Source organism: Enterobacter cloacae complex sp. P42RS (assembly GCF_014930595.1).
Taxonomy (GTDB): Bacteria; Pseudomonadota; Gammaproteobacteria; order Enterobacterales; family Enterobacteriaceae; genus Enterobacter; species Enterobacter bugandensis.
This window is the reverse complement of sequence record NZ_JADBRK010000005.1, coordinates 339,488-397,158: the sequence shown is the minus strand read 5'-3', so window position 1 is coordinate 397,158 and position 57,671 is coordinate 339,488. Positions and strand designations below refer to the sequence as shown.

Annotated in this window: 52 protein-coding genes and 1 riboswitch (1 of these 53 cut by a window edge); of the genes, 20 read left to right on the top strand and 32 right to left on the bottom strand. The window is 55.7% G+C overall.

From position 1 onward, the window contains the following. Window positions 1-78: 78 nt before the first annotated feature. The 3 genes from aceF to pdhR all read right to left on the bottom strand — a co-directional run bounded on the left by aceF (window position 79) and on the right by pdhR (window position 5,543). Window positions 79-1,977 carry a pyruvate dehydrogenase complex dihydrolipoyllysine-residue acetyltransferase gene (gene aceF, locus IM314_RS09740; RefSeq protein ID WP_063438133.1) on the bottom strand — a complete coding sequence of 633 codons (1,899 nt, stop codon included), beginning with the start codon at window positions 1,975-1,977 and terminating at the stop codon, window positions 79-81. A 14-nt stretch (window positions 1,978-1,991) separates the two neighbouring features. Beyond that, window positions 1,992-4,655: a pyruvate dehydrogenase (acetyl-transferring), homodimeric type gene (aceE, locus tag IM314_RS09735; RefSeq protein WP_041911233.1), complete on the bottom strand. Its 2,664-nt coding sequence runs from the start codon at window positions 4,653-4,655 to the stop codon at window positions 1,992-1,994. A 123-nt stretch (window positions 4,656-4,778) separates the two neighbouring features. Next, the gene (gene pdhR, locus IM314_RS09730; protein WP_006173806.1) at window positions 4,779-5,543 is read right to left on the bottom strand and encodes a pyruvate dehydrogenase complex transcriptional repressor PdhR; all 765 of its coding nucleotides are present in this window, start codon (window positions 5,541-5,543) and stop codon (window positions 4,779-4,781) included. A 263-nt stretch (window positions 5,544-5,806) separates the two neighbouring features. Here pdhR and IM314_RS09725 point away from each other — a divergent pair, with 263 nt between their 5' ends. From IM314_RS09725 to IM314_RS09710, 4 genes are all read left to right on the top strand, one after another. Beyond that, window positions 5,807-6,034, top strand: a complete 228-nt coding sequence (locus tag IM314_RS09725) for a hypothetical protein (RefSeq protein WP_071993741.1) — start codon at window positions 5,807-5,809, stop codon at window positions 6,032-6,034. 46 nt (window positions 6,035-6,080) lie between these two features. Beyond that, the gene (aroP, locus tag IM314_RS09720) at window positions 6,081-7,451 is read left to right on the top strand and encodes an aromatic amino acid transporter AroP (protein ID WP_028015528.1); all 1,371 of its coding nucleotides are present in this window, start codon (window positions 6,081-6,083) and stop codon (window positions 7,449-7,451) included. Between the two features lie 164 nt (window positions 7,452-7,615). After that, window positions 7,616-9,013 carry a glycoside-pentoside-hexuronide (GPH):cation symporter gene (locus IM314_RS09715; RefSeq protein ID WP_193358516.1) on the top strand — a complete coding sequence of 466 codons (1,398 nt, stop codon included), beginning with the start codon at window positions 7,616-7,618 and terminating at the stop codon, window positions 9,011-9,013. Between the two features lie 10 nt (window positions 9,014-9,023). Then, window positions 9,024-9,974 (top strand): family 43 glycosylhydrolase, encoded by a 951-nt coding sequence (locus tag IM314_RS09710; RefSeq protein WP_041911234.1) that lies wholly within the window; start codon window positions 9,024-9,026, stop codon window positions 9,972-9,974. An 18-nt stretch (window positions 9,975-9,992) separates the two neighbouring features. On the opposite strand, the gene ampE is transcribed toward IM314_RS09710, so the two are convergent. Next, entirely contained in the window at window positions 9,993-10,847 is an 855-nt protein-coding gene (ampE, locus tag IM314_RS09705; RefSeq protein WP_041911235.1) for a beta-lactamase regulator AmpE, read from the bottom strand. Between the two features lie 9 nt (window positions 10,848-10,856). Then, on the bottom strand, window positions 10,857-11,408 hold the full coding sequence (gene ampD / locus IM314_RS09700; protein ID WP_193359400.1) for a 1,6-anhydro-N-acetylmuramyl-L-alanine amidase AmpD: 552 nt from the start codon (window positions 11,406-11,408) through the stop codon (window positions 10,857-10,859). Between the two features lie 87 nt (window positions 11,409-11,495). Here ampD and nadC point away from each other — a divergent pair, with 87 nt between their 5' ends. The 4 genes from nadC to hofC all read left to right on the top strand — a co-directional run bounded on the left by nadC (window position 11,496) and on the right by hofC (window position 15,568). Beyond that, the gene (nadC, locus tag IM314_RS09695) at window positions 11,496-12,389 is read left to right on the top strand and encodes a carboxylating nicotinate-nucleotide diphosphorylase (RefSeq protein ID WP_045259465.1); all 894 of its coding nucleotides are present in this window, start codon (window positions 11,496-11,498) and stop codon (window positions 12,387-12,389) included. 174 nt (window positions 12,390-12,563) lie between these two features. Next, window positions 12,564-13,001, top strand: a complete 438-nt coding sequence (gene ppdD, locus IM314_RS09690) for a prepilin peptidase-dependent pilin (RefSeq protein ID WP_041911238.1) — start codon at window positions 12,564-12,566, stop codon at window positions 12,999-13,001. A gap of 10 nt (window positions 13,002-13,011) precedes the next feature. Beyond that, window positions 13,012-14,394 (top strand): type II secretion system protein GspE, encoded by a 1,383-nt coding sequence (gspE, locus tag IM314_RS09685; RefSeq protein ID WP_193358517.1) that lies wholly within the window; start codon window positions 13,012-13,014, stop codon window positions 14,392-14,394. Beyond that, window positions 14,384-15,568 (top strand): protein transport protein HofC, encoded by a 1,185-nt coding sequence (hofC, locus tag IM314_RS09680; protein WP_041911240.1) that lies wholly within the window; start codon window positions 14,384-14,386, stop codon window positions 15,566-15,568. Before gspE ends, hofC begins: the two co-directional genes overlap by 11 nt. Before the next feature lie 41 nt (window positions 15,569-15,609). Here hofC and IM314_RS09675 read toward each other — a convergent pair whose 3' ends face one another. Then, window positions 15,610-16,653 (bottom strand): GMP reductase, encoded by a 1,044-nt coding sequence (locus tag IM314_RS09675; RefSeq protein ID WP_028015519.1) that lies wholly within the window; start codon window positions 16,651-16,653, stop codon window positions 15,610-15,612. Between the two features lie 228 nt (window positions 16,654-16,881). On the opposite strand from IM314_RS09675, the gene coaE reads away from it, so the two are divergent. The 3 genes from coaE to yacG are packed head-to-tail and all read left to right on the top strand — an operon-like array spanning window position 16,882 to window position 18,449. After that, on the top strand, window positions 16,882-17,502 hold the full coding sequence (coaE, locus tag IM314_RS09670) for a dephospho-CoA kinase (protein WP_041911241.1): 621 nt from the start codon (window positions 16,882-16,884) through the stop codon (window positions 17,500-17,502). Then, window positions 17,502-18,245, top strand: a complete 744-nt coding sequence (gene zapD / locus IM314_RS09665; protein WP_047363467.1) for a cell division protein ZapD — start codon at window positions 17,502-17,504, stop codon at window positions 18,243-18,245. The genes coaE and zapD overlap by 1 nt, the downstream gene beginning before the upstream one ends. 9 nt (window positions 18,246-18,254) lie before the next feature. After that, complete coding sequence (yacG, locus tag IM314_RS09660) at window positions 18,255-18,449, top strand: DNA gyrase inhibitor YacG (RefSeq protein WP_028015516.1); 195 nt, start codon at window positions 18,255-18,257, stop codon at window positions 18,447-18,449. 34 nt (window positions 18,450-18,483) lie between these two features. Here yacG and mutT read toward each other — a convergent pair whose 3' ends face one another. The 23 genes from mutT to leuO all read right to left on the bottom strand — a co-directional run bounded on the left by mutT (window position 18,484) and on the right by leuO (window position 45,662). Beyond that, on the bottom strand, window positions 18,484-18,876 hold the full coding sequence (gene mutT / locus IM314_RS09655; protein ID WP_047363465.1) for an 8-oxo-dGTP diphosphatase MutT: 393 nt from the start codon (window positions 18,874-18,876) through the stop codon (window positions 18,484-18,486). A gap of 57 nt (window positions 18,877-18,933) precedes the next feature. Further along, a complete protein-coding gene (gene secA / locus IM314_RS09650) occupies window positions 18,934-21,639 on the bottom strand; it encodes a preprotein translocase subunit SecA (protein ID WP_047363463.1) in 2,706 nt (901 codons plus the stop codon). Window positions 21,640-21,697: 58 nt separating this feature from the next. Beyond that, window positions 21,698-22,201, bottom strand: a complete 504-nt coding sequence (secM, locus tag IM314_RS09645; protein WP_041912065.1) for a secA translation cis-regulator SecM — start codon at window positions 22,199-22,201, stop codon at window positions 21,698-21,700. Window positions 22,202-22,481: 280 nt separating this feature from the next. Further along, window positions 22,482-23,399: a UDP-3-O-acyl-N-acetylglucosamine deacetylase gene (gene lpxC / locus IM314_RS09640; RefSeq protein WP_006810110.1), complete on the bottom strand. Its 918-nt coding sequence runs from the start codon at window positions 23,397-23,399 to the stop codon at window positions 22,482-22,484. 101 nt (window positions 23,400-23,500) lie between these two features. Then, window positions 23,501-24,652 carry a cell division protein FtsZ gene (gene ftsZ / locus IM314_RS09635; protein ID WP_008501978.1) on the bottom strand — a complete coding sequence of 384 codons (1,152 nt, stop codon included), beginning with the start codon at window positions 24,650-24,652 and terminating at the stop codon, window positions 23,501-23,503. A 63-nt stretch (window positions 24,653-24,715) separates the two neighbouring features. Beyond that, window positions 24,716-25,972 carry a cell division protein FtsA gene (gene ftsA / locus IM314_RS09630; protein WP_006173845.1) on the bottom strand — a complete coding sequence of 419 codons (1,257 nt, stop codon included), beginning with the start codon at window positions 25,970-25,972 and terminating at the stop codon, window positions 24,716-24,718. Then, window positions 25,969-26,811, bottom strand: coding sequence for a cell division protein FtsQ (gene ftsQ, locus IM314_RS09625; RefSeq protein WP_047363461.1), 843 nt, complete (start codon window positions 26,809-26,811; stop codon window positions 25,969-25,971). The genes ftsA and ftsQ overlap by 4 nt, the downstream gene beginning before the upstream one ends. A gap of 1 nt (window position 26,812) precedes the next feature. Further along, window positions 26,813-27,733 (bottom strand): D-alanine--D-alanine ligase, encoded by a 921-nt coding sequence (locus IM314_RS09620; protein ID WP_193358518.1) that lies wholly within the window; start codon window positions 27,731-27,733, stop codon window positions 26,813-26,815. Beyond that, window positions 27,726-29,201 (bottom strand): UDP-N-acetylmuramate--L-alanine ligase, encoded by a 1,476-nt coding sequence (gene murC, locus IM314_RS09615; protein WP_047363459.1) that lies wholly within the window; start codon window positions 29,199-29,201, stop codon window positions 27,726-27,728. The genes IM314_RS09620 and murC overlap by 8 nt, the downstream gene beginning before the upstream one ends. A 56-nt stretch (window positions 29,202-29,257) precedes the next feature. Then, window positions 29,258-30,322 (bottom strand): undecaprenyldiphospho-muramoylpentapeptide beta-N-acetylglucosaminyltransferase, encoded by a 1,065-nt coding sequence (gene murG / locus IM314_RS09610; protein WP_193358519.1) that lies wholly within the window; start codon window positions 30,320-30,322, stop codon window positions 29,258-29,260. Beyond that, complete coding sequence (ftsW, locus tag IM314_RS09605) at window positions 30,319-31,563, bottom strand: cell division protein FtsW (RefSeq protein ID WP_028015508.1); 1,245 nt, start codon at window positions 31,561-31,563, stop codon at window positions 30,319-30,321. Before ftsW ends, murG begins: the two co-directional genes overlap by 4 nt. Then, window positions 31,563-32,879 (bottom strand): UDP-N-acetylmuramoyl-L-alanine--D-glutamate ligase, encoded by a 1,317-nt coding sequence (gene murD / locus IM314_RS09600; RefSeq protein WP_193358520.1) that lies wholly within the window; start codon window positions 32,877-32,879, stop codon window positions 31,563-31,565. The genes ftsW and murD overlap by 1 nt, the downstream gene beginning before the upstream one ends. A gap of 2 nt (window positions 32,880-32,881) precedes the next feature. Next, the gene (gene mraY / locus IM314_RS09595) at window positions 32,882-33,964 is read right to left on the bottom strand and encodes a phospho-N-acetylmuramoyl-pentapeptide-transferase (RefSeq protein WP_008501985.1); all 1,083 of its coding nucleotides are present in this window, start codon (window positions 33,962-33,964) and stop codon (window positions 32,882-32,884) included. Continuing rightward, entirely contained in the window at window positions 33,958-35,316 is a 1,359-nt protein-coding gene (gene murF, locus IM314_RS09590; protein ID WP_041911246.1) for a UDP-N-acetylmuramoyl-tripeptide--D-alanyl-D-alanine ligase, read from the bottom strand. Before murF ends, mraY begins: the two co-directional genes overlap by 7 nt. Beyond that, window positions 35,313-36,800, bottom strand: coding sequence for a UDP-N-acetylmuramoyl-L-alanyl-D-glutamate--2,6-diaminopimelate ligase (gene murE, locus IM314_RS09585; RefSeq protein ID WP_051486152.1), 1,488 nt, complete (start codon window positions 36,798-36,800; stop codon window positions 35,313-35,315). The genes murF and murE overlap by 4 nt, the downstream gene beginning before the upstream one ends. Continuing rightward, a complete protein-coding gene (locus IM314_RS09580) occupies window positions 36,787-38,553 on the bottom strand; it encodes a peptidoglycan glycosyltransferase FtsI (protein ID WP_028015504.1) in 1,767 nt (588 codons plus the stop codon). Before IM314_RS09580 ends, murE begins: the two co-directional genes overlap by 14 nt. A 15-nt stretch (window positions 38,554-38,568) precedes the next feature. Further along, window positions 38,569-38,934 (bottom strand): cell division protein FtsL, encoded by a 366-nt coding sequence (gene ftsL, locus IM314_RS09575; protein ID WP_006173860.1) that lies wholly within the window; start codon window positions 38,932-38,934, stop codon window positions 38,569-38,571. Further along, complete coding sequence (gene rsmH / locus IM314_RS09570; protein ID WP_028015503.1) at window positions 38,931-39,872, bottom strand: 16S rRNA (cytosine(1402)-N(4))-methyltransferase RsmH; 942 nt, start codon at window positions 39,870-39,872, stop codon at window positions 38,931-38,933. The genes ftsL and rsmH overlap by 4 nt, the downstream gene beginning before the upstream one ends. A 2-nt stretch (window positions 39,873-39,874) precedes the next feature. After that, window positions 39,875-40,333 carry a division/cell wall cluster transcriptional repressor MraZ gene (gene mraZ, locus IM314_RS09565; protein ID WP_014882537.1) on the bottom strand — a complete coding sequence of 153 codons (459 nt, stop codon included), beginning with the start codon at window positions 40,331-40,333 and terminating at the stop codon, window positions 39,875-39,877. A gap of 599 nt (window positions 40,334-40,932) precedes the next feature. Further along, window positions 40,933-41,940, bottom strand: coding sequence for a catabolite repressor/activator (cra, locus tag IM314_RS09560; RefSeq protein WP_014168621.1), 1,008 nt, complete (start codon window positions 41,938-41,940; stop codon window positions 40,933-40,935). 179 nt (window positions 41,941-42,119) lie between these two features. Beyond that, window positions 42,120-42,611: an acetolactate synthase small subunit gene (ilvN, locus tag IM314_RS09555; RefSeq protein ID WP_028015501.1), complete on the bottom strand. Its 492-nt coding sequence runs from the start codon at window positions 42,609-42,611 to the stop codon at window positions 42,120-42,122. A gap of 1 nt (window position 42,612) precedes the next feature. After that, window positions 42,613-44,337, bottom strand: coding sequence for an acetolactate synthase 3 large subunit (ilvI, locus tag IM314_RS09550; RefSeq protein WP_041911248.1), 1,725 nt, complete (start codon window positions 44,335-44,337; stop codon window positions 42,613-42,615). A 380-nt stretch (window positions 44,338-44,717) separates the two neighbouring features. Continuing rightward, window positions 44,718-45,662 (bottom strand): transcriptional regulator LeuO, encoded by a 945-nt coding sequence (gene leuO / locus IM314_RS09545; RefSeq protein WP_041911249.1) that lies wholly within the window; start codon window positions 45,660-45,662, stop codon window positions 44,718-44,720. Window positions 45,663-46,269: 607 nt separating this feature from the next. Between leuO and leuL the strand changes: the two genes are divergently transcribed. From leuL to leuD, 5 genes are all read left to right on the top strand, one after another. Further along, window positions 46,270-46,356: a leu operon leader peptide gene (gene leuL, locus IM314_RS22120; protein WP_071993742.1), complete on the top strand. Its 87-nt coding sequence runs from the start codon at window positions 46,270-46,272 to the stop codon at window positions 46,354-46,356. A gap of 91 nt (window positions 46,357-46,447) precedes the next feature. After that, window positions 46,448-48,019 carry a 2-isopropylmalate synthase gene (gene leuA / locus IM314_RS09535; RefSeq protein ID WP_028015499.1) on the top strand — a complete coding sequence of 524 codons (1,572 nt, stop codon included), beginning with the start codon at window positions 46,448-46,450 and terminating at the stop codon, window positions 48,017-48,019. After that, complete coding sequence (leuB, locus tag IM314_RS09530) at window positions 48,019-49,110, top strand: 3-isopropylmalate dehydrogenase (RefSeq protein ID WP_045259450.1); 1,092 nt, start codon at window positions 48,019-48,021, stop codon at window positions 49,108-49,110. The genes leuA and leuB overlap by 1 nt, the downstream gene beginning before the upstream one ends. 2 nt (window positions 49,111-49,112) lie before the next feature. Continuing rightward, entirely contained in the window at window positions 49,113-50,513 is a 1,401-nt protein-coding gene (gene leuC / locus IM314_RS09525; RefSeq protein WP_028015498.1) for a 3-isopropylmalate dehydratase large subunit, read from the top strand. Window positions 50,514-50,523: 10 nt separating this feature from the next. Next, window positions 50,524-51,129 carry a 3-isopropylmalate dehydratase small subunit gene (gene leuD, locus IM314_RS09520; RefSeq protein ID WP_028015497.1) on the top strand — a complete coding sequence of 202 codons (606 nt, stop codon included), beginning with the start codon at window positions 50,524-50,526 and terminating at the stop codon, window positions 51,127-51,129. Window positions 51,130-51,221: 92 nt separating this feature from the next. Here leuD and IM314_RS09515 read toward each other — a convergent pair whose 3' ends face one another. The 3 genes from IM314_RS09515 to sgrT form a co-directional block, all read right to left on the bottom strand. After that, window positions 51,222-51,374 (bottom strand): Hok/Gef family protein, encoded by a 153-nt coding sequence (locus IM314_RS09515; RefSeq protein WP_193358521.1) that lies wholly within the window; start codon window positions 51,372-51,374, stop codon window positions 51,222-51,224. Between the two features lie 216 nt (window positions 51,375-51,590). Beyond that, complete coding sequence (locus tag IM314_RS09510; RefSeq protein ID WP_028015496.1) at window positions 51,591-52,769, bottom strand: sugar efflux transporter; 1,179 nt, start codon at window positions 52,767-52,769, stop codon at window positions 51,591-51,593. Window positions 52,770-52,889: 120 nt separating this feature from the next. Continuing rightward, a complete protein-coding gene (gene sgrT / locus IM314_RS09505; protein ID WP_045631150.1) occupies window positions 52,890-53,042 on the bottom strand; it encodes a glucose uptake inhibitor SgrT in 153 nt (50 codons plus the stop codon). Between the two features lie 88 nt (window positions 53,043-53,130). Between sgrT and sgrR the strand changes: the two genes are divergently transcribed. The 4 genes from sgrR to thiQ form a co-directional block, all read left to right on the top strand. Continuing rightward, on the top strand, window positions 53,131-54,786 hold the full coding sequence (gene sgrR, locus IM314_RS09500; protein WP_193358522.1) for an HTH-type transcriptional regulator SgrR: 1,656 nt from the start codon (window positions 53,131-53,133) through the stop codon (window positions 54,784-54,786). Between the two features lie 36 nt (window positions 54,787-54,822). After that, window positions 54,823-54,923, top strand: a riboswitch (TPP riboswitch). Between the two features lie 31 nt (window positions 54,924-54,954). After that, complete coding sequence (gene thiB, locus IM314_RS09495) at window positions 54,955-55,938, top strand: thiamine ABC transporter substrate binding subunit (RefSeq protein ID WP_193358523.1); 984 nt, start codon at window positions 54,955-54,957, stop codon at window positions 55,936-55,938. Next, the gene (gene thiP / locus IM314_RS09490) at window positions 55,914-57,524 is read left to right on the top strand and encodes a thiamine/thiamine pyrophosphate ABC transporter permease ThiP (RefSeq protein ID WP_193358524.1); all 1,611 of its coding nucleotides are present in this window, start codon (window positions 55,914-55,916) and stop codon (window positions 57,522-57,524) included. Before thiB ends, thiP begins: the two co-directional genes overlap by 25 nt. Continuing rightward, a protein-coding gene (gene thiQ / locus IM314_RS09485) for a thiamine ABC transporter ATP-binding protein ThiQ (protein ID WP_041911253.1) crosses the window boundary here: on the top strand, window positions 57,508-57,671 show its beginning. 538 nt of this gene lie beyond the right edge of the window; the window shows 164 of its 702 coding nt (coding positions 1-164); the start codon lies at window positions 57,508-57,510; its stop codon lies off the right edge, out of view. Before thiP ends, thiQ begins: the two co-directional genes overlap by 17 nt.

Sequence of the window (57,671 nt, the reverse complement as noted above, 5' to 3'; positions counted from 1 at the left end):
AATTGTCGCTTTCACCAATAACCTCATAAACACCATGAGATTATCAGAAAAAAGCCGGCCGACTGGCCGGCTTTTCGATTACATCACCAGGCGGCGAATGTCGCTCAGCATGTTGTTGATGATGGTGATGAAACGCGCACCATCAGCCCCGTCGATCACGCGGTGGTCGAAGGACAGAGAGATTGGCATCATCAGACGCGGCACGAACTCTTTGCCATTCCACACCGGCTCCATCGCGGACTTGGACACACCGAGGATAGCCACTTCCGGCGCGTTAACAATCGGCGCGAAGTGGGTGGTACCCAGGCCGCCGATGCTGGAGATAGTGAAGCAGCCGCCCTGCATTTCGCCGGCAGTCAGCTTACCATCACGCGCTTTCTTGGAGATGGTGGTCAGTTCACGAGACAGCTCGGTAATGCTCTTCTTGTTCACGTCCTTGAAGACCGGAACAACCAGACCATTTGGCGTATCTACCGCAACACCGATGTTGATGTATTTCTTCAGCGTCAGCTTCTGGCCGTCTTCGGACAGGGAGCTGTTGAAGCGTGGCATCTGCTCCAGAGCAGCGGCAACGGCTTTCATGATGAAGACCACTGGGGTGAATTTCACGTCCAGCTTACGCTTCTCGGCTTCGGCGTTCTGCTGTTTACGGAACGCTTCCAGATCGGTGATATCGGTTTTGTCGAAGTGGGTAACGTGCGGGATCATCACCCAGTTACGGCTCAGGTTAGCACCAGAGATTTTCTGGATGCGGCCCAGTTCCACTTCTTCAATTTCGCCGAACTTGCTGAAGTCCACTTTCGGCCATGGCAGCATGCCCGGGATACCGCCGCCAGCGGCTGCCGCAGGTGCAGCTTCGGCGCGTTTCACCGCGTCTTTCACGTAAGCCTGAACGTCTTCGCGCAGGATACGACCCTTACGGCCGGTCCCTTTCACTTTCGCCAGGTTCACGCCGAATTCGCGCGCCAGGCGACGAATCAGCGGAGTCGCGTGGACGTAAGCGTCGTTTTCAGCGAACTCTGATTTTTCTGCTTTTGCAGCAGGGGCAGCGGCTGGTTTAGCAGCCTGAGCCGGTGCAGCAGCCGGTGCTGGAGCAGCCGCGGCAGCCGGAGCGGCGGCAGGCGCAGCGCCTTCCACTTCGAAGACCATGATCAGGGAGCCGGTAGACACTTTGTCGCCAGTGCTGATTTTGATCTCTTTAACGGTACCGGCGAACGGCGCAGGCACTTCCATGGAAGCCTTGTCGCCTTCAACGGTGATCAGTGACTGTTCAGCGGCAACTTTGTCACCCACTTTTACCATCACTTCGGTGACTTCAACTTCGTCACCGCCGATGTCCGGTACGTTAACGTCTTTCGCACCGCCAGCAGCGGCTGGTGCAGCGGCCGGAGCCGGAGCAGCGGCCTGTGCAGGCGCGGCAGCAGGTGCAGCACCCGCCACTTCGAAGACCATGATAAGCGACCCGGTAGACACTTTATCGCCGGTGTTGATCTTGATCTCTTTAACGGTACCGGCGAATGGCGCTGGTACTTCCATAGAGGCTTTGTCGCCTTCTACGGTGATCAGTGACTGCTCGGCCGCAACGGTATCGCCCACTTTCACCAGGATTTCAGTGACTTCAACTTCGTCACCGCCGATGTCAGGCACGTTCACTTCTTTCGCTGCCGCGGCAGCTGCTGGAGCAGCGGCGGCCGGAGCGGCTTCTTTCTTCTCTTCCTGCGCAGGTGCAGCAGCTGCTGCACCGTCGGCGGAATCGAAAATCATGATCAGTTTGCCAGTCTCGGTTTTATCGCCAACAGAGACTTTGATCTCTTTAACGATGCCAGCCTGAGGAGACGGGACTTCCATAGAGGCTTTGTCGCCTTCTACGGTGATCAGCGACTGTTCAGCTTCAACTTTGTCGCCCACTTTGACCAGGATCTCGGTGATTTCAACTTCATCAGCCCCGATGTCCGGTACATTGATTTCGATAGCCATTATTCTTTTACCTCTTACGCCAGACGCGGGTTAACTTTTTCTGCATCGATGTTGAATTTGGTAATTGCGTCCGCAACCACTTTCTTATCGATTTCGCCACGTTTAGCCAGTTCGCCCAGTGCTGCTACAACCACGTAAGAAGCATCAACTTCGAAGTGGTGACGCAGGTTCTCGCGGCTGTCAGAACGACCGAAGCCGTCAGTACCCAGAACGCGATAATCATCAGCTGGAACGTAAGTACGAACCTGCTCAGCGAACAGTTTCATATAGTCAGTAGACGCCACCGCTGGCGCGTCGTTCATCACCTGAGCGATGTACGGAACGCGTGGGGTTTCCATTGGGTGCAGCATGTTCCAGCGCTCACAATCCTGGCCATCACGCGCCAGTTCGGTGAAGGAAGTCACAGAGTACACGTCGGAACCCACGCCGTAGTCTTTCGCCAGGATCTGCGCTGCTTCACGCACGTGACGCAGGATAGAACCGGAGCCCAGCAGCTGAACTTTACCTTTGCTACCTTCAATGGTTTCGAGTTTGTAGATACCTTTACGGATACCTTCCTCGGCACCTGCTGGCATTGCCGGCATGTGGTAGTTTTCGTTCAGGGTGGTGATGTAGTAGTAAATGTTCTCTTGCGCTTCACCGTACATGCGCTGCAGGCCGTCATGCATGATGACAGCAACTTCGTACGCGTAGGACGGGTCGTAAGAGATACAGTTAGGGATAGTCAGAGACTGAATGTGGCTGTGGCCATCTTCGTGCTGCAGACCTTCACCGTTCAGAGTCGTACGACCAGAAGTACCACCGATCAGGAAGCCGCGAGCCTGCTGGTCGCCTGCCTGCCAGCACAGGTCACCAATACGCTGGAACCCGAACATGGAGTAGTAGATGTAGAACGGGATCATCGGCAGGTTGTTGGTGCTGTATGAAGTCGCAGCAGCCAGCCAGGATGCGCCTGCGCCCAGCTCGTTGATACCTTCCTGCAGAATCTGACCTTTCTCGTCTTCTTTGTAGTATGCAACCTGCTCACGGTCCTGCGGGGTGTACTGCTGGCCGTTCGGGCTGTAGATACCGATCTGACGGAACAGACCTTCCATACCGAAAGTACGCGCTTCGTCGGCGATGATTGGCACCAGGCGATCTTTGATCGACTTGTTCTTCAGCATCACGTTCAGGGCACGAACGAAAGCGATAGTGGTAGAGATCTCTTTGTTCTGCTCTTCCAGCAGCTGAGAGAAGTCTTCCAGCGCTGGCAGTTCCAGCTTCTCGGTGAAGTTAGGCTGACGAGCTGGCAGGTAGCCTTTCAGCGCCTGACGACGTTCGTGCAGGTACTTGTGCTCTTCAGAGCCTTCCGGGAAGGTGATGTAAGACAGGTTTTCTACCTGCTCATCGGTCACTGGAACGTTGAAACGGTCGCGGATATAGCGCACGCCGTCCATGTTCATTTTCTTAACCTGGTGAGCGATGTTTTTACCTTCTGCGGTATCACCCATGCCGTAACCTTTGATGGTGTGGGCCAGGATTACAGTCGCTTTACCTTTGGTTTCACGCGCTTTTTTCAGTGCAGCGTAGATTTTCTTCGGATCGTGACCACCGCGGTTCAGGGCCCAGATCTGCTCATCAGTCCAGTCTGCAACCAGGGCTGCGGTTTCTGGATATTTGCCGAAGAAGTGCTCACGCACGTAGGCACCGTCTTTGGATTTGAAGGTCTGGTAGTCACCGTCAACGGTTTCGTTCATCAGCTGGATCAGTTTACCGCTGGTGTCTTTACGCAGCAGTTCGTCCCAACGGGAACCCCACATGACTTTGATCACGTTCCAGCCAGCACCTGCGAAGATGCCTTCCAGTTCGTTGATGATCTTGCCGTTACCGGTTACCGGACCATCCAGACGCTGCAGGTTACAGTTGATGATGAAGCACAGGTTGTCCAGCTTTTCACGGGTCGCGATAGTGATCGCGCCTTTAGATTCTGGCTCATCCATTTCGCCGTCGCCCAGGAAGGCGTATACGGTCTGTTCAGAAGTGTCTTTCAGACCACGGTGTTCCAGATACTTCAGGAATTTAGCCTGGTAGATCGCACCGATTGGGCCCAGACCCATAGATACGGTCGGGAACTGCCAGAATTCAGGCATCAGTTTAGGGTGTGGATAAGAAGACAGACCTTTACCGTGAACTTCCTGACGGAAGTTGTTCATCTGCTCTTCAGTCAGACGACCTTCCAGGAATGCACGTGCATAGATGCCCGGAGAGATGTGGCCCTGGAAGTACACCAGATCGCCGCCGTCTTTCTCGTTCGCTGCACGGAAGAAGTGGTTGAAGCACACTTCGTAAATGGTCGCAGAAGACTGGAAGGACGCCATGTGGCCACCCAGTTCCAGGTCTTTCTTGGACGCGCGCAGAACGGTCATGATGGCGTTCCAGCGGATTGCAGAACGGATACGACGTTCCAGATCCAGATTGCCCGGGTATTCCGGTTCGTCTTCTACGGCAATCGTGTTTACGTAGTTGCTAGCCCCTGCACCTGAAGCAACCTTCACGCCGCCTTTGCGAGCTTCAGAAAGCAGCTGATCAATCAGATACTGAGCGCGCTCAACACCTTCTTCACGGATGACCGATTCGATCGCCTGTAGCCAGTCGCGAGTTTCGATCGGATCCACGTCATTTTGGAGACGTTCTGACATGGGGGTATTCCTTATCTATCTAATACGTTGATTTGTCTGGAACCTGTCCCATTGTGCTCTTGGGCAAGAACACAATAAGACAGGTTCTGCGTTTAGTTGCCGCGCTCTAAAAGTACCTGGCGCTTAATCCTTTCGTTGCTGTATGCGGCGTAATGAACGTTCGCGACGCGATTGTTCACGGCTGCGGTCCAGCAAGATTTCCTCAATGAAAGCCAGGTGACGGTGCGACGCTTCGCGCGCCTGCTCCGGCTCCCCGGCCATTATCGCCTCGAATACTCGGGTGCGATGGTTGCTTACCAGCGGGAGCATCTCCCGACGGGCATACAACAATTCAAAATTCTGACGAACGTTCTGGGCCAGCATCGGCTCCATGCAGCGTAGCAGATGGAGGAGCACCACGTTGTGTGCCGCTTCGGTGACGGCGATTTGATACTGGACAACGGCGCTGGACTCGGCGTCTAAATCGCCGGACTGCTGTGCCCGTTCAATGGCCTGATGCAGTTCGCGGATACGCACGCGATCTTCATCAGTGCTGCGAAGGGCGGCGTAATAGGCCGCAATACCTTCAAGCGCGTGACGGGTCTCAAGCAGGTCAAACTGGGATTCTGGGTGGTCAGAGAGAAGTTCTACCAGCGGATCGCTGAAGCTCTGCCACAGGCTGTTTTGCACAAAGGTTCCGCCGCCCTGGCGACGAAGCAGCAAGCCCTTTGCTTCGAGGCGTTGAATCGCCTCACGCAGAGAGGGACGTGAAACGTCGAACTGTTTTGCCAGCTCGCGTTCTGGCGGAAGTTTCTCACCCGGGCGCAGAGTCCCTTCGAGGATTAAAAACTCCAGCTGCTGCTCAATCACATCAGATAGTTTTGGTTGGCGAATTTTGCTGTAGGCCATATTCCCTGTCTTACGCCTTTTTGCCCGGAGTCAATTGGTCTTACCAATTTCTAGTTCGTATCGCTAAAGTAACAAAGTATTCACCTTCTGTCCATATTGGTTTTGATTGAAATCAGTAAACCCTGCACATTTTAACAACCTTACAGAAATAACGTTTCAGAAATGTAACTTTGCACAAATGAGTTGATTACTCCCAAAGAGGGAGTTTTAACCATAATGAAACGAGGGGTTTTGCAATCTGAAGCGATTCAACATGGCAAATAATGAAAATTCGCCCACTTAAGAAGCATTTCTATTCTATAGGTTGGGTTAGGAAGAATAAGCGGGCCGATTTACAAATGCTTTCTTTTTATTCAAGTCGTCAGCATCCCTTCATAAAGCAGGTGCATTCGCAGGCGCTTACCACTATTCTGGCGCGTACGGAAGTCATCTCCGCTTTTTTCGGTTTGTTTAACCGTAAAGAAATAAATACAGAATATGGACTTTCATAATTACACACGCACAGCGTGAACATAACAACCACACACGAGGTTTCAAATGGAAGCTCAACAGCACGGCGATCAGCTAAAGCGCGGACTTAAAAACCGCCATATACAGCTCATCGCACTGGGCGGTGCGATTGGTACCGGCCTGTTTCTGGGCAGCGCATCCGTTATCCAGTCAGCCGGTCCGGGTATTATTTTGGGTTACGCGATTGCGGGTTTCATTGCTTTTCTGATCATGCGCCAGCTTGGCGAAATGGTCGTTGAAGAGCCGGTCGCAGGCTCGTTCAGCCACTTTGCCTATAAATACTGGGGCAGCTTTGCGGGCTTCGCCTCCGGCTGGAACTACTGGGTGCTGTACGTTCTGGTTGCTATGGCCGAGCTGACCGCCGTCGGGAAGTACATTCAGTTCTGGTACCCAGAGATCCCCACCTGGGCGTCTGCTGCAGCCTTCTTCGTGATTATCAACGCCATTAACCTGACCAACGTAAAAGTATTCGGCGAGATGGAGTTCTGGTTTGCCATTATCAAAGTCATTGCCGTTGTGGCGATGATCATCTTCGGTGGCTGGCTGCTGTTCAGCGGCAACGGCGGCCCGCAGGCTACCGTGCGTAACCTCTGGGAACAGGGCGGCTTCCTGCCTCACGGCATGACCGGTCTGGTGATGATGATGGCGATCATCATGTTCTCCTTCGGCGGCCTGGAACTGGTGGGTATTACCGCCGCCGAAGCCGATAACCCGGAGCAAAGCATTCCGAAAGCCACAAATCAGGTTATCTACCGTATTCTGATCTTCTATGTGGGCTCACTGGCCGTGCTGCTCTCCCTGCTGCCGTGGACGCGCGTGACCGCTGACACCAGCCCGTTTGTTCTCATCTTCCACGAGCTGGGCGATACCTTTGTCGCCAACGCCCTGAACATCGTGGTGCTGACCGCAGCGCTCTCCGTTTACAACAGCTGCGTATACTGCAACAGCCGTATGCTGTTCGGCCTGGCCCAGCAGGGCAACGCGCCGAAGATGCTGCTCAACGTGGATAAACGCGGCGTGCCGGTGAATACCATCATTGTTTCAGCCATCGTGACCGCGCTGTGCGTGCTGATTAACTACATGGCACCGGAATCGGCGTTTGGCCTGCTGATGGCGCTGGTAGTCTCCGCTCTGGTTATCAACTGGGCGATGATCAGCCTGGCGCACATGAAGTTCCGCCGCGCGAAACAGCAGCAGGGCGTTACCACGCGCTTCCCTGCCCTGCTCTATCCGCTGGGTAACTGGATTTGCCTGCTGTTTATGGCGGCCGTGCTGGTGATCATGCTGATCACGCCGGGCATGGCGATTTCCGTCTACCTGATCCCGGTCTGGATTGCGATCCTTGGCGTTGGCTATCTCTTCAGCCAGAAAAGCCGTAATGCCATGAAGGCGCACTAAACCTCTCGCCGCGGTACTTGCTTTTGCGGGTGCCGCGCGTTGTTACCTTCTTCACACTTTCACGCCAACAGCACATTTATCCATATCACCGCCCTGATACTGCAACGCATATATTCCTTTGCCAGCGAATAATTCTCCCCATACCGTAAACCGGAGAGCTGTCGATGGATAACAACAAACTGTCAGTAAAAGAAAAGATCGGCTATGGGATGGGCGACGCGGGATGCAACATCATCTTCGGCGCCATCATGCTGTTTGTTAACTATTTCTATACGGATATTTTTGGTCTGGCGCCTGCGCTGGTCGGCGTGCTGCTGCTGTCCGTCCGCGTGATTGACGCCGTAACGGACCCGATCATGGGGGCGATTGCCGACCGTACCCGCAGTAAATATGGCCGGTTTCGTCCATGGCTGCTGTGGATTGCGTTCCCCTACGCGCTGTTCAGCATTCTGATGTTCACCACCCCGGAGTGGAGCTATAACAGCAAAGTTATCTATGCGTTTTTCACCTACTTCCTGCTCTCGTTAACCTATACGGCCATCAACATCCCTTACTGCTCGTTAGGTGGAGTGATCACCAACGATCCAAAAGAGCGCGTGGCCTGCCAGTCGTATCGCTTCGTGCTGGTCGGCATCGCCACGCTGCTGCTCTCCTTAACGCTGCTGCCGATGGCCGACTGGTTTGGCGGGGATAACAAAGCCAAAGGCTACCAGATGGCGATGACCGTCCTGGCGCTGATTGGTACCTGTATGTTCCTGTGCTGCTTCGCCACCGTGCGCGAGCGCGTGCGTCCGGCAGTGCAAACCAACGACGAACTGAAAAACGACCTGAAAGACGTGTGGAAAAACGATCAGTGGGTGCGCATTCTGCTGCTGACGCTGTGCAACGTCTGCCCGGGCTTTATCCGCATGGCGGCGACCATGTATTACGTCACCTGGGTGATGGGCCAGAGCACACACTTCGCCACGCTGTTTATCAGCCTGGGCGTTGTCGGCATGATGCTTGGCAGCGTGCTGGCGAAAGTGCTGACCGACCGCTGGTGTAAGCTGAAGGTCTTCTTCTGGACCAATATCGTGCTGGCGGCATTCTCCTGCGCCTTCTATTTCTTCGACCCGAAAGCCACCGTTACCATCGTGGTGCTCTATTTCCTGCTTAACATCCTGCACCAGATCCCGTCTCCGCTGCACTGGTCGCTGATGGCCGACGTGGACGACTACGGCGAATGGAAAACCGGGAAGCGCATCACCGGGATCAGCTTCTCGGGTAACATCTTCTTCCTGAAACTGGGCCTGGCGATTGCCGGGGCGATGGTCGGCTTCCTGCTCTCCTGGTACGGTTATGACGCGGGCGCAAAAGCGCAAAGCGCGGACGCCATCAACGGGATCGTGCTGCTCTTTACCGTCATTCCGGGCATTGGATACTTAATTACCGCTGGGGTGGTACGTCTGCTGAAGGTGGACCGCGAAACCATGAAGCAGATCCAGGCCGATCTGGAAAAGCGTCGCACCAACTACCGCGAACTGAACGACTATCAGGAACTCAAAGCCGCTGAGACTAAATAAGGAAAGCCGCATGCATAACTGGCCAAACCCGTTTATCGAACAACGCGCCGACCCGTACATTTTACGCCATGAGGGACAGTACTATTTTATTGCCTCCGTGCCGCAGTACGACAGGCTGGCGATCCGCCGCGCGGACTCGCTGGAAGGACTACGAGGCGCTGAAGAGGTAGTGGTCTGGCGCAAACCCGAGACCGGCCCGATGAGCCAGCTGATTTGGGCACCGGAACTGCACCACATTGATGGAAAGTGGTACATCTATTTTGCCGCGACGCACACCCAGGCGCTCGACGCACTCGGGATGTTCCAGCACCGCATGTTTGCGATTGAGTGTGCGGACCGCGATCCGCTCAGCGGTACCTGGATCGAGAAAGGGCAAATCAACACCCCGTTCGACACCTTCGCCCTGGACGCCACCACCTTTGTTCATCAGGGCAAACGCTGGTACCTGTGGGCGCAAAAAGCCCCGGATATTTCCGGCAACTCTAACCTCTATCTGTGTGAAATGGAGAACCCGTGGACGCTGAAAGGCGAGCCGGTGATGCTCAGCAAGCCAGAATACGACTGGGAATGCCGTGGTTTCTGGGTCAACGAAGGTCCGGCGGTGCTGGTTCACAGCGATAAGCTGTTTATCAGCTACTCCGCCAGCGCCACCGATGAGAACTACTGCATGGGGTTACTGTGGATAGACCTGAACGCCGATCCGCAAAACCCGGCAAACTGGCACAAATCCCCTCGCCCGGTTTTCGTCACCAGCTACGAGAACCGCCAGTACGGGCCTGGCCACAACAGCTTTACGCAAACGCCGGAAGGGGAAGATGTATTGGTGTACCACGCAAGAAATTACACCGAAATTGAAGGCGATCCGCTTTACGATCCGAACCGTCATACTCGCCTGAAGCTTGTCCGCTGGGACGAAAACGGGATGCCTGATTTCGGCATCCCGCCTGCGGATACGTTATAGCGTCTGCGGCGCGCTGGGTTACACCAGCGTGCCGTAAATCGTCAGCAGCGCCACAATCACCACCACCACAAACGAGGTTTTCTTCGCCATGGAGACGGCGGCTTTTGGCGTTTCGATCTTGTCGGTATGCGGTTCGCGCGCCAGCGAGAACTGCGCCAGGCGCGTCAACACCTGGTACTGGGACGTATGGCGGTCCCCAAGAGAAGCGAACCATGCGGGCAGCGCTTTTTCACCGTGGCCAATTAAGGCGTACACCACGCCCACCAGACGCACCGGGAGCCAGTCGAGCACGTGCAGGATGGCATCAATGCCGGACAGCAAACGCTCATGCGGCGTCAGATAACGGGCAAGCCAGGTCTGCCAGGCGCGCAGGAACGAATAGCCCATCAGCAGTACCGGCCCCCACGGGCCGCCCACCACAAACCAGAACAGCGGAGCAAGGTAGTAGCGGAAGTTAATCCACAGCAGCGCGTTTTGCAGCTCGCGCAGGAACTCGCGCTCGTCGCAGTCCGGCGGCACGCCGTGGATCATCGTCAGCTCGCTCGCCATCGCGCCGCGCGCGTGGGCATCGTCACGGGAGGCGGCTTTCAGGTAGGCGTGATAGTGCAAACGCACCTTGCCCGCACCAATGCACAGCACGCCGAGCAGGATCCACACCACCAGCAGCGGCACGTTGAAAAAGAGTCCGTACAGCGAGCGCAGCAGCAGGAAGGTAATCAGCATGACGCCCGCCATCATCAGCAGCGTGCGCAGCATGGAAAAGTGCTTGATGCGGCGGAATAACACCTCCAGCCGGTGATCCAGTTGCCAGTGCTCGCCGAGCTTGAACAGGCGTTCAGCGATGATAACCAGCAGCATGGTAAACAACGTCATGGTATCTCCTTATTCTGACGACGCGGCAAGCATGGCGCGAAACCGCGACCAGTCAAATGCCGGGCCGGGATCGGTTTTTCTCGCCGGAGCGATATCGCTGTGCCCGGTAATATTGTCGGCGATTGCCGGGTAGAGTCCGATAAGCGTGTGGGTAATAGCAACCAGCTGCTGATACTGGGCATCGGTGTAGGGGGTACTGTCCGTGCCTTCCAGCTCGATCCCAATCGAGAAATCGTTGCACCGTTCGCGCCCGTGATACATCGATACCCCGGCATGCCTGGCGCGCTTATCAAAAGGAACATACTGAACCACCTCACCATCACGGCGAATCAGGCAGTGAGCCGACACGCGCAGATGCGCAATCTCAGCGAAGAAGGGATGAGCATTGGGATCTATCGTTCCCGTGAATAACGCATCGATCCACGGGCCGCCAAACTCACCCGGCGGGAGGCTAATATTATGAACCACCAGCAGTGTGGGCTTTTCATCCTCCGGGCGGCAGTCGTGGTGCGGCGAGGGCACATGCCGCGCATCCACCAGCCATCCGTTTTCTAACAACATGCTGGAACTCCTTCTGTATGGTGCAATGACTCGGTTCAGAGTAGCATGTTTCAATATTATGATTCGTTACCAATTTGGAGTTTTATCATGCCGCCTCGCCGCTACAACCCCGACCACCGACGTGAAGCGCTTCTGGAACGTATTAATATGGATATTCCGGCAAGCGTCGCCCATGCGTTGAAAGAAGACCTGGGGGGTGACGTTAACGCCGATAAAGATATTACCGCACAATTGTTGCCAAAAGAGACACGCTCGCACGCGGTCATTATCACCCGTGAGGAGGGCGTTTTCTGCGGCAAGCGTTGGGTTGAAGAGGTCTTTACTCAGCTGGCGGGTGACGATGTACAGGTGACATGGCACGTTGATGATGGTGATGCAGTGACCGCCAATCAGCCGCTGTTCGAGCTGGACGGTCCTTCCCGCGTATTACTGACCGGCGAGCGTACCGCGCTCAATTTTGTCCAAACGCTCTCTGGCGTCGCCAGTGAAGTGCGCCGCTACGTTGACCTGCTGGCCGGCACCCGTACCCAGCTGCTTGATACCCGCAAAACGCTGCCGGGCCTGCGCACTGCGCTGAAGTACGCGGTGCTCTGCGGCGGCGGCGCAAACCATCGTCTGGGCTTATCCGATGCTTTCCTGATTAAAGAGAACCACATTATTGCTTCTGGCTCCGTGCGTCAGGCGGTGGAAAAGGCCTTCTGGCTGCATCCGGATGTGCCGGTTGAGGTGGAAGTTGAAAGCCTGGAAGAGCTGGAGCAGGCGATCAAGGCCGGGGCCGATATCATCATGCTCGATAACTTCGAGACGGAGCAGATGCGCGAGGCGGTGAAACTGACCAACGGCCGGGCCCAGCTTGAAGTGTCCGGAAACGTCACTTTCGAGACGATCCGTGAGTTCGCCGAAACCGGCGTGGATTACATCTCCGTTGGCGCGCTGACCAAGCACGTTCGCGCCCTCGATCTCTCAATGCGCTTCAAATAACGCACGCTCCCCTCTCTGCCCGGAGAGGGGGATTTCAGCCTCGCTCGCAAATCCATTGTCCTTCTCTGCAACACGGAATGAATTCTCTGAAGCTCCTTTCTCGTTCTCTTTTTTGCCCCTCGTTTCTGCCCTGTCCCGCTGACAAACTAGCGCCACTTTGCATAAGGAGCAGATATGGACAGACAACAAGGATTCACACTCATTGAGCTGATGGTGGTCATTGGCATCATTGCGATTCTGAGCGCCATCGGCGTTCCCGCCTATCAGAACTACCTGCATAAAGCAGCTCTCACCGATATGCTGCAAACTTTCGTTCCCTATCGCACTGCCATTGAGCTTTGCGCGCTCGATCGCGGCGGCGTGGAAAGCTGCGATGCCGGCAGTAACGGTATTCCCTCTCCTGCCACGACGCGTTACGTTTCAGGAATGAGCGTGGCGAAAGGGATCGTGACCTTAACAGGCCAGGAGAGCCTGAACGGGCTGACGGTAACCATGACGCCGCAGTGGAGCAACGGCAACGGTATGACGGGCTGGACGCGTGACTGCAATATCAGTGCTGACAGCGCGCTTAAGCAGGCCTGCGAAGACGTCTTCCGCTTCGACACTAACTAAGGAGCGGATAATGAACACCGATCAACTCGTGGCGCTTTGTCTTCGCCACCATGCCCTGCTGCTCACCAGCGACGGCGACATGATTAGCATCGCCGTCGTGGGAACCCCCGCGCCTGAACTGATGGAGGCCCTGCGCTTCGCGACCCAGAAGCGGATTGATATCGAATGCTGGAGCGCTGAACGCATGGAAAAGCACCGGCAGTTAACCGCGCAATCGCATCTGCCCGTCGTTTCGCAACCCCACTCCGCGGTGGACATCCTCAACCATACGCTGCAGCAGGCAGTAAACCAGCGCGCGTCTGACATCCATATCGAACCAATGGAGCACGCGTGCCAGATCCGCTTACGTATCGACGGGGTACTTTATCCGCAGCCTCCCCTTTCCGCCGCGCTGGCGACGATGCTCAGCGCCCGGTTAAAAGTGCTGGGTAATCTGGATATTGCGGAACGGCGCTTACCTCAGGACGGTCAGTTTACGATTGAGCTGACAAACGAGCCGGTCTCGTTTCGTATCGCCACGCTTCCCTGCAACGGCGGTGAGAAAATTGTGCTGCGTTTGCTACATCAGGTTCAGCAGGCGCTGGAACCGAACGCGCTTGGCATGAGTGCTAAACAGCTGGCCTGTTTTAATGAGGTACTCCACCAGCCTCAGGGGCTAATTCTGGTCACCGGCCCGACGGGCAGCGGCAAAACCGTAACGCTCTACAGCGCGCTGCAGGCGCGTAACACCCCTGACGTCAACATCTGCAGCGTGGAGGATCCCATCGAGATCCCGCTTGCGGGGTTAAATCAGACGCAGGTTAATCCCCGCGCGGGCTTAACATTCCAGAACGTACTGAGAGCGCTGCTCCGTCAGGATCCAGACATCATTATGGTCGGGGAAATTCGCGATGGTGAAACGGCAGAAATTGCCATTAAAGCCGCGCAGACCGGGCATCTTGTATTGTCGACGCTGCACACCAACTCGACGACGGAAACCCTCATTCGTCTGGAGCAGATGGGCGTGGCGCGCTGGATGATCTCTTCCGCGCTCTCGATGGTAATTGCCCAGCGGCTGGTTCGGCGCCTTTGCCCGCACTGCCGACAGAAAACAGGGGAGCATACGGACCTGCCGCGCTCGATTTGGCCGCGGCAACTTCCTCGCTGGCAGCCTGCAGGCTGCGATCGTTGTTATCATGGTTTTTACGGGCGAGTGGCTATTTTTGAAGTACTTGCGATCGATAATCCCCTGCGCCAGGCTATTGCCAGCGGGGCAGGCACCGAGGTGATTGAAGCCAGCGCCCGACAGGCTGGACTCATCTCGCTGTTTGAACACGGCTGCATGGCCGTTGAACAAGGGATGACCACGCTTGAAGAGTTAGTGCGTGTTCTGGGTATGCCCGATGGCTGCTAATCAACTCTGGCGCTGGCGAGCAATCTCCGCTGAAGGAGAACCCCGAAACGGGGTTCTCTGGGCCACCGACCGCAACGCAGCCTTCACCAGGCTGATGCGTAACGACCTCCATCCTCTGGCCCTGACCCGATGCGCTCAAAGGCACCGCTGGCGTCCACATCACTGCTACGAGATGTTTCGTCAGCTCGCAACGCTCCTGCAGGCCGGGCTGACGCTCGCGCATAGTCTGCAAATGCTGGCAGACCAACATCCAGTAGAACCGTGGCGGGGGCTACTGCAAAACGTTGCCGATGAACTCAGTGAAGGCTGTCCTTTTTCTGAGGCGCTCAAACGGTGGCCAGCAGTCTTTAGCCCACTGCATATCTCAATGGTGAAAACCGGAGAGCTAACGGGGAAGCTTGAAGCGTGCTGCCGAGAGCTTGCAGAGCAGCAAAAAGCGCAGCAGCAGCTCAGCGCGAAGGTGAAAAAAGCGCTGCGCTACCCGGCGATCGTCCTGACGCTGGCCGTGCTCGTCGTGCTGGCAATGGTCACCCTGGTTTTGCCCGAATTTGCCGCGATCTACAAAACCTTTAATACCCCGCTTCCGGCGCTGACGCGAATTGTTATGGGGATAGCCGCGTTTATGCAGTCATATGCCCTTGCGCTGTTCGCGATGCTGCTTGTTCCCGTAACCGCAGCCTGGCCTCTGCGACACCATCCTCGCTGGCAGCGTATTCTGCTGAGTTTTCCCGTAATGGGCGCGCTGGCGAAAGGGCAAAAACTGGGGCAGATCTTCACCGTGCTGTCGCTCACGCAGCAGGCGGGCATTGCATTCTTACAGGGGCTTGAAAGTGCAGAAGAGACTGTTGAAAGCCGGTACTGGCAGGGAATACTCCGCAGCATACGCGAGAACATTGAAAAAGGTCTCCCCGTCTGGTCATCTTTTCAGAAGGCGGCAATGTTTACCCCGCTCTGTATTCAGCTTTTACGAACCGGTGAGATGTCAGGTTCGCTGGACGTCATGCTGGCAAACCTTGCTCGCCATCACACGGAACAGACCTTTCAACGGGCAGACAACCTGGCGGCGCTTCTGGAGCCACTGCTCCTGGTTGTTACGGGGGTTATCATCGGCACGCTGGTGGTGGCGATGTATCTGCCGATTTTCCATCTGGGTGATGCGATGAGCGCGGGGTAGTGCAGTAGCGCTGGCGCACAAGCATGCGCCAGCGAAAGCCATTACAGGCTATTGAAAACGCGGTTTTCCTGCTCCTGAACGCGAATAAACGTTGTGCGTTTCGTCAGCTCTTTCAGGCGGGATGCACCCACGTAGGTACAGGCTGAGCGCAGGCCGCCCAGGATGTCGCGCGCGGTGTTTTCAACCGGGCCGCGCAGAGGCAGCTTCACGGTTTTGCCTTCTGCCGCACGGTATTTAGCCACGCCACCGACGTGGCGGGTCATCGCGGATTCAGAGCTCATACCGTAAAACAGCATGAATTTCTCGCCGTTCTCTTCCACCACGGTGCCGCCGCTCTCTTCGTGGCCTGCCAGCATACCGCCGAGCATCACGAAGTCCGCGCCGCCGCCAAAGGCCTTTGCGACATCGCCCGGCATGGTGCAACCGCCGTCGCTGATGATCTGGCCGCCCAGGCCGTGCGCCGCGTCGGCACATTCAATGACCGCGGAAAGCTGCGGATAACCCACACCGGTTTTCACGCGCGTGGTGCATACGGAGCCCGGGCCAATGCCCACTTTCACGATGTCGGCACCGGAAAGGATCAGCTCTTCACACATTTCACCGGTCACCACGTTGCCCGCAATGATAGTTTTGGTCGGCCAGGCTTCGCGCGCCTTGCTGACGAACTGCACGAAGTGCTCGGAGTAACCGTTCGCCACATCAATACAAACGAAGCTAAGCGCCGGGTTGGCATTCAGGATCTGTTTGGTTTTCTCGAAATCGGCATCGGAAGTACCGGTGGAAACCATCACGTGCTTCACCACGTCAGCAGAGGCGGACGCAACAAACGCATTCCACTCTTCAGGAGTGTAGTGCTTGTGGACTGCAGTAAGAATATCGAACTGAGCCAGCGCCGTTGCCATCTCAAAGGTACCGACTGTATCCATGTTGGCAGCAATGATTGGCACGCCAGACCACGTCTGACCGGAGTGTTTAAAGGTGAATTGACGTTCGAGTTCAACGTCTGAGCGACTTTTCAGTGTAGAGCGTTTAGGGCGGATAAGAACGTCTTTGAAACCTAACTTCAGATCTTCTTCGATACGCATGTGCGGATTCCTGGGGTTAGAGGCAAATATGTTAAAAGCACAACTCCAGTGACGCTATCATACGCACTAATACCTGCTCCGCAAGACTGCGAAATTCTCTTTTTTTACGCTACAATCCTATAAATTTACCTGGTAAAAAGCCGGTAAAGAGAATCAAACAATTACTGTCGCACGTTTGTTTTTTAAGCAACTGATTTCCATAATGAATAATTCCCAGGATTTGATTTAATGGGGTATATCGTCGCAGTAACCGGCGGCATCGGTAGTGGCAAAAGTACCGTTGCGGACGCGTTTTCTCGTCTCGGCATCGCGATTATTGATGCTGATATTATTGCCCGTCAGGTGGTAGAGCCCAATACACCCGCGCTAAAGGCCATCGCCGACCATTTCGGTCAGGCAATCATCAATGCCGATGGCACACTGAACCGCCGTCAGCTTCGCGAATATATTTTTTCCGATTCTGCGGAAAAAGCCTGGCTTAATGCCCTGCTCCACCCCATTATCCACCAGGAAACTCAGCGTCAGATAGCCGCAGCCCGCTCGCCCTATGTCCTGTGGGTGGTTCCGCTCCTGGTAGAAAATCAGCTGTATAAGAAAGCCAATCGGGTATTGGTGATTGATGTCACACCCGAGACGCAAATCCAGCGAACCATGACGCGCGACCACGTCTCGCGTGAACATGCTGAACAAATTCTTGCCGCTCAGGCCACTCGCGCTCAGCGCCTTGCCGTTGCGGATGATGTTATTGATAATAACGGCGCACCAGATGCCATTGCATCGGATGTTGCCCGCCTGCACGAGCAGTATCTAACCTTCGCCGCGCAGGCCGTTGCACAGGAAAAACCATAATGTCGACTCACATCCTTTTTGAGCACCCGCTTAATGAAAAAATGCGTACCTGGCTGCGCATTGAATTTCTCATCCAACAGCTTTCACAACATCTGCCTGTTAACGATCATGCCACGGCGTTGCACTTCTTTCGCAACGTAGGCGATCTGCTGGATGTGATTGAACGTGGCGATGTCCGCACGGAGCTGTTGAAAGAGCTGGAGCGCCAGCAGCGTAAATTACAGGCCTGGGCCGAAGTACCGGGCGTGGATCAAAGTCGAATTGACGCCTTACGCCATCAGTTGAAAAACAGCAGCACGACGCTGATGGCCGCGCCGCGCGTTGGACAATATTTACGAGAAGACCGTTTGATAGCGCTGGTGCGCCAGCGCCTGAGCATACCGGGCGGTTGCTGTAGCTTTGATCTGCCAACGCTGCATATGTGGCTGCATATGCCGCAGGAACAGCGCGATCGCCAGGTAAACAGCTGGCTGGGTAGCCTGGAGCCGATGAATCAGACGCTATCGCTGATCCTCGATCTTGTGCGTAACTCTGCCCCGTTCCGCAAGCAAACCAGTCTCAACGGTTTTTATCAGGACAACGGCGACGACGCCGATCTTCTGCGTCTAAATTTGTCTCTTGGCGAGCAGCTTTATCCACAAATTTCCGGGCATAAAAGCCGTTTCGCGATCCGCTTTATGCCGCTGGACAGTGAAAATGGCACCGTGCCGGAACGCCTCGATTTTGAACTGGCCTGTTGTTAAGGAGTGCCAATGTCTGACGTCACCACCGTAAACTGCCCAACCTGTGGGAAAACTGTCGTCTGGGGAGAAGTGAGTCCGTTTCGCCCGTTCTGCTGCAAGCGCTGTCAGCTCATTGATCTGGGCGAATGGGCGGCGGAAGAGAAACGAATTCCGAGCGAAGGCGACCTCTCGGATAGCGATGACTGGAGCGAAAGCCAGCAGTAACGTTCAAAGCCTGCTGGCGATTCGTTCGGCAGGCCTACATGTTTGTCGCTAAGCGGCGGATCACAGGCTCATTGGCTGGCGGGAATTTGTCGGCATCACTGACCTGGAGTTCAACCCAGTTACCCGGCTGTCCCTCTTTTCCCCAGGGCTCACCTTCCCAGCTTTCCACCAGCCAGAACCACAGCGTGATGTGCCTGTCGGGAAACTGATACTCCAGCTTATCGAACAGCGTGGCGCCAAGCGGGATAATCCCCACCTCTTCCTGCAGCTCACGCACCAGCGCCTCTTCCGGGGTTTCTCCTGATTCGATTTTCCCGCCAGGAAACTCCCACTTGTTCGCCATATGGGCGTCAGCAGCGCGCTGGGTGATGAAGATTTGGTTTTGCGGGTTGCGAATAATCCCGACGGCAATTTGCAGTATTTTCATAGCGTCACTTCCATAAAAAAGGCGCAGATATCTGCGCCTTTTCAGTTAGTTATGTTCTTAGCTCAGGCGGCCGTGGCACGCCTTGTATTTTTTACCGGAACCACACGGACACGGATCGTTACGACCGACTTTACGATCGCCGGTCTGCGCGGCGATCGCTGCTGCGGCTTCGCTTTCGTCAGTCTGGTGGCTCAGCTGCTGCATCTGCGCCAGACGCTCAGCTTCTTCACGGCGCTGCTGCTCCATCGCTTCCACTTCTTCCGGCATGCGCACCTGAACCTTGCTCAGGGTGCTGATCACTTCGTACTTCAGTGACTCCAGCATAGAGGCAAACATGGAGAAGGATTCACGCTTGTACTCCTGCTTCGGATCTTTCTGCGCATAGCCGCGCAGGTGGATACCCTGACGCAGGTAGTCCATCGCCGCCAGGTGCTCTTTCCACAGGGAGTCCAGCGTTTGCAGCATCACCCCTTTCTCGAAGTGACGCATCATCTCAGCGCCAACCACTTCTTCCTTACGCTTATAAACCTCCAGCGCGGTTTCAAAGATACGTTCGCGCAGGGTCTCTTCATGCAGCTCAGGCTCTTTGTCCAGCCACTCTTTGATTGGCAGATCGAGATCGAAGTCGTTTTTCAGACGTTCCTGCAGGCCTTCAACGTCCCACATCTCTTCCAGAGACTGCGGTGGAATATGCGCGTCGATGGTGGATTTGAACACATCTTCGCGGATGCTGTTGATGGTTTCGCTCACGTCGGACACGTCCAGCAGTTCGTTACGCTGGGTGTAGATCGCGCGACGCTGATCGTTGGCCACGTCATCATATTCCAGCAGCTGCTTACGAATATCGAAGTTGCGGCTTTCAACTTTACGCTGGGCGTTAGCGATCGCTTTAGTCACCCATGGGTGCTCAATGGCTTCACCAGGCTTCATGCCCAGCTTACGCATCATGCCGGACACGCGGTCGGAGGCGAAAATACGCATCAGCGCATCTTCCATAGACAGGTAGAAGCGGGAAGAACCGGCATCACCCTGACGGCCCGCACGGCCGCGCAGCTGGTTGTCGATACGACGAGATTCGTGACGCTCGGTACCGATGATGTGCAGACCACCGGATGCCAGCACCGCGTCGTGACGCACCTGCCAGTCGGCTTTGATCTGCTCGATCTGCTCTGGCGTTGGGTTTTCCAGCTCAGCGACTTCAGCCTGCCAGCTACCGCCGAGCATAATATCGGTACCACGACCCGCCATGTTGGTGGCGATGGTCACGGCTGCCGGATAGCCCGCCTGAGCAACAATGTCCGCTTCTTTAGCGTGGAACTTGGCGTTCAGAACGTTGTGCTTGATGCCTGCTTTGGTCAGCTCATTGGAAACCACCTCGGATTTCTCGATGGAGATGGTCCCCACCAGAACCGGCTGACCATTGGCAGTACGGTCGCGAATATCTTCGATGATCGCCTGAATTTTTTCCGCTTCGGTCATGTACACCAGGTCCGGCATATCCTTACGGATCATCGGACGGTTGGTTGGCACCACCACGGTATCCAGCTTGTAGATGGAGCTGAATTCAAACGCTTCGGTATCTGCGGTACCGGTCATCCCCGCCAGTTTCTCATACAGACGGAAGTAGTTCTGGAAGGTGATTGAGGCCAGCGTCTGGTTTTCGTTTTGAATGTCCACGCCTTCTTTCGCTTCCACCGCCTGGTGCAGGCCATCGGACCAGCGACGACCCTGCATGGTACGGCCGGTGTGTTCATCGACAATGATGACTTCACCGTCTTTCACTATGTAGTCAACGTCGCGGGTGAACAGCGCGTGGGCGCGCAGCGCGGCGGTCACGTGGTGCATCAGCATGATGTTGCTCGGAGAGTACAGAGACTCACCTTCTTCCATAATGCCTTCAGCCACCAGCAGCTCTTCGATTTTCACCAGACCGCGTTCGGTCAGGTTCACCTGGCGCGCTTTTTCATCCACGGAGAAGTGGCCTTCACCCTGGAAGGTATCGGAGTCTTCTTTCTCCTGACGCAGCAGGTGTGGAATGATTTTGTCGACTTTACGGTACATGTCAGAGCTGTCTTCGGCCGGGCCGGAGATGATCAGCGGGGTACGCGCTTCATCGATCAGAATGGAGTCAACCTCATCCACCAGCGCATAGTGCAGCTTACGCTGGACGCGCTCTTCCGGGCTGAACGCCATGTTGTCGCGCAGGTAGTCGAAGCCGTATTCGTTGTTGGTGCCGTAGGTGATGTCCGCGTTGTAGGCTTCGCGCTTGGCGGGTGCCGGCAGTCCGGACATGTTGATGCCGACGGTCATGCCGAGGAATTCGAACAGCGGACGGTTGTTTTCGGCATCACGCTGGGCCAGATAGTCGTTGACGGTAACGACGTGAACGCCCTTACCGGTCAGTGCATTCAGGTAAGCCGGCAGCGTTGCGGTCAGGGTTTTACCTTCACCGGTACGCATTTCCGCGATGCAGCGTTCGTTAAGCACCATACCGCCCAGCAATTGAACGTCGAAGTGACGCATGCCGAACACACGTTTACTCGCTTCACGCACAACGGCGAAAGCTTCCGGGATCAGGCTTTCTAAGGTTTCACCTTTTTCCAGACGCGCACGGAATTCCGCGGTTTTCGCTTTCAGCTCATCATCAGAGAGCTTCTCCATCGCCGGTTCCATACCGTTGATGACGGCAACAGCTTTGCGCATACGGCGCAGGGTACGATCGTTACGACTACCAAAAACTTTGGTTAATAATTTGATTAGCATAATAAATTCTCAAACGCCCCAGACGGGCAGATAAATTAAGGTATTGAAAAAGGTTAATTTAGCTGAGGCGTTGAGGCCCGGCACGGATGCCGTGAACCTGGCTAATCCATGTCGAAACGGAGAATGATACAGGAGGAACAAACGAGGTTTGCGCCGTCTGACTCACGGTCACGGGCGGCTGGTTATCCTGCGTCAGAAGCGCATTAAGCGTATCGAGCAGGGCAAGATGCTGAGCCTGAACCGGCAGCGACTCTTCAGCAACAGGCATCGTCTGCGGCGCCATCGCGAACGACAGATGACGAATAACCGTGCGGATGGCGTGCTGCTGCCAGTAATCAACGGAGAAATTAGGACGACGGCTGGCTTCAAGCCACGCGAGATTAGTAAAGTTAACCCGCGTCGAGAGATCGTGTTTAGTTGTCGTGGAACGTGCTGGCGTCGCCGCTTCCGCACTGTTGCTGAGCGCAGGCAAGCCGAAACTCGCCGCGACCATCCCTAATAAGAGATGCGGCCAGAAGTAACGTCTGCCAAATTGTCGCCAGCGCGTCAGTATTCCGCTCACTTGCTCCACCACAATCGCCCGCCAGTGCAGGCTGAGTTCAGTTATTCTTTTTTAGCGCCCAGATATTACCACTAAAGCCAATACGCAGCAGCAGGAATGACACCTTGCAGCAGGTAAAAACGGTCAATAATGCAGCGAACACACCGTTATTCGGCACCCGACAATGGCCAGGGAGTAGAGGGGCAAATCAAAGAAGGGCAGAAATAAAAACGACTGGCTTCCCTGGTCGGAGAGAGTACCAGGTGAACCAGTCGCTTTTCTTACGAAACGGCGTTAACCGTTACGCCAGGACCATAGTCGGTGCTTTGAACGCCAGCGGCAGTTCCGCTTCGTCTTCAAAGGTCACATATTCCCAGGCTTCCTGTTTTGCCAGGACGGCCTGCAACAATTTGTTGTTCAGTGCATGACCGGATTTGAACGCGGTAAATGCACCAATGATGTTGTGACCACACATGAACAGGTCGCCGATCGCATCCAGCATTTTGTGACGAACGAATTCATCTTCAAAACGCAGGCCGTCTTCGTTCAGTACGCGATAATCGTCAACAACGATGGCACAATCGAAGCTGCCGCCCAGGCACAGGCCGCGGGACTGCAGATATTCGATATCACGCATGAAGCCAAACGTACGAGCGCGGCTGATCTGGCGCATAAACGCATCAGCAGAGAAGTTCATCGCGTAGCGCTGAGTGCTGGAGTCAATCGCCGGATGGTTAAAGTCGATGGTAAAGTCCAGCGAGAAACCATTGTACGGTTTGAATTCAGCCCACTTGTCGCCATCTTCGACGCGAACGGTCTCTTTGATGCGAACAAATTTCTTCGCACAGTTCAGCTCTTCGATGCCGGCATCCAGCAACAGATAAACGAACGGCGCAGCACTACCATCCATAATCGGGATTTCTGGCGCATCGACTTCAACAATAATGTTGTCGATACCCAGCCCCGCCAGGGCGGCGTTCAGGTGCTCTACGGTAGAAATCCGCACGTCATGCTCGTTCACCAGACAAGTACAGAGCATTGTATCACGCACAGATTTGGCATCGGCCGGAAAATCTACCGGTGGATTCAAGTCGGTGCGACGATAGATGACCCCGGTATTGGCCGGCGCAGGGCGTAACGTCAGTGTGACTTTCTTGCCGGTATGTAAACCGACACCCGTCGCCTGAACGATACGTTTAAGTGTCCTTTGTTTGATCATCGTATAATCTCGCCAAATTAACTATCCAACCGAGAGTGTATATCACTAACGGTGGGCCAGTTTAGCACAAAGAGCGCAAATCCCCAAATTCCAGCCAATTCTTAGTCAGCTTGCTTACGCAGGAACGCCGGGATGTCCAGATAATCTGGCTCTTTTGCCGTTTGCGGCGTTGGGTCGTTCACCACTTTCGCGGCCGGTTTTTGCTCCTGAGTCAGAGGAGACATACCGTGCTGCTGGTAACGATCCATTACCGGTTGCTGAGTCTGCTTGTTGGTCACGAGGGTGATCTCAGGACGCTTGTCCATACCGATACCGGTCGCAACAACGGTAACACGCAGCTCGTCGTTCATTTCCGGGTCAAGGGAAGTACCAATTACCACGGTCGCGTTGTCAGAGGCGAACGCGCGGATGGTATTACCGACGGTTTCGAACTCATCCAGACGCAGGTCAAAGCCAGCGGTAATGTTGACCAGCACGCCGCGCGCACCGGACAGATCGATATCTTCCAGCAGTGGAGAAGAGATAGCCATTTCAGCCGCTTCTTCCGCACGGTCTTCGCCGCTCGCCACGCCAGAGCCCATCATCGCGTAGCCCATTTCGGACATCACGGTGCGAACGTCTGCAAAGTCAACGTTCATCAGGCCAGGACGGGTAATCAGTTCTGCGATACCCTGGACAGCGCCTTTCAGCACGTCGTTTGCTGCGCCGAAGGCGTCAAGCAGGGAGATACCACGACCCAGAACTTTCAGCAGTTTGTCGTTCGGGATGGTGATCAGCGAGTCCACATGCTTGGACAGCTCGGTGATACCCTGTTCCGCGAAGGCCATACGCTTTTTGCCTTCGAAGTTGAAAGGCTTGGTCACGACAGCAACGGTCAGGATACCTAAATCTTTAGCTACTTCAGCGACAACAGGTGCTGCACCGGTACCGGTACCGCCGCCCATGCCTGCTGCGATGAAGACCATGTCCGCACCTTCCAGTGCAGCACGCAGGGCTTCACGATCTTCTTCAGCCGCGTTGCGACCGACTTCCGGGTTAGCCCCAGCGCCCAGCCCTTTGGTGATGCCACCGCCGATCTGGATAGTCTGGCCAACTGCCGTTTTACGCAGTGCCTGCGCATCGGTGTTAACTGCGAAGAATTCAACACCTTCAATGCGTTCACGCACCATATGCTCTACGGCGTTACCGCCGCCGCCACCGACGCCGATGACTTTAATCACCGCGTCGTTGGTCAGTTCCATAGGTTCAAACATAATTTCTCTCTCCGTTGTGCCTGTCGCCCGAGACCGCTAATTCTCTCCGGTCTCTTTAAAAAATTAAAACTCTTTTCGCAGCCAGTTGTTCAGTCGTTTGACCCACGACCCCACTGAGACGCGTTTTTCCACTTCTGCTTCACCACTGAGATGAGATTCCTTCCCGTAGTGGAGCAGGCCCACAGCCGTTGAATAGTACGGCTCCTGAGCATAATCCGTTAAACCGGTAATATTCAGCGGCGCACCAATACGCACCTGCGTATGGAACACGCGCTGAGCGCAGGCCGCAAGACCTTCAATTTGCGCTGCACCGCCGGTTAATACAATCCCCGCCGCAAGATGATGCTTAACACCCTGCTGACGAAGCTGTTCCTGAAGCTGTAAAATCTCTTCGTTGACCAGGTTGAGCAGCTCGGTATAGCGCGGCTCAATTACCTCTGCCAACGTCTGGCGCTGCAGGCTACGCGGCGGACGGCCGCCCACGCTCGGCACCTCAACGCTCTCATCTTTACCAACGATAGACCCCAGCGCACAGCCGTGGCGTACTTTAATCGCTTCTGCATCGCTCGGTGGCGTACCAAAAGCGTAAGCAATATCGCTGGTCACAACGTTCCCTGCGTAAGGGATCACTTTGGTGTGGCGCAGCGCACCGCCGGTATACACGGCCATGTCCATTGTACCACCACCGATATCCACCACACAGACACCCAGTTCACGTTCGTCTTCGGTCAGCACGGAATAACTTGCCGCCAGACCGGCGAAAATAAGTTGGTCAACTTTCAGGCCACAACGTTCAACGGCTTTTACGATGTTCTTCGCCATATCGTTGTGACATGTGATCAGGTGCACTTTTGCCTGCATACGCACGCCAGACAGACCAACCGGGTTCTTGATCCCTTCCTGATAGTCAATCGCATATTCCTGCGGGATCACGTGCAGCACGCGATGCTCATCGCGAACGCGCACGGACTTCGCCGTATGCACAACGTTTTCAACGTCTTCCTGCGTCACTTCTTCTTCAGAAATCGGCACCATACCGATTTCGTTCTGGCAGCTAATGTGCTTGCCAGAAAGGGCCAGATAGACAGAAGAAATCTGGCAATCTGCCATTAATTCAGCCTGGTCGATGGCGCGCTGTACGCATTTCACCACCGACTCAAGGTCGTTTACCCCACCTTTATCCATACCACGGGACGGGCAACTGCCCACGCCAATGATATTGACCATACCGTCGGGCAGAACTTCCCCTACTAAAGCGGCAACCTTCGCGGTGCCAATCTCCAGTCCAACTACCAGTTTTCTGTCCGTCGCCTTGATCATTGTTGTTCTGCCTGTACCTGTGCCTGATTCTGTTGCTGATTAGGTTCCTCGACCGGAGCCGGCTCCCAACCGACTGCTGCGCCTGAGTCATAGCGCAAATCAACGTAGCTTATCCGTTTGCCGTCCGCCTGCGCCTGCTGTTGTAAAACCGGGTAAAGTTCTACAAAACGCGCAAGACGTTTCATTGTGTCGCCGCGTCCCAGGTTGAGCTTAATGCCGTTCGTCAAAGTCAGCTGCCAGGAGCGGCGCGCCGTCATCGCAGCATCTTTTAACGTAAACCTGTCCTTCGCCAGCACCTGCCCCATTTCACGAAAACCCTGCAATACTTCGTTTTCGCTGCCTTCAGGGCCATACAACATCGGTAAATTTTGCTTGTTGACACGATCGCTCGGGACGCTGAAGGAATTTCCATCTACGTCAACCATGTGCTGATCATTCCAACGCGCAATGGGCACATATTCAACCAGATGAATCTTCAATTCATCAGGCCATTGTTTTCTGACACTCGCCTGTTTTATCCAGGGCAGACGTTCAATCTGGCTCTGGATAATATTGACGTCCTGCGTCATAAAGGTGCCGGGCGCTCCCAGCGCCAGAATAGACTGGCGAATATCATCGTTACGCGTGTAGTGACGCTCGCCGGTCACCACCAGCTTTGACAGCGGCAACCGCTGTGCGTCTTCCATCCAGCCCAGCACCATCCAGCCGCTGATAAACACGGTGCACAGCACCCCGAGCAGGAAAATTATCCCTGCAAGACGCGTTCCATTACTCCGGCGTGAAGAAGTGTATTCTTCTTCGTCATCGCGGTTGCGCGTGTTCAATGCAGCCTGAGACATATCAGCCCGCCTGGTCCAGAATACGTACGACTAACTGCGAGAAGCTCATTCCCGCCTGACGCGCCGCCATCGGCACAAGGCTGTGGCTGGTCATTCCCGGTGACGTATTGGCTTCCAGCAGATAAAACTGCCCGTCATTGTCCTGCATCACATCAATGCGCCCCCAGCCGCTGCAGCCCAAAACATTCCAGGCTTTAAGCACCAGGGACTGTAATTCGGCTTCGCGCTCTGCTTCAAGACCACAAGGGCAGAAATATTGCGTCTCATCAGAGAGATACTTCGCCTCATAATCATAGAAGACTCCGGCGGGTTGGATGCGAATTGACGGTAAAATTTCTTCTCCAAGCATCGCGACGGTAAATTCCGGCCCGCTGAGCCATTTTTCAATCAGAACTTCTTCATCGTGTTGAAATGCCAGCGCTAAAGCAGATGTTAAATCTTCAGCTTTATCGACCTTTGACATCCCGACGCTCGACCCTTCCCTGCTCGGCTTTACAATAACCGGTAAGCCCAGTGCCGCAATGCGTGTATTAACGCTGTCCGACAGGCCCAATTCAAATTCGCCGCGCGTCAGCGCCACCCACGGCGCAACGGGTAAACCCGCTACCTGCCAGAGTAACTTACTGCGCAGTTTATCCATAGAGATGGCGGATGCCATCACGCCGCTGCCGGTGTAAGGCAGGCCGATCAGCTCCAGAAGCCCTTGCAGGGTTCCGTCTTCGCCGCCACGACCATGTAACGCGATAAAGACCTTATCGAAGCCCATCGCTTTTAATTGCGTCACGTCGACCTCTTTTGGATCGACAATATGTGCGTTTACGCCGCCTTCACGCAGGCCCGCCAGCACGGCAGCGCCGGAATTCAGAGAAACCTCGCGCTCGGCGGAGTTGCCGCCAGAGAGGACTGCAATCTTATCAGCCATGATGCTCATCCTCCTGGGTTTGCGGCTTCAGTTTGATTTCAGCTAAGGTACGGGCGATCTTGCCGATATTTCCCGCACCCTGAATCAGGATGAGATCGTTACCGGTCAGGACCGGTGCCAGAATTTCCGCCACCTGTGCCGGGTCAGAAACCAGAATAGGGTCAACTTTACCGCGCCCGCGGATGGTACGACACAGGGAACGGCTGTCTGCGCCTGGAATTGGCGTTTCGCCGGCGGCGTAAACATCCAGCATCAGCAGGGTATCTACCTGTGACAGCACACTGGCGAAATCGTCATATAGATCGCGGGTACGCGTGAAGCGGTGCGGCTGGAAGATCATCACCAGATTCTTCTCCGGCCAGCCCGCGCGTGCGGCTTTGATGGTCGCGTCCACTTCCGTCGGATGGTGACCGTAGTCGTCCACCAGCATCGCGGTACCTGGCTTACCATTCACCGCTTCCAGCGGGAACTCGCCGAGGAAGTCGAAGCGACGCCCCGTCCCCTGGAAGCTTTCCAGCGCGCGCAGGATCGCCTCATCATCAATACCTTCTTCCGTCGCAACAGCCACTGCCGCTGCGGCGTTAAGTGCGTTATGGCGCCCTGGCGCATTCAGCGTGACGTGCAGCAGCTCTTTGTCCTGACGCGCCAGAGTGAAATGCCCCTGCGCACCAATCTGTTTGTACTCTTCCACGCGGACGTCAGCGTCTTCGCTGAAGCCGTAGGTGGTGATTTGACGACCGACACGCGGCAGCAGCTCGCGGATCACCGGGTCGTCCACGCACATCACCGCGCGGCCATAAAACGGCAGGTTGTGCAGGAAGTTGATGAAGGTCTGCTTTAAGTTTTCGAAGTCGCCCTGGTAGGTATCCATATGGTCGGCTTCGATATTAGTGACAATCGCTACCATCGGCTGCAGGTGCAGGAACGACGCGTCGCTCTCATCCGCTTCCGCAATCAGATAACGGCTGTGGCCCAGACGCGCATGGACGCCTGCGGCTTTCACCAGACCGCCGTTGACAAACGTCGGATCGAGACCCGCTTCCGCATAAATGCTGGAAACCATCGCCGTGGTCGTGGTTTTACCGTGGGTACCGGCAATCGCAATGCCGTGACGGAACCGCATCAGTTCCGCCAGCATTTCTGCGCGGCGGATCACCGGAATGCGCGCTTCGTGCGCGGCAACGATTTCCGGATTGTCAGAGGAGATGGCGCTCGATACCACCACCACGCTTGCATCGCGCACGTTTTCCGGGCGATGGTTGAAATAGATAGTCGCCCCAAGCGACGCCAGCTGCTGCGTGACAGGGTTTGGCGCCAGGTCAGACCCGCTGATCTGATAGCCTTCGTTAGCTAACACTTCGGCAATACCGCCCATGCCGGCACCACCGATGCCAACAAAGTGAATGTGCCGGACGCGACGCATCTCGGGCACGATTGAACGCAGTTTTGCCAGTTGTTGTGTATTCATTCTCTAAACGCCATCGACTACTTAAAATTCGTGCAGCGCAACACGCGCTGCGAGGGTTAAGCCTGGGCTGCCAGGCTCACTTCTTTTGCCACCCGTTCTGTCGCATCCGGGATAGCGGCAGCGCGCGCGCGCTGCGCCATCTCCAGCAGTGCGTCTCTGTTCCAGCCCGCCAGGGTGGTGGCGACCGCATCGGCGGTAAAGTGTGGCTGCTCAAAAATTTTCGCCGCGCCGGCTTTCTCAAGCGGCAGCGCGTTCCAGTACTGCTGTCGGTCTTTGTGCTGGAACGGCACGAACAGCGCTGGCAAGCCGGCGGCGGCGATTTCGCTCACCGTCAGCGCGCCAGAGCGGCAGACCACGACATCGGCCCAGGCATAGGCTGCGGCCATATCGTCAATAAATTCCGTCACTTTATGCTGCGGCTGGCCTTCATCAGCGTACGCCTGCTCAACGGTCTGCTGAGCGCCTTTACCGCTTTGGTGCCAGATAGTCACGGCATCACCCAGCTTTGCCGCCACCTGCGGCATTGTCTGATTCAGAATGCGCGCACCCTGAGAACCACCAACGACCAAAACACGAACCGGGCCTTCACGTCCCGCCAGGCGGGCATCCGGTAGAGGCAGCGCCAGCACGTCGACGCGCACCGGGTTACCCACCACGTCCGCTTTCGGAAACGCGCCGGGAAACGCCTGCATCACTTTGGTGGCGATTTTCGCCAGCCACTTGTTGGTCAGACCCGCAATACCGTTCTGCTCGTGCAGAACAACGGGAATGCCTAACGACCACGCGGCCAGCCCGCCGGGACCAGAAACATAGCCGCCCATACCCAGCACCACATCGGGCTTAAAGCGCTTCATGATGGTGCGCGCCTGACGCCAGGCGTTAAAAATACGCACCGGCGCCAGCAGCATGGCCTTGAGGCCTTTGCCTCGCAGGCCGGAAATACGAATAAAGTCGATCTCAATACCGTGCTTCGGTACCAGGTCGGCTTCCATGCGGTCTGCGGTTCCCAGCCAGCGTACCTGCCAGCCCTGCTCAATTAAATGGTGCGCAACCGCCAGCCCCGGGAACACGTGTCCACCGGTACCGCCTGCCATCACCATTAACCGCTTCGGTTGATTCATCGTGAACCTCGTGTAAACGCCTGGGCTTTCTCCAGACGCGTCTCATAATCTATGCGTAACAAAAACATAATGGCCGTCGACATGATCAACAGGCTCGAACCACCATAGCTGATCAGCGGCAACGTCAGACCTTTGGTCGGCAGCATACCCGCTGCGGCCCCGACGTTAACCAGCGCCTGGAAGCTAAACCAGATACCAATTGAGCAGGCTAAGAAGCCTGAGAAGCGGTGATCGATCTCCAGCGCTTTTCGGCCAATCGACATGGCGCGGAAAGCGACGAAGAATACCATTAAAAGCGCTAATACCACACCGATATAACCCAGTTCTTCCCCAATAATGGAGAAGATGAAGTCGGTGTGCGCCTCCGGTAAATACTCCAGTTTCTGCACCGAGTTGCCCAGGCCTTGCCCCCAGACTTCACCGCGGCCAAACGCCATCAGCGACTGCGTCAGCTGGTAACCGCTACCGAAAGGATCTTCCCATGGGTTCCAGAACGAGGTCACGCGGCGGATACGGTAAGGCTCGGCGAGGATCAGCAGCACCACTGCTGATATTCCCATTCCGATAATGGCGATGAACTGCCACAGCTTGGCCCCTGCCAGGAACAGCATCGCCAGCGTGGTGACAAACAGTACGACAACGGTCCCGAGGTCAGGCTGCGCCAGCAGCAGGATCGCCAGCACCAGAATGACGCCCATCGGCTTTAAGAAGCCGCGAAGGTTGTTACGCACCTCATCGACTTTTCGCACCAGGTAGTTTGCCAGGTAGCAGAATAACGAAAGCTTGGTGAACTCCGCAGGCTGAATACGCAGCGGACCGAAGGCGATCCAGCGTGATGCCCCGTTAACGGAGCTCCCGACAACCAGCACGATCAGCAGCATGATAATGGAGGCGATCAGCATCGCGGTACTGTGGCGCTGCCAGAACGCCATCGGCAGACGAAGCGTTACCAGCGCCAGGCAGAACGCCAGAATGATGTACAGCCCGTCACGCTTGGCGAACAGGAAGGGATCGTTCGCCAGACGCTGTCCAACGGGCATAGAGGCCGACGTCACCATGATAAAGCCGATCGCCGCCAGCCCCAGCGTCAGCCAGAACAGGGTGCGGTCGTACATAATCAGGCTATCGGAATCTTTATCCCGTGAAGCCATCACCCAGCCTTTCAGCGCCGCAAACAGCCACACCAGAATTCCAAATCCTGGCAGGCGCGGCATTTTCAGGCGAGGGAGAGATAAACGCATCAGCCTAACTCCTTCGCAAGGCGGGTAAAGACATCGCCACGCTGTTCGAAATTTTTAAACTGATCGAGGCTGGCGCACGCCGGGGAGAGCAGAACCATGTCGCCAGGCTGCACGCGCGGGGCAATCAGGCGCATCGCCTGTTCCATCGTTTCAGTTTGCTCAGCAACTTCCGGGCGTAGTTCAGCCAGCTCGCTGCCGTCACGGCCAAAGCAGTACAGGCGGATGTTATCGCCGGTGAGGTACTGTTTCAGGGAGGAGAAATCAGCAGATTTGCCGTCGCCACCCAACAGAAGATGCAGGGTGCCGTCAACGTGCAGACCGTTCAGCGCGGCCTCCGTGCTTCCCACGTTGGTCGCTTTGGAGTCGTTAATCCAGCGCACGCCGTTATGCTCCAGCGCCAGCTGGAAACGGTGTGCCAGGCCGGAAAACGTGGTCAACGCTTTCAGGCTGGAAGAACGCGGCAGCCCTACGGCATCTGCCAGCGCCAGCGCCGCCAGGGCATTGGTATAGTTGTGCTGGCCGGAAAGCTTCATCTCCTTCACGTTCAGCACTTTTTCACCTTTCACGCGCAGCCAGGTTTCGCCCAGCTGGCGGTTCAGATGATAATCACCCATGGTGATACCAAAGCTGATGCAGCGCTCGTCCGCGCCGCGCACCGGCATGGTCAGCGCGTCGTCGGCGTTAACCACGCAGACTTTGGCATTTTCGTAAACACGCAGCTTGGCCGCGCGATACTGCTGCAGACCAAATGGGTACCGATCCATATGATCTTCCGTCACGTTGAGGATCGTTGCCGCCGCCGCATGCAGGCTGGAGGTGGTTTCAAGCTGGAAGCTGGAAAGTTCCAGAACGTACAGCTCGCAGCCTTTGTCCAGCAGCATCAGCGCGGGCAGACCGATATTGCCGCCTACCCCTACGTTCATGCCTGCCGCTTTCGCCATTTCACCCACCAGGGTAGTGACGGTGCTTTTGCCGTTAGAACCGGTGATCGCGATAACCGGCGCCTGCGCTTCGCGGCAGAACAGCTCGATATCGCCGACAATCTCAACGCCCGCATCCGTAGCAGCGCTCAGTGAAGGGTGCGCCAGCGCCATACCCGGGCTGGCGACAATCAGATCGGCTGCCAGCAGCCAGTCATCATTCAGACCACCAAGGTGGCGTTCAACCTGTTCCGGCAGTTTGTCCAGACCCGGCGGAGAGACACGCGTATCCATCACACGCGGCGTCACGCCGCGCGCAAGGAAAAAGTCCACGCAGGAGAGGCCAGTGAGGCCTAACCCGATGATAACGACTTTTTTACCCTGGTAATCTGCCATGATTAACGTACCTTCAGCGTTGCCAGGCCAATCAGCACCAGCATCAGCGAAATAATCCAGAAGCGCACAATCACGCGCGGCTCCGGCCAGCCTTTCAGTTCATAGTGGTGGTGGATCGGCGCCATACGGAAGATGCGCTGACCGCGCAGCTTGAAGGAGCCGACCTGCAAAATCACCGACAGGGTTTCAACCACAAACACGCCGCCCATGATCACCAGCAGGAACTCCTGACGCAGCAGCACGGCGATAATGCCGAGCGCGCCGCCCAGCGCCAGAGAACCGACGTCACCCATAAAGACCTGCGCCGGATAGGTGTTGAACCAGAGGAAGCCCAGCCCCGCGCCGACAATCGCCGTACAGACGATCACCAGCTCACCCGCATGACGCAGATAAGGGATGTGCAGGTAGTTCGCAAAGTTCATGTTACCGGTCGCCCACGCCACCAGCGCAAAACCAGCCGCCACGAAGACGGTTGGCATAATCGCCAGACCATCCAGGCCATCGGTCAGGTTAACGGCGTTACCGGTACCAACAATTACAAAGTAGGCCAGCAGGATGTAGAACAGCCCCAGCTGCGGCATCACGTCTTTAAAGAACGGCACCACCAGTTCGGTGGCGGGCGTATCTTTTCCTGCCAGATACAGCGCGAAGGCAACGCCCAGCGCAATCACTGACATCCAGAAATACTTCCAGCGGGCAATCAGGCCCTTCGTGTCTTTGCGGACGACTTTACGGTAATCATCCACAAACCCGATAATGCCGTAGCCCACCAGTACGGTCAGCACGCACCAGACGTACGGGTTAGACGGATAGGCCCACAGCAGTACGGAAACGACGATCGCAGTCAGGATCATGATCCCGCCCATCGTCGGCGTACCGCGCTTGCTGAAGTGCGACTCCGGACCGTCGTTACGTACGACCTGGCCGAAAGAGAGTTTTTGCAGACGGGCAATCATGCGCGGGCCCATCCACAACGAGATGAACAGCGCAGTCAGCAGGCTGACGATGGCGCGAAACGTCAGATACGAAAAGACGTTAAAGCCTGAATAATATTTGACCAAATGTTCGGCCAGCCAAACTAACATGTCCCGTTCTCCTGTAATGCGTGCACAACCTCTTCCATGGCGGCACTACGTGAACCTTTCACTAACACTGTCACAATTTGTTTTTCTGTAATTAATGCCTTAAGGCGCTCAATCAACGCGGCTTTGTCGGCAAAATGTTCGCCAACGCCGCTGGCATGGCTAATCGCCTGGCTCAGTTTTCCTGCGCTCAGCACGCAGTCCAGTCCCGCCGCTTTCGCCGCTTCACCCACCTGGGTATGACAGGCTTCGCTTTCATCGCCCAGCTCCGCCATGTCGCCAACCACCATGACGCGGTAGCCCGGCATTTCAGATAGAACCTGCACCGCCGCCGTCATTGAGCCGACGTTCGCGTTGTAGGAGTCATCAAGCAGCAATTTGTTTTCTGCAAGCGGGATCGGGTACAGGCGTCCCGGCACGGCTTTCAAATTCGCCAGCCCGGTTTTAATCGCCTCGTGTGACGCTCCCACCGCCGTCGACAAGGCCGCTGCCGCCAGCGCGTTGGCGATGTTATGGCGTCCCGGCAGCGGTAACAGCACGTCTACGTCACCCGTTGGGGTAGCAAGCGTGAATTCCGTACCGTGCGACGTCACATGGATATTGGTCGCGGTAAAGTCACTGTTGGCCGCGTTCGGCGAGAAGCGCCAGGTTTTACGCGAGCCAATGATGCTCTGCCAGTTCAGCCAGTCGTTGTTGTCGGCATTGAGAATGGCAATGCCGTCAGCAGGCAGACCGGTGTAGATTTCGCCTTTCGCTTTCGCCACGCCTTCCAGCGAGCCAAAGCCTTCCAGATGCGCTGCCGCGAGGTTATTCACCAGCGCCGCTTCCGGGCGAGTCAGGCTCACGGTCCAGGCGATTTCGCCCTGGTGGTTTGCCCCTAACTCGATCACCGCAAATTCATGCTCTTTGGTCAGGCGAAGTAATGTCATCGGCACGCCGATGTCATTATTGAGGTTGCCTGCGGTATAAAGCGTATTACCGCACTGGCTGAGGATGGCCGCCGTCATCTCTTTCACTGACGTTTTGCCCGATGACCCGGTCAGCGCGACAACGCGAGCAGGCACCTGATGACGAACCCAGGCGGCCAGTTCACCGAACGCGAGACGCGTATCGTTCACCACAATCTGCGGTAAATCGATATCCAGCCTGCGGCTGACCAGCAGCGCGCCAGCGCCGTTTTCTTTGGCCTGTCCGGCAAAATCATGCGCGTCAAAACGTTCGCCTTTCAGCGCCACAAACAGACAGCCCGCGGTCACTTTGCGGGTGTCGGTGGTGACCGCGTCAATGGTCAGATCCTGGCCCAGCAGCTCGCCGTGCAGTACCGCAGCGGCCTGGCTTAAGGTGATGCTAATCATGCGACGACTCCCAGCAGACGCGCTGCCGTTACGCGGTCGGAGTAGTCCAGACGACGATTGCCAACAATCTGATAGTCTTCATGGCCTTTACCGGCCAGCAGAACGACATCATTTTCTTTTGCCTGCATGATGGTGTTTGTCACGGCTTCCGCGCGGCCTTCCACCACACGGGCGCGACCGGCGTCCAGCATACCCGCCAGAATGTCGTTGATGATGGCGCGCGGCTCTTCGGTACGCGGATTGTCATCGGTGACCACAGGAATGTCCGCGAACTGCTCCGCAATGGCGCCCATCAGGGGACGTTTACCTTTGTCGCGATCGCCACCGCAGCCGAAGACGCACCAGAGTTTACCGGTGCAGTGCAGGCGTGCCGCTTCCAGCGCTTTTTCCAGCGCATCCGGCGTGTGGGCATAATCGACAACCACGGTCGGTTTGCCCGGCGCGCTAAACACTTCCATACGGCCGCAAACCGGCTGGAGACGCGCTGACGTTTTCAGCAGTTCCGCCATCGGATAACCCAGCGCCAGCAGCGTTGCCAGCGCCAGCAGCAGGTTGCTGACGTTGAACGCCCCCATCAGGCGGCTTTCGATTTCACCGTCCCCCCAGGAAGAGGCAAAGCGGATCGTCGCGCCACTGTCGTGATAGTTAACGTCTACGGCCTTCAGCCAGCGGCCGTGGCAGTTCGGATTGATATGGTCTTCCATCGACACCGCTACCGCGTCTGGCAGCTTCGCAAGCCAGCGGCGGCCCACTTCGTCGTCGGCGTTGATGATGGCCTGGCCATAATGGTGAGTAGAGAACAGCAGCCATTTGGCGGCTTCGTAGTGTTCCATATCACCATGATAATCAAGGTGATCGCGGCTCAGGTTGGTGAACACTGAAGCAGCAAACTTCAGTGCCGCGACGCGATGCTGTACCAGGCCGTGCGAAGAAACTTCCATCGCGGCAAAGGTTGCCCCCTGCCCTGCCAGACCGGCAAGCACGTGCTGTACGTCAACCGCAGAACCGGTGGTGTTTTCCGTCGGGCTCACTTTGCCCAGCAGGCCGTTACCCACGGTCCCCATCACCGCGCCGGTTTCACCCAGCAACTGAGCCCACTGCGCCATCAGCTGCGTGGTGGTGGTTTTTCCGTTCGTGCCCGTCACGCCAACCAGACGCAGCTGGTCAGAAGGTTCGTGATAAAAACGTCCTGCCAGTGCAGAGAGACGCTCATTCAACTGGCTGAGATAGATAACCGGCACCCCGTGCATTTCACGGATCTCACCGTCGGTTGACTCGTCTTTAGCCTCAGCAATAATGGCAGCCACACCTTGCGCAATCGCCTGCGGGATATAACGACGCCCGTCCGCCTGATGACCAACCACCGCCACAAAAAGATCGCCAGAAGCAGCCACGCGGCTGTCCAGTACCATCTCTCGCAGTGCTCGCTCCGGTGCATTTGGCACCCACGGAGCGAGAAGGTCGCGCAAATTACGATCTGCCACCTGTACCCTCGCCTTGATTAATTACAAATTCACTTTTTTCGCCCGTCGCCAGCGCATCTGGTTCAACGTTCATGGTGCGTAACACGCCACCCATGATGGCGCCAAACACAGGCGCGGAAACGGCGCCGCCGTAGTATTTACCCGCCTGTGGATCGTTAATCACGACCACCAGCGCAAAACGCGGATTGCTAGCAGGCGCAACGCCTGCGGTATAGGCAATGTATTTGTTGATGTAGCGGCCGTCTGGCCCCACCTTTTTCGCCGTACCGGTTTTAATGGCGATGCGATAGCCTTTGATGGCCGCCTTCACGCCGCCGCCGCCCGGCAGCGCCACGCTTTCCATCATGTGCACAACGGTACGAACGATGGATTCCGGGAAGATACGCTCGCCCGGAACCGGTGGATCAACTTTGGTGATGGACAGCGGGCGATAGACGCCGTAGCTGCCAATCGTTGCGTAGACTCGCGCTAACTGTAACGGGGTTACCATTAGCCCGTAGCCGAAAGAGAAGGTGGCCCTCTCTATGTCAGACCACCGTTGTTTTTGAGGATATAAGCCACTGCGTTCTCCGACCAACCCCAAATTGGTCGCCTTTCCAAGTCCAAAACGTGAGTAAGTCTCTACTAACGCTGAGGACGGCATCGCTAACGCCAGCTTTGAAACACCGACGTTACTCGACTTCTGTAACACCCCGGTCAGGGTCAATTCGCTGTAGCGCGCCACGTCTTTAATCTCGTGGCCGTTAATACGGTAAGGGATCGTGTTCAGGACCGTGTTTTCATTGACGATACCGCGCTGAAGCGCCGTCATCACCACCATCGGCTTCACCGTGGAGCCGGGTTCGAACACGTCGGTAATCGCCCGGTTACGCATCGCATCTTTTGCGGTGCCGGTAAAGTTGTTCGGGTTGTAGGAAGGACTGTTGGCCATAGCCAGCACTTCTCCGGTGCTGACATCCACCAGCACGGCGCTGCCGGATTCTGCCTTGTTAAACGCCACGGCGTTGTTCAGCTCGCGGTAGACCAGCGCCTGCAGGCGCTCGTCAATACTCAGAGCCAGGTTGTGCGCCGCCTGGCTGTCTGTAGAGGAGATATCTTCAATGACGCGCCCGTAGCGGTCCTTACGCACAATTCGCTCGCCAGGCTGGCCGGTGAGCCACTTATCGAAGCTTTTTTCAACGCCTTCAATCCCCTGGCTGTCGACGTTGGTGAAGCCGATGAGGTGAGCGGTTACTTCGCCGGACGGATAGTAACGACGGGATTCTTCGCGCAGATGAATGCCCGGCAGCTTCAGTTTTCGAATGTAGTCCGCCATGTCAGGGTTAACCTGGCGCGCCAGATAGATAAAACGCCCTTTCGGGTTCGCGTTGACGCGGGAGGCTAGCTGATCCAGTGGCATTTTGAGCGCATCTGAAAGCGCTTTCCAGCGGTTATCAAGCGTGATGCCACCAGCGTCGTGCAGCTCTTTCGGGTCGGCCCAAATCGCTTTCACCGGCACGCTCACCGCCAGCGGGCGACCTGAACGGTCAGTGATCATTCCGCGAGAAGTCGACACTTCCTGAACGCGAAGGGAGCGCATATCTCCCTGGCGTACCAGCATGTCAGGGGCGATGATTTGCAACCACGCCACGCGTCCCAGCAGGAAACCCAGCGCCAGTAAAATGCAGCCGCAAAGCAACGCAAAACGCCAACTGATGAAGTTGGCCTGTTCTTCCTGACGTTTTGGTTTAAGCGTTTTTGCCGCTGCTTTCATGCGTCGCGTGTTCCCTTATTTTTGTACTACGATATTTTCCTGGGAAGGATCAACATGCTGCAGTTGCAGCTTTTCCGTTGCGATCCGTTCAACCCGGCTGTGATCGCCGAGCGCGTTTTCTTCAAGGATCAGATTTCGCCATTCAATATCCAGCGCATCGCGTTCCAGCACCAGCTGCTCGCGTTGCGCAGTCAATAAACGTGTATGGTGAGCTGTGGTCACCACCGTAACTGCCGTAACAATGATGCAAATGAACAGGCAGAGTGGCAGTTTCCCGAATCGCAAAAGATCGTCGCCGATCACGCCAGGCAAGGCATGGCGCTCGTTGCTTCCTAACGATCCCTTAACTTTGCTTAGGGTTTCTGTCACTCTGCCGATCATGCGTTCGTCCTCTCTGCAACTCGCAGCACTGAACTACGGGCACGTGGATTCTCTGCCACCTCTTCTTCGCCCGGCATCAACTTGCCTAATGCTCGCAACTGACGGCCCCCCAGCTTCCTGAGTTGTTCTTCCGTCATCGGCAGCCCCGCTGGAACCTGAGGACCGCGGCTTTGTTCACGCATGAAGCGTTTTACAATGCGGTCTTCCAGCGAATGGAAGCTGATGATGGATAACCGCCCACCCGGGGCCAGCACGTCGAGCGAGCTTTTTAGCGCCAGCTCTATTTCCTCCAGTTCACTGTTTACCCAGATGCGAACCGCCTGGAAGGTACGGGTCGCGGGATGTTTGTGCTTATCCTTCACCGGCGTCGCCGCCGCAATCACTTCCGCCAGCTCTTTGGTGCGGGTCATTGGCTCAACGCGGTTGCGCTCAACGATGGCGCGCGCAATGCGCTTGCCAAAACGTTCTTCGCCGAAGGTTTTGATCACCCAGGCAATATCTGCTTCGTCAGCGGTCTGCAGCCATTCGGCGGCAGACTGGCCGCGCGTCGGGTCCATACGCATGTCCAGCGGACCGTCGCGCATAAAGGAGAAGCCGCGTTCTGCATCATCAAGCTGGGGTGAAGATACGCCAAGATCGAGAAGAATCCCGTCGATCTTGCCCGTGAGATCGCGCTCGGCCACGTAATCAGCGAGCGCAGAAAAAGGTCCATGCACGATGGAAAAGCGTGGGTCATTGATGGTCTGTGCCACGGCAATCGCCTGCGGATCGCGATCGATTGCCAGCAGTCGCCCTTCCTCTCCAAGCTGGGAGAGGATCAAACGCGAGTGACCACCGCGACCAAACGTGCCATCAATGTAGATGCCATCCGGACGAATATTCAGGCCGTTCACGGCCTCGTCCAGTAACACCGTTTTATGTTTATAATTTTCCATCATATTTATAGAGACAAGTCCTGCAGCCGTTCCGATAAAGTTGCGGAATCAGACTGCTCAGCGTCGATATCTTCCTTGACCTGTTGATACCAGGTCGTTTCGTCCCACAGTTCAAACTTGTTGAACTGCCCGACCAGCATCACTTCTTTGGTCAGACCGGCATGTTGCCGCAGCACGGGCGCAATCAGTAATCGCCCGGCGCTATCCATCTGACACTCACTGGCATGTCCCAATAACAGCCGCTGCACGCGGCGCTCTTGCGGGTTCATGCTCGACAGTCGCGACAGCTTTTGCTCAATGATTTCCCATTCAGGTAAGGGGTAAAGCAGCAGGCAGGGGGAGTTGATGTCAATGGTGCAAACCATTTGACCCGAAGCATTCTCAATCAGCTGGTCGCGGTATCGGGTTGGGACCGATAAACGCCCTTTGCTGTCGAGATTGACTAACGTAGCTCCACGGAACATGCCAGTCTCACCCCTCCTCACCACTTTAACCCACAAATTCCCACCTAAAGGAGTTTACGGAGCGAGGGAAAAGCTTGTCAAGCCAGGACTCTCCCTGTAGAGACCCGAAAGCCCTCTATTTACAGAGATAAACAGTCCTGGTTAATAACTGCACAACTGGCGAGGCAAATTAACGTTATGAATATTTGTAAGAAAAAAACCGAATATGCACATTAGCGTTAAGGCTCACTCAATATCATCGCAGATAAATATAAAGTGTCAGTTTGCGACGCGGGCAGCATTTTATGACAGATTGTCAGGGGATAACAGCGCCAGATTCACTCAATCGGTCGGTGGAAGCGGCGGTTGCGTTGCTGGCCGGTCGAGGGGAAGGAAAAACGTCTGAATATTCATCGACCGAAGAGGGTTTGTAACAAAGTAATACAAAGAGAGGCGTTTAAAAATCGCTTCATGATTCTTTAAGGACCATTTAAAACGGCAAAATGAATTAAGAAAAATAGTAGATTAGGAACCCTCAAGAATTATCCTAATTTCACTGCGGGAATTAACTCGGCGAATTATTCCAGTAAAAAGGGGCGGTTTTTCGCCGCCCCGTCATTTCATTTATGGCGGCTCAAAATTCCGCGATGATAGAGATTACGTTTGATACGCGTCAGACCCGGCTTCGGTTTGCGCGGCTCATCCAGGCTCGCCAGAACAATCTCCAGGACGCGTTCCGCTACATCTCGGTGACGCTGGGCCACCGCCAGCACCGGGCACTGAAGGAAATCGAGAAGCTCGTTATCCCCAAACGTGGCGATCGCCAGGTCAGAGGGAAGCTTGCCTTCACGACGCAAGGTGACATCCATTACCCCCTGCAGAAGGGCAAATGACGTGGTGAACAGCGCCTGGGGCATCGGGTGCGTCTCCAGCCATTTTTCGAACAGCTGCGCAGCGGCTTCGCGTTCATAGCTGTTGGCATAGAGATAGTGGACTTCACGCGGATCGTCTTTCCAGGCGGTTCTGAACCCTTGCTCACGCAGGAAGCTTACGGAAAGCTCGGGCAGCGCGCCAAGATACAGCACCGTTTCAGCGGGGAAGGTTCTCAGCTCAGCGGCCAGCATTTCCGCGTCATCCTGATCGGCACCCACTACGCTTGTGAAATGCTCACGATCGAGCGCGCGGTCCAGCGCCACGATGGGGAACGGATCGTTCGCCCAGCGCTGGTAAAACGGATGCTCCGGCGGTAAGGAGGTCGAGACGATGATGGCATCGACCTGACGCTGGAGCAGATGTTCAATGCAGCGCATCTCGTTATCGGGCTGGTCTTCAGAACAGGCTATCAGCAACTGGTAACCGCGCTGGCGGGCCTGACGTTCGAGATAGTTGGCGATACGGGTATAGCTGGTGTTTTCCAGATCCGGGATCACCAGACCAATAGAGCGGGTGCGCCCGGCACGCAGGCCGGCAGCGACAGCATTCGGATGGTAGTTATGCTCACGAACCACCGCCATAACTTTTTCAACGGTCTTATCGCTGACGCGGTACTGCTTTGCTTTGCCGTTAATCACATAGCTGGCCGTTGTTCGTGACACGCCGGCTAGCCGGGCGATTTCATCCAGTTTCACAATTGCCCCTTAAAAAAAGAAAAGAGTCCATGGCCCTGTCAAGGTTATGGTTAAATCTTTTAACATCTAAACGCAGAAAAGCCTTCGCGGCAACCGCTTTTATCTGCGTTGTCGGCTGATTACGCAAAAAAAAGCCCGGCTTTGGTGACCGGGCTGAAAGAGGCGAACCTTTTTAACAACTACCGCATGATTTTCTCGCCGCGTGACAGACCAACGATCCCCGATCTCGCCACCTCAACAATTTTTGCTACATCCCGCACGGCTGCCAGGAAAGCGTCCAGCTTGTCACTGGTTCCGACCAGTTGAACCGTATAAAGAGAAGGCGTGACGTCGATGATCTGCCCGCGGAAGATATCCGCATTGCGTTTGACCTCTTCGCGCCCGTAACCGCTGGCCTGTATTTTTACCAGCATGACCTCACGCTCAACGTAAGCGCCCTGCCCCAGCTCGCTTACGCGCAGCACATCGACCAGCTTATGCAGCTGTTTCTCGATCTGCTCAATTACCTTGGCATCGCCAACGGTCTGAATCGTCATACGCGACAGCGTCGGATCGTCCGTTGGCGCCACGGTCAGGCTTTCAATGTTATAGCCACGCTGCGCAAAAAGCCCAATGACGCGCGACAGTGCGCCAGACTCGTTTTCCAGTAATACCGATAATATCCGGCGCATATCAGGTTCTCTCCGTTTTGCTTAACCACATCTCGTCCATACCGCCGCCGCGAATATGCATCGGATAAACGTGCTCGGTTCCATCAACAATGACATCCATAAAGACGAGGCGGTTGTTTTTAACGTGCTCAAGCGCTTCGGCGAGCTTCGTTTCCAGCTCAGCTGGATCGGTCACCCGCATCCCTATATGGCCGTAAGCTTCAGCAAGACGAACAAAATCCGGCAGCGATTTCATATATGACTGAGAGTGGCGGCCCGAGTAGATCATATCCTGCCACTGCTTCACCATACCGAGATAGCCGTTATTAAGGTTGAGCACCAGTACCGGCAGCTCATATTGCAGCGCGGTGGAAAGTTCCTGAATGTTCATCTGAATACTGCCGTCTCCGGTCACGCAGACGACGGTTTCATTTGGCAGCGCCAGCTTCACGCCCAGCGCGGCAGGCAGGCCAAAGCCCATCGTGCCTAAACCTCCCGAGTTGATCCAGTGACGCGGTTTATCAAACGGATAATAGAGGGCGGCAAACATTTGATGCTGGCCCACGTCAGAGGTCACATACGCGTCGCCTTTCGTCAGTCGCCATACCGTTTCGATGACCGCCTGCGGCTTAATATGCTCGCTTTGGGTGTCATATTTCAGACACTGCCGCGCGCGCCATTGCTCAATTTGCTGCCACCAGTCACGGATTTCATCCAGCGGTTGCGCTGTGTTTTCCAGCGCCAGCAGATCCAGAATTTGTTCAAGGACCTGTCGCGCGTCGCCGACGATAGGTACATCAGCCGACACCGTTTTTGAAATTGACGTCGGATCGATATCAATGTGCAGCACGGTGGCGTTCGGGCAATACTTCGCCAGGTTGTTGGTCGTACGATCGTCAAAACGCACGCCGACGGCAAAGATGACGTCAGAATGATGCATCGTCATGTTGGCTTCATAGGTACCGTGCATACCCAACATGCCGAGCGCCTGACGGTGGGTGGCGGGAAACGCTCCGAGTCCCATCAGCGATGACGCAACAGGAAGATTGAGCTTTTCAACCAGTTCACGAAGCTGTGCCTCACACGCTGAATTGACGGCCCCGCCACCGACATAGACCACCGGTTTTTTAGCGGCCAGCAGCGTTTGCAGCGCGCGTTTGATCTGACCTTTGTGACCCTGCGTTGTTGGGTTGTAAGAGCGCATGCTCACCGATTCCGGCCAGACATAGGGCAGCTTGTTTGCCGGGTTCAGGATATCTTTAGGGAGATCGACCACCACCGGCCCCGGGCGCCCGCTTGCCGCCAGCCAGAACGCCTTCTTCAGAATGCCCGGAATGTCTTCGGTTTGCTTGACCAGGAAGCTGTGCTTCACGACGGGACGCGAAATCCCGACCATGTCGCACTCCTGAAACGCATCATAGCCAATCAGTGATGTCGCGACCTGTCCGGAAAGGATTACCAGCGGAATAGAGTCCATGTACGCGGTCGCAATGCCGGTAATGGCGTTTGTCGCACCGGGCCCCGACGTGACCAGGACCACGCCCACTTCACCCGTCGCACGCGCCAGGCCATCGGCCATATGTACCGCCGCCTGCTCATGGCGTACCAGCACATGGTCAATACCCCCTACCGTATGCAATGCGTCATAAATATCGAGGACCGCGCCGCCAGGATAGCCGAACACTTGCTTTACGCCCTGATCGATCAGCGACCGGACGACCATTTCCGCGCCAGACAACATCTCCATGCTTTGCCTCCAGGCATTTTGTTATAGACGGACCGCCGAATTCATTTCCGCACCGTCTTGCGATCGGGATGAACCCGTCTTCTATTTTGCAGAGTGATACTTACCTTAACCGCTCGTTATGAGGCAGGCAATTCGCAAACCAGGAGAGAGAAGAGGCCGCGAAAGCAGAAAAAACAGACATTGTCAGAGGATATGGTTAATTCATCTGAAATTAGGGGATGAGATGATAAATCATCGCTGAAAAGCGCGGCGATGTAGAAAATCATCTATTTTTACGGGCCTGGCAGCCGCCAGATAAAATACACAACAGAACAAAATATTAATAAAAGAAACAAAACCAGGATAAATCACATGCAAAGATGCAATTTATCCTGACTCGATTACCGACGGCAGATGCTAATAAGTAGCTCTTCCATCCACTGATGTCCTTTATCCCGTCCAGCAGCTTCATGCCAGGAGAGATAGCAGGTGCGGCTATTTAGCTTGAGCGGCAGAGGCAAAATTTGCAGATTTAACGCGCCAGAGAACTCTTCTGCCAGCCAGCGTGGGGCAATTGCCACCAGCTGCGTCTGGGAAACGACGTTTAACACGCTGACCATGGCCATCCCCTGATAAGCCACGCTCGCCTGTTTCTCCGCAGTGTCGTACCAGGGCAGGCTAAAGGAGGCATATCTGTCGAGCGCAACAACGGCATGCTGTTCGCTATAAACGTCACTTTCACGTAACGGCGCATTCAGTCGTGGATGTTTTTTGCTGGCAACCAGCACCATTTCATCTTTAAACAGCGGTACACAGGAAAATTCAGGACGGCGGAATTCTTCATAACCCAGGACGAATTCGATTTCCTGGTAACGTAACTGGTGTTCGGTGTTTTGATTTAAGGACGATTTAAAGACGAGATTAATATTAGGTGCGATCTCTTCAACTTTATTATAAATAATTGACGTCAGATAATTATCTAATGGACTGCAGACGCAGAGATGGAATACTCGCTCACTGCTTAAGGGTTCAAAGCCCGATCCCGGCAGCTCATTTTGCACCAGTTGCAGCGCCTGGCGGATGGAGCCGAAAAGCTGAAAAGCCCGCGCTGTAGGCTGGATCCCTCTTCCATAACGAACAAACAATTCGTCGTTGAACATAACCTTAAGCCTGGCAACGGCATTACTTACGGCAGGCTGTGACATCCCCAGGGCTTGTGCCGCACGCGTGATATTCTGCTCCTGCATGACAGCATCAAACACCGTCAGTAGATTAAGATCCACCGTGCGTAACTGTGGTTTAATTCCATCAGTAATCTGTGGTTGTTTAATATTATTTTCTGGCACTTCTGACTCCACTGTCACGCTACACTCCCTTCGCCAACGCACTGTAATAATTTCGAAAAATATGATTTACCATGCAGATACGACCAGCGAAAGAAAATTGTTTAAAAATCGGAATATATAAAGATTATCTAATAATGCTATAATGCAAAACGGCACAAAGGATATGCTTAACTTTAGTGTTTGAATGAAACCATAAACCAAATCAATATACAATAACCATCCAGTTAAGGATGACTTAAGTATAATTAAACTGTTATCGACATTGAGCAGAATTAAGTTAACAATCTGTTATCAATGATTCTATTTGAAGGGAGAAAAAGTTCCCTCAAAAAGATAACTCGATGATAGTAAAACGGTTTAAAGAGAAAGCATTTGTGAGGACTGCGTCACCTGAAAAATACCCGTTATGTTTATTCGTTTCTGCAAATGTTTTTTAAGTCCAAAAATAGACAATTAGTGAAGTTAAAAATCAAAAACCCAGCACAATAAGCTAAACAACACACCCTCTCTGTTTAGCCTTCTGGGGCCGTTTTTACCATCAGGGGTTGACATGCCCAGCTGTATCCAGTACCACTAAAAGCATATTGAATTCAACGGAGCACGATTCATGACACGCACCATTCGTTTCATCGGTCTACTACTACTAAACGCATCCACTGTGCGCGGTAGACTGGCGGGCGAAATTCAGCGTTGAATCGTCACCAGTAAGACTAAAAACCCGCGCCACTGCGCGGGTTTTTTTATGCTCGTAGCAAGGCGCCCTAAGACTGACAAGGACCTAACCCATGAGCCAGCAAGTCATTATTTTCGATACTACTTTACGTGACGGTGAACAGGCATTACAGGCAAGCCTGAGTGTAAAAGAGAAACTGCAGATTGCGCTGGCTCTCGAGCGTATGGGCGTCGACGTGATGGAGGTCGGTTTCCCCGTCTCCTCTCCGGGTGATTTTGAATCCGTACAGACTATCGCCCGCACCATTAAAAACAGCCGCGTGTGCGGTCTGGCGCGCTGCGTAGAGAAAGACATCGACGTTGCGGCTGAGTCGCTGAAGGTGGCCGAAGCCTTCCGTATTCATACCTTTATTGCAACCTCACCAATGCACATCGCAACCAAGTTGCGCAGCACGCTGGATGAGGTCATTGAGCGCGCGGTATACATGGTTAAGCGCGCACGCAACTACACCGATGACGTTGAATTCTCCTGTGAAGATGCGGGCCGTACGCCGATTGAAGACCTGGCGCGCGTAGTCGAAGCCGCCATCAACGCGGGCGCTAAAACCATCAACATCCCGGACACCGTCGGCTATACCATGCCGTTTGAGTTCTCCAACATCATTACCGGCCTGTATGAGCGCGTACCTAACATTGATAAAGCAATCATCTCCGTACATACCCATGATGATTTGGGCCTGGCCGTAGGCAATGCCATCGCTGCGGTGCACGCCGGTGCACGTCAGGTAGAAGGTGCAATGAACGGTATCGGTGAACGCGCGGGCAACTGTTCACTGGAAGAAGTGATCATGGCGATCAAGGTGCGCAAAGACATCATGAACGTGCACACCCGCATCAATCACAATGAAATCTGGCGCACCAGTCAGACCGTCAGCCAGATTTGCAACATGCCGATCCCGGCTAACAAGGCGATTGTTGGAACCGGCGCGTTCGCCCACTCCTCCGGTATTCACCAGGACGGCGTGCTGAAAAACCGTGAAAACTACGAAATCATGACTCCGGAATCCATCGGCCTGAACCAGGTTCAGCTGAACCTGACCTCCCGTTCCGGTCGTGCGGCAGTGAAACACCGGATGGAAGAGATGGGCTATCAGGACAGCGATTACAACATGGATCAGCTGTACGACGCGTTCCTGAAGCTGGCCGACAAGAAAGGCCAGGTATTCGATTACGACCTGGAAGCGCTGGCCTTCATCAACAAACAGCAGGAAGAGCCAGAGCACTTCCGTCTGGACTACTTCAACGTGCAATCCGGCTCCAGCGACATCGCTACCGCCTCGGTCAAGTTGGCCTGCGGTGATGAAATCAAAGCGGAAGCCGCCAACGGTAACGGCCCTGTGGATGCCATCTATCAGGCGATCAACCGCGTTACCGAGTACGACGTAGAGCTGGTGAAATACGACCTGACGGCGAAAGGGCACGGTAAAGACGCGCTGGGTCAGGTGGATATCGTCGTCAACTATAATGGCCGCCGTTTCCACGGTGTGGGCCTGGCGACGGATATTGTCGAATCCTCCGCGAAAGCGATGGTGCACGTCCTGAACAACATCTGGCGCGCCGCTGAAGTCGAAAAAGAGTTGCAACGCAAAGCTCAGAATAAAGAGAACAACAAGGAAACCGTGTAATGTCGAAGAACTACCATATTGCTGTGTTGCCGGGTGACGGTATTGGTCCGGAAGTGATGGCACAGGCGCTGAAAGTACTGGAAGCCGTTCGCTCGCGTTTTGCGATGAAAATTACCACCAGCCACTACGACGTGGGCGGTATTGCGATTGATAATCACGGAACGCCATTGCCGAAAACCACCGTTGAAGGCTGCGAAAATGCCGATGCCGTGCTGTTTGGCTCCGTCGGTGGCCCAAAATGGGAACACCTGCCGCCGGCAGAGCAGCCAGAGCGCGGCGCGCTCCTGCCGCTGCGTAAACATTTTAAGCTGTTCAGTAACCTGCGTCCGGCTAAGCTGTATCAGGGGCTGGAAGAGTTTTGTCCGCTGCGCGCGGATATCGCGGCCAACGGTTTCGACATCCTGTGCGTGCGTGAGCTGACGGGCGGGATCTACTTCGGTCAGCCAAAAGGTCGCGAAGGCAGCGGTCAGCACGAGAAAGCGTTTGATACCGAGGTGTACCACCGTTTCGAAATTGAACGTATCGCCCATATCGCCTTTGAATCTGCACGCAAGCGCCGCCATAAGGTGACCTCTATTGATAAAGCGAACGTGCTGCAGTCGTCCATTTTGTGGCGCGAGATCGTCAGTGAAGTCGCTAAGCAGTACCCGGACGTTGAGCTGTCGCATATGTACATCGACAACGCGACCATGCAGCTGATTAAGGATCCGTCCCAGTTTGACGTGCTGCTCTGCTCCAACCTGTTCGGCGATATTTTGTCTGACGAGTGCGCGATGATCACCGGCTCTATGGGCATGCTGCCATCCGCCAGCCTGAATGAAGAAGGCTTTGGCCTGTACGAACCGGCGGGCGGTTCCGCGCCGGATATCGCAGGCAAGAACATTGCGAACCCGATTGCGCAGATCCTCTCCCTGGCCCTGCTGCTGCGCTACAGCCTCGATGCAGGCGACGCAGCAACCGCAATTGAAAACGCCATTAACCGGGCGTTAGAAGAAGGCGTCCGTACCGGTGACTTAGCGCGCGGCACGGCAGCAGTCAGTACTGATGAAATGGGCGACATCATTGCCCGCTATGTCGCTGAAGGGGTGTAATCATGGCCAAGACGTTATATGAAAAATTGTTTGATGCGCACGTTGTCTACGAGGCGCCAAACGAAACCCCGCTGCTGTACATTGACCGCCACCTGGTGCACGAAGTGACCTCTCCACAGGCCTTCGACGGCCTGCGCGCGCACAAGCGTCCGGTGCGCCAGCCGGGTAAAACCTTTGCCACGATGGATCACAACGTCTCCACCCAGACCAAAGACATCAATGCTTCCGGCGAGATGGCGCGCATCCAGATGCAGGAGCTGATCAAGAACTGCAACGAATTTGGCGTGGAGCTGTACGATCTGAACCACCCGTATCAGGGCATCGTCCACGTGATGGGACCTGAGCAGGGTATTACGCTGCCGGGCATGACCATCGTCTGCGGCGACTCCCATACCGCGACCCACGGCGCGTTTGGTGCGCTGGCGTTCGGAATCGGCACATCGGAAGTTGAGCACGTTCTGGCGACGCAAACTCTGAAACAGGGCCGCGCCAAAACCATGAAGATTGAGGTGAAGGGCAAAGCCGCGCCGGGTATCACTGCGAAAGATATCGTGCTGGCGATTATCGGCAAAACCGGCAGCGCAGGCGGTACCGGTCACGTGGTGGAGTTCTGCGGTGAAGCCATTCAGGCGCTGAGCATGGAAGGCCGTATGACCCTTTGCAACATGGCGATTGAGATGGGTGCTAAAGCAGGCCTGGTCGCACCGGACGAAACCACCTTCAACTATGTGAAAGGCCGTCTGCACGCGCCGAAAGGTCAGGATTTTGACGACGCGGTCGCGTATTGGAAAACCCTGAAAACTGACGACGGTGCCACCTTTGATACCGTTGTCACGCTGCAGGCAGAAGAGATTGCGCCGCAAGTCACCTGGGGTACCAATCCTGGCCAGGTCATCTCCGTCAACGACAGCATTCCTGACCCGGCTTCCTTCGCCGATCCGGTCGAACGCGCCAGCGCAGAAAAAGCGCTGGCCTATATGGGGCTGAAACCCGGCGTACCGCTGACCGACGTGAACATTGATAAGGTGTTTATCGGCTCCTGCACCAACTCCCGTATCGAGGATTTACGCGCGGCGGCAGAGATTGCCAAAGGTCGCAAAGTGGCGCCGGGCGTGCAGGCGCTGGTGGTTCCAGGCTCCGGTCCGGTGAAAGCCCAGGCGGAAGCGGAAGGACTGGATAAGATCTTTATCGAAGCAGGCTTCGAATGGCGCCTGCCGGGCTGCTCCATGTGTCTGGCGATGAACAACGACCGCCTGAATCCGGGCGAGCGCTGCGCCTCCACCAGCAACCGTAACTTTGAAGGCCGTCAGGGCCGGGGTGGACGCACCCACCTGGTCAGCCCGGCAATGGCCGCCGCTGCGGCAGTCACCGGCCATTTCGCCGACATTCGCAGCCTGAAATAAGGAGACAATCATGGCAGAGAAATTTACCCAACATACGGGCCGTGTTGTCCCGCTGGACGCCGCTAACGTCGATACGGACGCGATCATTCCGAAGCAGTTTTTGCAGAAAGTAACCCGCACCGGTTTTGGCGCACACCTGTTCAACGACTGGCGTTTTCTGGACGACAAAGGCGAAGTGCCAAACCCGGAGTTCGTCCTGAACTTCCCGGAATACAAAGGTGCATCCATTCTTCTGGCGCGGGAAAACTTCGGCTGCGGCTCCTCGCGTGAGCATGCGCCCTGGGCGCTGACCGACTACGGCTTTAAGGTGGTTATCGCCCCGAGCTTCGCGGATATCTTCTACGGCAACAGCTTCAACAACCAGTTGCTGCCGGTGACGCTGAGCGACGAGCAGGTCGATGAACTGTTCGCGCTGGTTAAGGCAAATCCGGGGATGGCGTTTGAGGTGGATCTGGAAGCGGAAGTGGTGAAAGCCGGGGATAAGACCTACAGCTTCAGCATTGATGCCTTCCGTCGCCACTGCATGTTGAACGGTCTGGACAGCATTGGCCTGACGCTCCAGCACGAGGACGCCATCTCAGCGTACGAGAAAAAACAGCCTGCATTTATGGGCTAAAGGCAATGGCCCGCAGGGCGCGGGCCATTGATAAGGGTGCGTTGAGGCTCAACCACTCTGGAGAGGCGGGGACACTTCCCCCGCCAATACCGCTAACGTTTTGCTTCGTAAGCCAACACTGCCGCCAGCTCTGTTTTCTCCTGTCTGAAGTGCAACTCACACAGCAAATCACGCACCATCCAGGTGAAGATCAATAGCGTCGTACAGATCAGAAACAAACCTAACAGCAGAGTACGTTTTGGCATTCCAGCCTCCTTACTGCTTTTCGGCAATGAAGAGACTAACCTCGCAATGTTGGTTGTGAAGTTGGTCTCCCCATCAGTTTTTTGATGTGGGACTCTCCACTGTTTGCCTCTTGCGAAAGCCTGAGGCAAACAGCCTCAAGCACCCGTCACGCACTCTATGCGCCTTCTCTGTATCTGTCAGAAAATCGTTTCATTTCGTGAAGCCGCCTTCCAGAATCAAACATCCTTGACCCGGCAGGTCAGCCCAAGCGTTACCACCGAAATCGCCGCAATCATCCAGTAAACCGAGGCATGACCATAACTTTGCGCCAGCGCGCCCTGAATCACTCCCGCCAGAATAACGCCCGTCGAAATACTGTTGGTAAAAAGCGTAGTCGCAGAGCCGGCGCGGCCGGGCATGAGATCCTGGAACCAGAGCATGCCGATCCCGGCAACGATGCCAATAAACACGGCATTAAACAGCTGCAGCGCCAGCAACGCTTCACGCGAATGGAAAAGGAGCAGCCCCGCGTAGAACAGCACCCCAGCCGCCACGGCAACGATCATCATCCGACGCTTTCCGAAGCGCTTAACGTAGTATCCCGCCAGAATCATCGCCGGAATTTCCAGCCCGGCGGCGGTCCCCATTAAGATCCCCGCAAGCTTGTCCGGTAGGCCCAGATCGCTGCTGATCCATAGCGGCATATCAATAATGTACATGGTGTTGCAGGTCCACATCAGCGTGGAGGCGATAAACAGCATCCGCACGTTTTTATCCTGCCAGCCGCTCACCTGAGTAATGGGCTTATCCGTCGTCTGCTCAACCCGGGCGACAGACGGCAGCGCAAAGGCAATCAGAGCCAGACTGATAATAAAAATGCCTGCCGCGATAGAAAACATGACCGTAAAGCCATAGTTCAGCGCCAGCATGAAGGCCAGCGGCGGGCCGATGACCCACGCCAGCGAGAGCTGTGCGCGCATCACCGAGCTGAACATCACCACCTCTCGCGCCGAGCTGTCGGCGTATTCACGGGCCAGCGCGAACAGCTGCGGCATGGCGGTGTTCGCCAGAGAGGCCAGCAGCACGCCGCAGGTGATGAGCGTCAGGTAATGACGGTTAAAGGCAAAAAGCAGCGCGTTGCCCACGGCCATGGCGCAGCAAAAGAGGATCAGCCTGCGGCGATCGCCCTGGCTGTCGGATCGTTTCGCCAGCCCCAGGCTAACGAGGATCCCGGCAATTGCGTTAACGGTATAAAACAGGCCCACCCAAAACGGCTGCGCCCCCACCTCGCGGCTGAGAAACAGACTCAGCGTCGGCGCCTGTAGCGCACCGGCCACGCCCATCATGAAGGCCACCAGCATAAAAGCGGCGTACACGCCGTTCAGGCGGCGCCCCATCGTCATCAACCACAGCATGCGCAAGTCCTTGTGAAAGCGAATCGAAATTGGGTGAAAGAATAAACGAAAAAAGCCAGCAAAAACATTTTGCTGGCGGGTGATAAACACCAATACTCAGTCACACATGATCGAGGCGAGTTAGCGAGAAGAGGTCGGTTTCGTAACGTCCCACTGCATCAGATCTTCCAGGATTCTCAGCCGTTGCTCTGCACACTGGCGGGCCAGCCAGGACACTCCCTTTGTCGCTGAAAAGTACTGCTGATAAAACTGACGTGCGGTAGACCTCTTCATAATTTACCTCCTCACTTCATCAGGAAGCATTATTGGCTTAATATAGGGATTAATAAATTGCTGATTTTTTGTCAGGAGTTCCTCTTTTATGCCATCCGGTCGACTGCAACAACAATTCATTCGTCTGTGGCAGTGCTGCGAGGGTCAATCGCAGGAGACCACGCTTAACGAGCTGGCAGAACTCCTCAACTGCTCTCGCCGCCATATGCGCACGTTACTCAACACTATGCAGCAGCAGGGCTGGCTAAGCTGGGAGGCCGAGGCGGGACGCGGCAAGCGCTCACGCTTGACCTTCCTGTATACCGGCCTGGCGTTGCAGCAGCAGCGGGCGGAGGATCTGCTGGAGCAGGACCGCATCGATCAGCTGGTCCAGCTGGTGGGCGACAAAGCCGCCGTGCGCCAGATGCTGGTCTCGCACATGGGACGCAGCTTTCGCCAGGGCCGCCACATTCTGCGGGTGCTTTACTACCGCCCAATGAAAAATCTGCTGCCCGGTACGGCGCTGCGTCGCTCAGAAACTCATATGGCACGGCAGATATTCAGCGGCTTGACGAAAATAAATGAGGAAAACGGGGAACTGGAAGCGGATATCGCCCACCACTGGCAGCAGATTTCCCCCCTGCACTGGCGTTTCTTTTTACGCCCGGGCATTCACTTCCACCATGGCCGCGAGCTGGAGATGCGTGACGTCATCGCTTCTTTAGAGCGCGCCCGCACGCTGCCGCTCTATTCGCATATCACGCGGATCCACTCCCCAACGGCCTGGACGCTGGATATTGAGCTGTCCCAGCCGGACAGATGGCTGCCGTGGCTTCTTGGCTACGTGCCCTCGATGATCCTGCCTGCCGAGTGGCGATCCCTGAACAATTTTTCCAGCCAGCCGATTGGCACGGGCCCCTACGCAGTGTCGCGCAATAACAGCAATCAGTTGAAGATCCGCGCCTTTGATGACTATTTTGGCTATCGGGCGCTGATCGACGAAGTGAACGTCTGGGTGTTACCGGATCTCAACGAAGAGCTGAGCGCAGGCCTCACCCTGGAGGGGCCCACAACCAGCGAAAAGGCGTTCGAGAGTCGCCTGGAGGAGGGCTGCTACTATCTTCTTTTTGACAGCCGCAGCCATCGCGGGGCGAATCACGACGTCCGCAAGTGGATCAGCCATATTCTGGCCCCAGCGAACCTGATTTATCACGCTGAAGAGCAATACCAGACCTGGTGGTTTCCGGCCTATGGCCTGCTTCCGCGCTGGCACCATGCACAGCCGGTGCGTAGTGAAAAACCCGCCGGGCTGGAGACCATCACCCTCAGCTACTATCGCGATCACATTGAGCATCGGTTTATCGCGAGGATCATGAGCAAGCTGCTCGCGGCCGAAGGCGTGACGCTGGCGATACAGGAAGTCGATTATGATGAATGGCACCGGGGGGATGTCGTCAGCGATATCTGGCTCAACAGCGCCAACTTTACGCTGCCGCTGGATTTCTCGCTCTTTTCTCACCTGTACGAAGTGCCCCTCATTCAGCACTGTATCAACCGGGACTGGCAGCAGGACGCCGCGAAGTGGCGGGCAGGAGAGATGGATCTGGCCGCCTGGTGCCAGGAGCTGCTGGCCGGGCAGACGATCGTACCGTTGATCCACCACTGGCTGCTGATCCAGGGACAGCGCAGCATGCGCGGCCTGCGGATGAATACCCTGGGCTGGTTTGATTTTAAATCCGCGTGGTTTGCGCCGCCGGAGCCATAACGCTTTCGTAATATTCACCAAATCATTACAATAGCGCCGTTCTCAACGGGGTGCTGCATCACAGATGTGCGCTGAGATAATACCCGTCGAACCTGATCCGGATAACGCCGGCGAAGGGATTTGAGGCTGTTTCTCAAAATCCTTTGCCACTCAACCCTGAGGTGCAAAGTGTTAAAAAACGTTCTTCCTCTGCTGGCGCTGGTTGCGCTGCCTGTTTTTGCTAAGCCTGTTCTGACGGTCTATACCTACGACTCCTTCTCCGCCGACTGGGGCCCCGGCCCGGTGGTTAAAAAAGCCTTTGAAGCCGACTGCAACTGCGAGCTGAAGTTCGTGGCGCTGGAAGATGGCGTGTCGCTGCTTAACCGCCTGCGCATGGAAGGGAAAAACAGCAAGGCCGACGTGGTGCTCGGGCTGGATAACAACCTGCTGGAAGCCGCCACGCAAACCAGACTGTTTGCCAAAAGCGGCGTGGCGGCAGATGCCGTCAACGTGCCGGGCGGCTGGAAAAACGACACCTTCGTTCCCTTCGATTACGGCTACTTTGCGTTCGTCTACGATAAAAACAAGCTGAAGAACCCGCCGAAGAGCCTGAAAGAGCTGGTCGAAAGCGATCAGAAGTGGCGCGTGATTTATGAAGATCCGCGCACCAGCACGCCGGGTCTGGGCCTGCTGCTGTGGATGCAGAAAGTCTACGGCGACAAAACGCCAGAGGCGTGGCAGAAGCTGACTGCGAAAACCGTTACGGTCACTAAAGGCTGGAGCGAAGCCTACGGCCTGTTCCTGAAAGGCGAAAGCGATCTGGTGCTGAGCTACACCACCTCTCCGGCCTATCATATTATTGCCGAGAAGAAAGACAACTACGCGGCTGCGAATTTCTCTGAAGGTCACTACCTGCAGGTTGAAGTGGCTGCCCGCACCGCCGCCAGCAAACAGCCGGAACTGGCCGAGAAGTTCCTGAAATTTATGGTCTCCCCGGCATTCCAGAACGCCATTCCGACGGGCAACTGGATGTACACGGTTACCGACGCGGCGCTGCCGGCAGGCTTTGAGCAGCTGAACAAACCGCAGACCGCGCTGGAATTTACGCCGCAGCAGGTTGCCGCCCAGCGCGCCGCATGGATAAGCGAATGGCAACGCGCCGTCAGCCACTGATCCCCGGCTGGTTAGTTCCCGGACTGATTGCCGCCATACTGATGGTGGTCGTCAGTCTGGGAGCGTTTCTGGCGCTGTGGTTTAACGCGCCAGAGAGCGATCTGCTCGCGCTCTGGCACGATAGCTATCTCTGGCACGTTATCCGTTTCTCCTTCTTGCAGGCGTTTCTTTCCGCGCTGCTGTCAGTCATCCCGGCCATTTTCCTTGCGCGCGCCCTCTATCGCAGACGTTTCCCCGGCAGGCTAGCCCTGCTGCGCCTGTGCGCCATGACGCTGATCCTGCCCGTGCTGGTGGCCGTCTTTGGCATCCTGAGCGTATACGGTCGCCAGGGCTGGCTGGCCTCCCTCTTCGCGTCTTTAGGCCTGGAATGGACCTTCTCTCCCTACGGGCTGAAGGGCATCCTGCTGGCACACATTTTCTTCAATATGCCGATGGCGACGCGCCTCTTTTTGCAGGCGCTGGAGAACATACCCGGCGAGCAGCGCCAAATTGCGGCCCAGCTCGGCATGCGCGGATGGTCATTCTTCCGCTTTGTCGAATGGCCGTGGCTGCGACGCCAGATTGCCCCGGTGGCCGCGCTGATCTTTATGCTCTGTTTCGCCAGCTTTGCGACCGTGCTTTCTCTCGGCGGCGGCCCGCAGGCCACCACCATTGAGCTGGCGATCTATCAGGCATTAAGTTACGACTACGATCCGGGCCGCGCCGCGTTGCTGGCGATCGTACAAATGGTGTGCTGCCTGGCGCTGGTGTTACTCAGCCAGCGGCTGAGCAAAGCGATCCCCGCAGGAAGCAATAATCTTTCTGGCTGGCGCGATCCGCAGGACAGCCTGCTCAGCCGCATCTCGGACGTGATGCTGATTGCGCTGGCGCTCCTGCTTCTGCTGCCGCCGCTGCTGGCCGTGATCGCCGACGGCCTCAACAGGAATGTGGTATCGGTACTTCAACAGTCGGTCCTGTGGCAAGCCACGTGGACCTCATTGCGTATCGCGCTGGCAGCCGGGCTAATCTGCGTGACGCTGACCATGATGCTGCTCTGGAGCAGTCGCGAGCTGTACGCGCGACATGCCCGTAAAGCCGGACACGCGCTGGAACTGACGGGCATGCTGATTCTGGCGATGCCGGGCATTGTGCTGGCGACCGGCTTCTTTTTACTGTTTAACAGCACCATCGGCCTGCCGGAAAGCGCCGACGGCATCGTCATTTTTACCAACGCCTTAATGGCCATACCGTACGCGCTGAAGGTGCTGGAAAACCCGATGCGGGATGTTAACAGCCGGTACAGCGCCCTGTGCCAGTCCCTTGGCATTATGGGCTGGCGGCGGCTGAAAGTGGTCGAACTACGCGCCCTGAAGCGGCCGCTCGCCCAGGCGATGGCCTTCGCCTGCGTGCTGTCGATTGGGGATTTTGGCGTGGTGGCCCTCTTTGGCAACGAGGATTTCCGCACGCTGCCGTTCTGGCTTTATCAGCAAATTGGCTCCTATCGCAGCCAGGACGGTGCCGTCACGGCGCTGCTCCTGTTACTGCTGTGCTTTACCTTATTTACCGTTATCGAAAAACTTCCGGGGCGTGATGTTAAAACTGACTGATGTAACCTGGCTTTACCAGCATCTGCCGATGCGTTTTACCCTCTCCGTTCGTCAGGGAGAGCGTATTGCGGTGCTTGGCCCAAGCGGGGCCGGTAAAAGTACCCTGCTCAATTTGATTGCCGGTTTTTTGCAGCCTGTCAGCGGGTC

What these genes read in the sequence shown, in the direction of transcription:
- murD (WP_193358520.1), bottom strand. Translation starts at nt 32,879, where the DNA reads ATGGCAGATTACCAGGGTAAAAAAGTCGTTATCATCGGGTTAGGCCTC.
- ilvI (WP_041911248.1), bottom strand. Translation starts at nt 44,337, where the DNA reads ATGGAGATGTTGTCTGGCGCGGAAATGGTCGTCCGGTCGCTGATCGAT.
- thiP (WP_193358524.1), top strand. Translation starts at nt 55,914, where the DNA reads ATGGCAACGCGCCGTCAGCCACTGATCCCCGGCTGGTTAGTTCCCGGA.
- murG (WP_193358519.1), bottom strand. Translation starts at nt 30,322, where the DNA reads ATGAATCAACCGAAGCGGTTAATGGTGATGGCAGGCGGTACCGGTGGA.
- IM314_RS09725 (WP_071993741.1), top strand. Translation starts at nt 5,807, where the DNA reads ATGAAAATTCGCCCACTTAAGAAGCATTTCTATTCTATAGGTTGGGTT.
- IM314_RS09510 (WP_028015496.1), bottom strand. Translation starts at nt 52,769, where the DNA reads ATGCTGTGGTTGATGACGATGGGGCGCCGCCTGAACGGCGTGTACGCC.
- mraY (WP_008501985.1), bottom strand. Translation starts at nt 33,964, where the DNA reads ATGTTAGTTTGGCTGGCCGAACATTTGGTCAAATATTATTCAGGCTTT.
- IM314_RS09515 (WP_193358521.1), bottom strand. Translation starts at nt 51,374, where the DNA reads ATGCCAAAACGTACTCTGCTGTTAGGTTTGTTTCTGATCTGTACGACG.
- aceF (WP_063438133.1), bottom strand. Translation starts at nt 1,977, where the DNA reads ATGGCTATCGAAATCAATGTACCGGACATCGGGGCTGATGAAGTTGAA.
- secA (WP_047363463.1), bottom strand. Translation starts at nt 21,639, where the DNA reads ATGCTAATCAAATTATTAACCAAAGTTTTTGGTAGTCGTAACGATCGT.
- mutT (WP_047363465.1), bottom strand. Translation starts at nt 18,876, where the DNA reads ATGAAAATACTGCAAATTGCCGTCGGGATTATTCGCAACCCGCAAAAC.
- nadC (WP_045259465.1), top strand. Translation starts at nt 11,496, where the DNA reads ATGCCGCCTCGCCGCTACAACCCCGACCACCGACGTGAAGCGCTTCTG.
- ampE (WP_041911235.1), bottom strand. Translation starts at nt 10,847, where the DNA reads ATGACGTTGTTTACCATGCTGCTGGTTATCATCGCTGAACGCCTGTTC.
- ftsL (WP_006173860.1), bottom strand. Translation starts at nt 38,934, where the DNA reads ATGATCGGCAGAGTGACAGAAACCCTAAGCAAAGTTAAGGGATCGTTA.
- hofC (WP_041911240.1), top strand. Translation starts at nt 14,384, where the DNA reads ATGGCTGCTAATCAACTCTGGCGCTGGCGAGCAATCTCCGCTGAAGGA.
- sgrT (WP_045631150.1), bottom strand. Translation starts at nt 53,042, where the DNA reads ATGAAGAGGTCTACCGCACGTCAGTTTTATCAGCAGTACTTTTCAGCG.
- rsmH (WP_028015503.1), bottom strand. Translation starts at nt 39,872, where the DNA reads ATGATGGAAAATTATAAACATAAAACGGTGTTACTGGACGAGGCCGTG.
- leuB (WP_045259450.1), top strand. Translation starts at nt 48,019, where the DNA reads ATGTCGAAGAACTACCATATTGCTGTGTTGCCGGGTGACGGTATTGGT.
- murC (WP_047363459.1), bottom strand. Translation starts at nt 29,201, where the DNA reads ATGAATACACAACAACTGGCAAAACTGCGTTCAATCGTGCCCGAGATG.
- IM314_RS09675 (WP_028015519.1), bottom strand. Translation starts at nt 16,653, where the DNA reads ATGCGTATCGAAGAAGATCTGAAGTTAGGTTTCAAAGACGTTCTTATC.
- IM314_RS09580 (WP_028015504.1), bottom strand. Translation starts at nt 38,553, where the DNA reads ATGAAAGCAGCGGCAAAAACGCTTAAACCAAAACGTCAGGAAGAACAG.
- ftsA (WP_006173845.1), bottom strand. Translation starts at nt 25,972, where the DNA reads ATGATCAAGGCGACGGACAGAAAACTGGTAGTTGGACTGGAGATTGGC.
- IM314_RS09710 (WP_041911234.1), top strand. Translation starts at nt 9,024, where the DNA reads ATGCATAACTGGCCAAACCCGTTTATCGAACAACGCGCCGACCCGTAC.
- ppdD (WP_041911238.1), top strand. Translation starts at nt 12,564, where the DNA reads ATGGACAGACAACAAGGATTCACACTCATTGAGCTGATGGTGGTCATT.
- sgrR (WP_193358522.1), top strand. Translation starts at nt 53,131, where the DNA reads ATGCCATCCGGTCGACTGCAACAACAATTCATTCGTCTGTGGCAGTGC.
- ftsW (WP_028015508.1), bottom strand. Translation starts at nt 31,563, where the DNA reads ATGCGTTTATCTCTCCCTCGCCTGAAAATGCCGCGCCTGCCAGGATTT.
- ftsZ (WP_008501978.1), bottom strand. Translation starts at nt 24,652, where the DNA reads ATGTTTGAACCTATGGAACTGACCAACGACGCGGTGATTAAAGTCATC.
- ftsQ (WP_047363461.1), bottom strand. Translation starts at nt 26,811, where the DNA reads ATGTCTCAGGCTGCATTGAACACGCGCAACCGCGATGACGAAGAAGAA.
- murF (WP_041911246.1), bottom strand. Translation starts at nt 35,316, where the DNA reads ATGATTAGCATCACCTTAAGCCAGGCCGCTGCGGTACTGCACGGCGAG.
- aroP (WP_028015528.1), top strand. Translation starts at nt 6,081, where the DNA reads ATGGAAGCTCAACAGCACGGCGATCAGCTAAAGCGCGGACTTAAAAAC.
- leuC (WP_028015498.1), top strand. Translation starts at nt 49,113, where the DNA reads ATGGCCAAGACGTTATATGAAAAATTGTTTGATGCGCACGTTGTCTAC.
- gspE (WP_193358517.1), top strand. Translation starts at nt 13,012, where the DNA reads ATGAACACCGATCAACTCGTGGCGCTTTGTCTTCGCCACCATGCCCTG.
- leuD (WP_028015497.1), top strand. Translation starts at nt 50,524, where the DNA reads ATGGCAGAGAAATTTACCCAACATACGGGCCGTGTTGTCCCGCTGGAC.
- leuA (WP_028015499.1), top strand. Translation starts at nt 46,448, where the DNA reads ATGAGCCAGCAAGTCATTATTTTCGATACTACTTTACGTGACGGTGAA.
- ilvN (WP_028015501.1), bottom strand. Translation starts at nt 42,611, where the DNA reads ATGCGCCGGATATTATCGGTATTACTGGAAAACGAGTCTGGCGCACTG.
- mraZ (WP_014882537.1), bottom strand. Translation starts at nt 40,333, where the DNA reads ATGTTCCGTGGAGCTACGTTAGTCAATCTCGACAGCAAAGGGCGTTTA.
- coaE (WP_041911241.1), top strand. Translation starts at nt 16,882, where the DNA reads ATGGGGTATATCGTCGCAGTAACCGGCGGCATCGGTAGTGGCAAAAGT.
- pdhR (WP_006173806.1), bottom strand. Translation starts at nt 5,543, where the DNA reads ATGGCCTACAGCAAAATTCGCCAACCAAAACTATCTGATGTGATTGAG.
- aceE (WP_041911233.1), bottom strand. Translation starts at nt 4,655, where the DNA reads ATGTCAGAACGTCTCCAAAATGACGTGGATCCGATCGAAACTCGCGAC.
- ampD (WP_193359400.1), bottom strand. Translation starts at nt 11,408, where the DNA reads ATGTTGTTAGAAAACGGATGGCTGGTGGATGCGCGGCATGTGCCCTCG.
- zapD (WP_047363467.1), top strand. Translation starts at nt 17,502, where the DNA reads ATGTCGACTCACATCCTTTTTGAGCACCCGCTTAATGAAAAAATGCGT.
- lpxC (WP_006810110.1), bottom strand. Translation starts at nt 23,399, where the DNA reads ATGATCAAACAAAGGACACTTAAACGTATCGTTCAGGCGACGGGTGTC.
- IM314_RS09620 (WP_193358518.1), bottom strand. Translation starts at nt 27,733, where the DNA reads ATGGCTGATAAGATTGCAGTCCTCTCTGGCGGCAACTCCGCCGAGCGC.
- IM314_RS09715 (WP_193358516.1), top strand. Translation starts at nt 7,616, where the DNA reads ATGGATAACAACAAACTGTCAGTAAAAGAAAAGATCGGCTATGGGATG.
- leuL (WP_071993742.1), top strand. Translation starts at nt 46,270, where the DNA reads ATGACACGCACCATTCGTTTCATCGGTCTACTACTACTAAACGCATCC.
- yacG (WP_028015516.1), top strand. Translation starts at nt 18,255, where the DNA reads ATGTCTGACGTCACCACCGTAAACTGCCCAACCTGTGGGAAAACTGTC.